This is a genomic window from Arthrobacter sp. AK01 (assembly GCF_021109375.1).
Taxonomy (GTDB): domain Bacteria; phylum Actinomycetota; class Actinomycetes; order Actinomycetales; family Micrococcaceae; genus Arthrobacter.
This window is the reverse complement of the sequence record NZ_JAJOHP010000004.1, coordinates 1-57,671: the sequence shown is the minus strand read 5'-3', so window position 1 is coordinate 57,671 and position 57,671 is coordinate 1. Positions and strand designations below refer to the sequence as shown.

The window sequence follows — 57,671 nt, the reverse complement described above, 5'->3', positions numbered from 1 at the left end:
AGGAACTTCTGGATGCTTTGGAACAGCGCGGCATCGACAGGGGAGTGCGCTCCAAGCCGCGACATGTGCTCATGACACGGCTCGTGGAGCACCTTGACGTCGACCAAATGCGGGTTCTTGTCCGCGAGCAGTTGAAGGTCAGAGTGAATTGGCGGGAGAGTGCAGCGTGACCTCGATTTGACGCTAGGTTGCCCTGCGCCGCCACGGTACGGCGTTTCCTGAGGCCAACAGGCTGCGGCCCCTTCGATCCAGACTTCCGGTTTCGCCGTTTTCATTCGGATCGGGGTTTCGAGGAGGGCGCGTCTAATGAGGGCCTGCTGTGCCGGCGCTACGGTGGGCCACCTTTGGCTTTTGCCGACGGAGGCCTCGCACAGACTTCACCGAACGAAAGCCCATCGGGCTTCGGTCGCGCAGCGGAATTCGGCGCGAATCGTCAACAGTTTAGGGCCGATGTCCAGGGTCGCTTCCCGAGTTGCCACCGGATGGTCGACGAGGTCCGGCAAGCGCGCTCCCATTAAGGCTCGATTTGTCCTCGAGGAGTAGCGGTTCAAGGCTTCATCGCCACTGGTGCAGATCTCTCGGGTGCCTCTTCGGTCGCTGCCCCGTCTCTTTATTACCTCGACAGCATCGCGGCGAGTCCTTCCCGGGCGCCGCTTCGGCCCCGGTCTGACGTAGTGGATTATTGGCCTCACCACCCCGGCGCACGGGTTGCCATGCGGGTCCACGTAGTCCCGACACGGCGACACCTGTGTGGGGTGTTTCTAGCTTATGCACGTTTTATAAATGTTTAATAAACCGCTAAAATTCTTGCTATGGACCCCCTTGAGAATCCGTACACACCCAACGCTGGCGCGAATCCGCCGGTGCTCGTCGGCCGAACCGACGAGCTTGCCTCCTTCAAGCTCCTGTTGGCCAGGCTGGCGCGCGGACGCAGCGAACAGTCAATGATCATCACCGGGCTCCGTGGGGTAGGGAAAACGGTGCTCCTGGGTGCCTTCCGGAAGGAAGCCATATCCGCTGAATGGGCTGTCATAGACATTGAGGTGAGCAAGCACGATGACAGGGACTTCCGGCGCCAGCTGGCGGTGGAGTTCCGGAAAGCTCTGCTGGAAATCTCCCCACGCGCCAAGTGGACGGATCGTGCAAGGCGAGCGGCCGGTGTGCTGCGCTCGTTCACGGTCTCTGTTGATCCGGAAGGCAAGTTTACTGCCGGCTTTGACGTCGAGGCCGTCGAAGGCCAAGCTGACAGCGGCCAGCTCGGCGTTGACCTTACCGACCTTTTTCTGGCCGTTGGAGAGGCAGCCCAGGACCATAAGACCGGCCTTGTTCTGCTCTTCGACGAGGTGCAGTTCCTTTCCAAGGCCCAGCTGGAGTCACTGATCGCTGCCCTGCACAAGACTGTTCAGCGGGAACTGCCCATAACCATGGTCGGCGCGGGCCTTCCACAGATAGCCGAGTTGGCGGGCGAGGCGAAATCCTACTCCGAGCGACTGTTCAAGTTCCCGAAGATCGGAACGCTCAAGGATGTCGATGCCATCGAGGCAATTAGTCGACCGGCTCTGGACAGCGGCGTTGTTTTCGATGAGGCCGCCGCCAACCAGGCTGTGCACCTCACCGGAGGTTACCCCTATTTTCTGCAGGAAATGGGATCAGCGGTGTGGAACCTGGCCGAGGACAACAAGATCACGACGCGGGACGTCAACGACGCTCACCGGTACGTTGAGGAGAAACTTGATGGCAGTTTCTTCAGGGTCCGTCTGGATCGAACGACGGAGCTTGAACAAGCCTATCTTCGCGCCATGGCCGAACTGGGCCCTGAACCCCAACTGGCCAACGATGTGGCGACACTGCTGAATCGCACGTCCCAGCAGGTGGGTCCGACGCGGTCTCAGTTGATTGACAAGGGATTGCTCTACACGCCGAACCACGGATATGCAGCCTTCACTGTGCCGCATTTCGATCAGTTCATGCTTCGAGCGGTTCCTGTACTCATGGTCCCGGAGCTGCGGCACCGGAGAGGGCGGCATTCCGCCTGACAAGATCGGCTCCGATCTGCGGCGCAAGCCGTGTGGGTGGCGGTTCGTGCACTGCCCGAGGACGCTGATGTTCAGTCTGGATTGGCTACAGCATGTTCCCCGCATGCCCGCCCTGCGAGAGCCGATGGCGCCGCGACCCAGCAGGTGTGTCTACTTGTTTTTCGATACCGGTAGCTGCCCGAGGCCAGCGAGCTGGCACAGCGAACATCACCTCTCTGGACCAGCTCGTCCCTGTGGCCTCGAGATTCGGGTCTGGTAGCGGGGATACGCCGCTTGTGGTGGGCCGGCGGTTGGCTGTGCGCGACCAGCCGCGCCATGAACATACGGCGCGGCTGGTGGATGCACGTCGCTGTCCGCGACCAGGTGGAGTCAGAGTGAATTGGCGAGAGAATGCAGCGTGACCTCGATGTGCCGGTACGTCGCCCATCGCCGCCAGGTCATGGGGTTGCCTGACGGGCCCCCTGCCGCGGCGGCTTCGATCCAGGTTTCCGCTTTCGTGCGGACCGGGGTCCCGTACAGGGTGTGCCCAATGAGGGCCTGCAGTGCCGGCGCTACCGATGCGCCACCTTTGCCTTTGCCGCCGGAGGCCTTATAAAGACCGCCGCGGACAAAGACCCACTGGGCTTCTGCCGCATACCGGAGGGTGGCGCTGATGGTCAGAAGCTTGGGGTCAATATCAAGGGTGACCTCAGGGTTTGCCACCAGATGGTCAAAAAAGTCAGGCAGGAGTGCGCTGATTCCTTTCAAGCCCAAGTAACTGGCGGTGTACTGGGCCAGTTCCGCCCGACGGAGGACGAACGTGCCTTGGCCGGTCGGCAGATCCTTGGGCCAGCTGTGGCCGCCCGTGGTGATATGGCGCCATCCTGTACTGGATGCAGCATGCATTTCGTTCTGAATTGCCGCGACGACCAGAGCGTCGACTTTGGCCTCAAAATCCAGAAAAAGGTCGACGTCTGAATGTCCGGCACCGACAGCGGACATCACCGTCGTGGCAGCCGCGGCGTTGATGCCGGGCCAGTCGTTTGTTGTCAGGCGAATGCCTATTCCGCGTCCGTTGGCTGCATGGAGTGATTTGGCGGCGGCAAGGAACGCGGCAGAACTTTGCGGGGTGGCCAATGGCATCAGGAGGAGCCCCAGTTTCTGGGCTTCGGTGACAAGCCAATGCAGAGGGTGCTGGCCGTGGACCAACCCTTCGTCGTCCAGTAACGACAAATCGATATACGCCAGGCGGTCGCCGCGGGCGGCGTGAAGCTTCTTGGGCAGATCGGCCAGATGGGCTGTCGGGCTCTTTGCGAAGACTTCGTTGTCGTAGTCCCAGTCACGGGCAGCGACGATGAAGACCGGCGTGATCTGTGCGTGGGAAGCCGCCGTCAGATCTTTGTAGGCTGCCAATTCGCCGGCCCTGGCAATGGTAAATGGCCGGTAGATGGGAGGCGTCGCCGGAAGGGGCTGTGGGGACGCTGCTGATTCAGTCATGAAGTTCCTTCGGGTGTTGGTTGGTCCAGTGGTCACGCGATGTCGTGAGCTGGCTGCGGGGCCCGCGCGGCCAAGGGTGTGCCTTCGAGGCTGAGGACCCGGTCACATGCGTCAGCGACCACGCTGTCATGGGTGACGATGACGATGGTCTTCCCTGCGTCGCGCATGCCTCGCAAAATCTCGAGGATGTGGGCCCTGTTCTCGGTGTCCAGGGAGCCGGTTGGTTCATCGGCAAGGACGAGCTCGCAGGGCTTGAGCATGAGCCGTGCCAGCGCGAGCCGCTGCTGCTCACCGCCGGAAAGCTCGTAAACCTTCCTGTCGGCGAAGCCTTCCAGACCGGTGCGGTGGAGTGCTTCCGCGCGACGGTGGGCCTGTTCGCTGCGGGGAGTCCTTACATACTTTTGGGCGACCTTAAGGTTGTATTCGGCGGTCTCGCCGTCGATCAAGGCGTAGTTCTGAAACAGGTAGCCGAGCCGATGCCGGAGCACTTTTTCGGCCTGTTTGGATTTGACCCTCGGAGCAGTTCCGCCGAAGAGGGAAACTTCCCCTGAGTCGTAGGATTCCAGGAGGCCGATCATGTTCAATACCGTGGATTTTCCCGTGCCGCTTCGGCCGGTGAGTGCAATCATTTCTCCTCGGGTGATGGTCAGACTCAGGTTGTCGATGACTTTACGGCCGCGGAAGGATTTGCTCACGTTGATGAGCTCGCATACGGGTTCGGTATTCATTAGAACTCGCCTTTCAGTACGTCTGTTGTTCGTTTGGTCTCGATGAGTGCCAAGGCAAAGGCTGAGAAGACCAGCTCCAATACCAGGACAGTGCCCGCGGTGGCCAGCACGACGGATCCGTTGGCCGTGCCGGAGCTTGTGGCTGTGGCGAAGGGCGAAACCCCGGCGGCATTGAGCAGTAAGGCCCCGGCCAGTTGGATGCCCCAGACGAGGGTGAACACCGTGAGGAATTCCTGGTACCGGCTGATGAAGGGCGTTCCGAACAGCCTCCGAACGACGATGCGGCGGGAGAACCGCTCGAAGGTCAATGTCAGGCACTGGAACGCCAGGGCAAGCATTGTCAGGAGCAGCCCGGCGGCAGTAATGGCGATGTTTCTGATGCCTTGCTGCAGGTATTCCACTTGGCCGAGCGCGTAGTCGTTCATGGTGACAAGGTGCAGAAGGTTGTCTTCGAGTTTGAGACTTTTCAGCAAGGGCCCGAGCTCGGCCTGGGTTGCCGATGTGCTGGAGTCTGTGAGCTTGATCTTCAGGCCTGTTCCTGCGGCGCCTGTGATCATGTTGCTGCGGTCAATTCCTGCACTGTTCGAGTCGGTCATGACTTGAACGATGGGGTTTGTAACGACGTTTCCGTCTTCGGGTGCAACAGCGGGGTTGAAACTGAAAACGCGTTGATCGTTCGCGGTCCAGATGATGCGCACCTGCTGGGTTTTCACCTCGGGAGGAACATCCCGTCCGAAGACAACTTTTTCGGCTTGTGCCACCCCTTGACGATTTGGTCCTCCGGTGCGTGACGCCGTGAAGTAGGCCAGAATTTCTTGGCCATGGTCCCGATAGGATTCCGGGACCAATACCACCCAGTTGCTGTCATTCTCCTGCACTGACACAGGGTTCCCGTCCGTGCCTTTGATGGGGAATTCATTGAGGTAGTTGGGGTTGACCAGCATGGAGCGGAACCCGCCCGGCTCGACTGGGTTGGCCAGGGCGGCTGGCTCAAAGTTTGTGGAGTCGATGAACACGGAGCCCATGGCGTTCAGTGAAGGATAGAGCCCGTAGACCTGGGCTTCGGTGGGGCCGGAGCGTCCCGTCTGGAGGTCGATGAGGTCGTTGCCAACACTGGTGGGGTAGTAGATGCCGTACTTGGACGTCGACTGCCAGTTCTTAAGCAGTGCGCTTTGGTGCTGGATTTCGGTGTATTGGCTCCAAAGACCGGCCGATGTTACGACCAGCAGCATCGTAAATGCCGCTTTGAGAACGGTGCTTGTGACGAAAAGGAGTCCCGTTTCTTTGCGGTTCTTGATGGCAGCAGAGATCTCCAGTCGTCGGATGTACATGCACGTCAGCAACGAGGCCAGCAGGGCAATGGCTGCGAGTTTGATGAGGCTGAAGGCTACGGCAGCAAGGAACTGCGGAGTGTGGCCCGGTATCAGGAGGCAGGCTGACAGGATGGCAATTCCGGAGGCCGCCGAGGTGATGGCAATGAGTGATCCTGAGACCCGGAACCAGATAGCCAAGGTGCTGTATCCATGAAGTTTCAGCACTCCGGAGCGCTTTGCTTCGTAGAGTTGGCGGTAAACGAGGAGTACGACGACAAAGAAGACCAGACCGTAAACGAGGACGGTCAGCAGCGCAGCGGTGTTTGTTTGCAGTCCTCCGAATGGGGCCGCGGCCGTTGTGAAGTCGGCGGCGGTCCATCTGGTTGTCCCCAGTATGTCATTGAAGTTCTGAGCCAGGCTTGCTGTGAACTGGTCACATGCGGCCGTCGTGCTGCATTCGACGTAGTAGGCCCCGGCTGCCGGGAGCGAATCGAATGCTGATCGCAGGCTCCTGATGAAGACGCGGTCATTGCCGCCTAGATCCTCCAGAACACCCACCTGTTGGGCCTCTTGTGTTGCCAACGAGGCGAGCACTGGACCGGCTTCCCTGGTGTCGGATGGAGTCAGCAGACGGCCGCTGTGCAGCCGGAAGGAATCCCAGAATGTGGTCGTGTCACCGGCCAGCAGGGCGTAGTGGGTCATCTGAGGCTGATCATCGCTGTTGTAGCCGATGGAGGTTCGGAACACGTTGACCTTGGCCGAATCCGCCGCTTTCCCGAGGGCTTCAAGAGCCACTACCGGGTCCGCCAGCGCTGCGTCGCTTGGTACATCAAAGGGGCGGCCGACGGACGCTGCAGCCTGCTGCATGCTGGTCCGCTCGGCGTTGTCGGCCTCTACGAAGGAAACCCCCGCCCCGGCCGCTGACAAAAGGAGGAGAAAAGCAACGAGAACCCACTTCATGAATGGAGACACCCTTCCGGGGCGGTGGTGCGGAAATATGGTGACCGCCGGAGACCAAGCCTGGGAGCGGCTCCGACTGTTCCTGCTCCCAGGCCTGGTCTGTGGCGATGTTCGCCGATAGCTCCACGTGGTCGGCGGTCACCCACGTGGCTGGAATCCCTAGTAGTTATTCCAGTACTGCGCTGCGTTTTCTCCCGACCCGCACTGGGTGCCGGCGTTGGCCCACGACCCTGCGTTGGCGTAAATCTTGACGTTGTTGGGACCACCGATGGCCGTCGCAGAGTGGTACTGCGTCGGATTCACATAGTGGGACCAGACGTTCTTGAACCATGGAGCCTGGAATGAGGTTCCGTAGCTCCATGTGCCGCCACCGACGTTGACGATGGTTCCCGCCAACGCCGGTGTCGCCGAGGCAACCCCCAAACCAAGAACCAGCAAACCGATCTGTATCGGTCGTTTCATGACATTTCTCCTGTCTCATACTGTTGATCTTGTTGTCCCAGCGACTCCGTGAGTGAAGGTGCGAGATCGCTGCAAAACAAACCTTACGTCCGGTTTTCTTAAAAGAGTCAAGTTGTTGGAAATATTTCCTGCGTGTCGTGGTTGCGGGCTGTTGGGAAGCCGTGCAGAGGGGCAGATGTTTATGGACGAATCAGTGTCGTGTCAGGAAGCGCCGGTACCAGAGCGAAGCATCTGGTGAGATGCGAAATGCGGGTTCCGGCAGCCCGGCAATCTCCCAGAGCTCGGAGGACTCGTAATAATGATCGGCGCCAAGCATGCTGACCTGATGGGGGCGAAATCCCGCCGGTTCCAGTAGGCGAACAGCCTCATGCAGTGAGCAGTCCCGCTTGATGTCCAGCTTCTGGATCTGCTCAGAAATGTGGGTCAGCAGGTTACTGACGCTCACCGGTTCTGTGCCGGCGGCGTGCAGCGCCCCCGACAGGGGCAATGGCGTCCTGGCCAGACTTGCGGATAATCTGCCCAGGGCTTCGACGTCGATGAGGGACACCAGCGCATCACCGTTGTCGATTGTCGCCTCTAAAGTGCTGAACATCCGCACAATTCCAGGTATGACCCAGCGGTCACCGCTGCCGTAGACCAGGTTGGGGCGGATGACGATCCCACCGGCGGCCAGCACCTCCTGATCCGCAGTTGCGCGGCTCTGGCTGGCGATGGACTCCGGATGGTAGCCGGGCGCTGAGGGTTTCGGACCCCGGTGGGGTCCGGATCCGTAGACGGCGGTGGTGCTGAGTTGGATGACTCTGCTAACTGAGGATTGCTCGCAGGCGCGAAGTATGTTCAGCGTGCCCTCCAGATTCACACTTATGGCTGTTGCTGCGTGCGAGCCCACATATGAGGCTGCGTTGATCACGACATCGATACCTTCCAAGGCCAAGGACAGGCTGGAAAAATCGGTGACATCGCCCGGTATGACGGAGTTGTCATAGGATCCGACGCCGTTGTAATGCCCTCTTGATAGGATCGATACGGTGGTATCGCTTTGTGAGTTTAAAGCACGCAAGATGTGGCTTCCGATAAATCCGGTTGCCCCCACCAGCAGCACCCGCTTCGACTCACCGTCCTGGTGGAGCTTTGGAAGCAACTCATACGTTTTTCGACTAGAGCTGAGGTTCATCGTTGGTCCTTCAAGATCGCGCAAAGGCAACTCGGGAGGCGATCATCGCCGGAGCTGCCCTGGTCTTCGAAGAGCATGGCTTCGGGACCGCGAGCATTTCGCTCGTCGCTGAGGCTGCCAAGGTTACGAAGGGGGCCATGTATTTCCACTTCAAGTCCAAAGACGAACTTGCCCGCGCGGTGTTGGAAGAACAACACGCAGTTACCATGGCGGCAGGAGAGCGCATACTTGCTGAGAAGTCTCCGGCGCTGGAAACCATGATCCGGCTCTGCGGCGCCTTTGGCGAGCTGTTGGCGGCCGATGGAGTTGTGCGGGCTGGTATCAGGCTCACGCTTGAAGCGTCGGCATTCGACCAGGACGTTCGCAGGCCCTACGAAGACTGGATGGCCACCATGGGCCGTCTCGCTGAGCAAGCCATCGTAGAAGGACACGTCCGTTCTTCCGTTGATCCGGAGTTCCTGTCGCGGTACATCGTTGCCTCGTTCACCGGGGTCCAAATGGTCTCCAATGTTCTGACCGGTCGCGAAGACGTTATCGAGCGAATACGACAGATGTGGGAAATACTTCTTCCGGGAATCATCCATGAGAGTTCTGGCCTGGATCCGGAAGCACTTGCTGCCTTGGTAGCCGAGACGACGGTCGTAGCGCGAAGGGCTGTGGGGGCTGGCGCCTGATCCGAGCGACAGTGCGCATCAGGACGTCATCTCCCGCGTGAACGCCGGCCACGGCGAGAAGGGTGCCATGGTCATCTGTCAGGGATTCGAGGACCACATCGTGCTCTGCCCCCAATTCGGCCACGGCGAGGAATTGTGACTCGAAGGCGGCGAAATCCAAGCCAGGATCCTCAAATTCCAGCCGCAGCGCCTGCCGCACGGCCTCTATGAGCAGAACGCCCGGAATGTGGTCGAGAGGATGGTCAAACAAAATCGGGTTGGTTGTGTCCACCCGCAGCGGCCACCGTCGTTGTTCCGTAGGGCGACCCACCACGACATTCCAATCAGAGAGATGTCCAACGTCCCCGGCTGATGCCGGTTGAACGAGCCCAGCCGTGGACGACGGCACATGGGCGTTTCTCAAGCGGCTGTAAATCGCAGGATCTACGATCCTGGCCGTTGCATCGCCTCTCGCGATTTCCTGACCGTCCACTACAAACACGGCGGCCGTGCCGAAGGTTGCGACGCCATGGCGACTCGTGCGCTGATTGGTCACCTGAACCTTGGCCGTGACTTCGACGGGGCGGGAGGCGTCTCGGGAACAGTTTGCTTCCATGACGACCCCAATTTGGGGCATCAGGAAAGGACTTCCAAGCGGAACCCTGAGGTAAGTGTGGGCAATCAGGACGGTAAGTTGGCGCAACGTCTCCACGACCAACGCTGAGTCGAAGCTGCTGTTGGGCGGGGCGTAAAAGACATGCCATCGAGGCCACTGCGCACAGACAGTGAACTCTGTCTCGGATGCCTTCGTAATTGCGGTTGGAAAAACCTCCGAAACCGAGCGTCGATGGACGAGCTCCCTGCTGACCGTCGACCTGAACTGCGGATCCCGCCAATCGGCCGTAGTCGATATATTTTGCGTCACGTGCTGCCCCCAATTTCGAATGCCCAAAGCATACCGGGCGTACCGTTTGGTAAGAGGCAGTGCCCGTCACGAACCGTGCGTGTCGTTTTGTTCCCCAAAATGTGCCCGCGTTATGGCCTCGGAGAACAGCAGAAAACTGCGCCGCTGCCCTGATGTTGCTTTTGTCTTCGTTATTTTGGAAGTCACTCTGCGGAATCTGCGACGTCATTCACAGAGCGTCTTCTGAAGACTCGACAATTGAGGCTTCTCCTCACTTTGAGTGGATTCGGAGCGGTGATTCGCGATCCGGACATGTAACACGGAAGGACCAGAAGGCCCTGTGTTCGAGTGCGCTTCTTGCTTCCATGGAGGCAGAGATTGTGTGCGGTGTTGCCGTTGCTTCTTCCAGGAGATCTTTTCGGCCATCGCGCATTGCAACACCGTCGTCATAGCCATCACTTCGCTAGCTGTGAGTTGGGATTCCGCCGGAACATCACACCTTCAACGTTCTTGGCACCAACAGCCAGGTCAGCCTGAGGTCAGTGCATTCGCCTCTACCAGTGTGCCGGGGGCATCTCATGAAACCGGACCTTGGACGGCCAAGAGCCATGTTGCATCACAGGCCGCGACCGCCTCAGGACAGCAGCAGCGATGTAGGGCGGGAGGGCAATGCTGATACCTCATCATGTTGGGGCCGATCACCTGCGTGGGCCGCCGCAGCCCGTGTAGCCTCCCATGGGATCATCACTGCATGACGCTATTTCTCGACAATGAACGCCTCAACGGACCTCACGTCGCGCGGATCAGTGCCCGACCGCGAAGGGTTGCGCTCCCGCTGGCGGTCGGAGGCCCACGAAGTCTCGAAGATGCCGTCGAACTGGAGTGCCAATTATGGGGAGGGGCAGCCAACATCATCCTGCCCATCACGAGCAGCGGCCACATCCCTGACCTTTACCGTCGGATCCTGCCGGGTTCCCAAATCGACGACGTGCACGGTTCTGGCTATGACCCGGAAATGGCACTGAACGACAAGATCAACCTCACTGAGACCAGAAGCGTTGACCGGGCACAGCTAGCCGCAGGGTTATTACCGTTCAGGGCTACCAAAAACAAAGTGACCCACGAGGTGGTTACCCTGGACACTGAGGACCCTTGGCACGGGATATATCTCACCTGCCTCGGGAAATTGCCGGAGAAGGTCGACCCAAACATTGTCCAAGCGGGGCAATGGCTGCCCGACATCGACTTCAGTGACTTTGTGGACATCCGTCGTGTAACGGCGACTGGATCGCTGAGCGATCTGCGTGCTCGGCTCTGGCCGGAGGAACATGTTCTCACACCTCGTCAGCTCTCGATGCACAACCTGTCATATGCGGCGACAGCTAGTACCTCGATCCGACTGGATCGACCGGTCCTCCCGCAACCCTGGTTCGCGCGTTATGACGCGGGTCCTAACATCCTGGTTGTCTGTTCTCCCGGTTCATTGGAAGACCTTGCCCTGCTCTGGAATCTTAGGGCGGCCCATGGTGACTTTTATGCCACGCCCATCGGGATCCCGCATGCCGAATTTTCGGCCGATGCCCTAACGAGGCTGACTTCCTCGCCAGGTATCGCGCTTAACGGCATGGCAGCAACCGTTCTCTATGTGACCAGTTGCAGCGTAACAACAGACGAGTTGTCCGAAGCGCTCACAGGCCTGAGACATGTGAGCGTGCGCCCGCCCGAGGAAATGCTGATGTTCGGATCTGTTCTGGGGTTGAGTCGTGATGAAGTCCTAATCTGGAAGGAGGGTCAAGCAGCTTATATGTCCTTGGACTCAGCTCGCCATCAGGAGGTCCTGCATCAGCGCAACATCAACAGACTACTCGTCATGCAATATGACATCTCGGTCGAAGACGCACCTCTTCCGTTCAGTGACGACTACCGCGTCGACCACTACAACGGTGCGTTCTACAACGGCGCCCACACCAGATGGTCTTCTCTGAGTCATGGTGACAAAATATCCACGATCGAATGGCCTTCCCGTGAACTCGTCGCCAGTAGCCTTGCATCGATCCGAAACCTCAAGCTGCGCGAGTCCGCCCCCGGGATTGCCGCGAGGATCATGGTGGAGATGTTGGGCGGTCTCAGCGACGCGTCCTTACTCTGCCACGCGCCCCTCCTTGAATTGCTCGAATCAATGGCCGCTAGGCAAGGCTTCAACTGGTACAAGGAGCGGCTTAGGCAGGCAGGGATCCAAGCAAACCCAGGCGAATCCGTTGGCTCATCAATTGACGAGCTACCTGAGAAGTCATTCCATGATTTCAAACGCGCCCTCAGCAACAGTGAAGTCGCGACCAAGTACTGGCTCGCATGGGCCGAACGATCCAGCGTGGTCATAAAGGGCTTCCCCCTCCAGTGCCCCAAGTGCGGTGCCAAGCAATGGATTCCCATCGGGAACTTCAAGCCACCTGTAACCTGTCGCGGGTGTGCAAAGGCAATCGAATTCCCGTTCGGCGACCGGCACACGATCGATTTCAAGTACCGGCTCAGCGAACAGGCTCGGCGTGTTTACGAGGTCGATGCCATGGGACACATTCTTGTTGCTCGATTCTTCGAAATGCTCTTTGGCCGCGCCACTCAGAGTGATCTGATTGGCATGCACCCCGGGATGAGCGTTTTTCCTGCTGACGGGAACAGGGAAATCGGTGAAGCTGACCTGCTCATGCTGACTCGGCGCGGCGAGTTCATCCCGATCGAAGTCAAGCGGACGGCATCTGGCCTCACTGAGCGTGAGGTCTCGAAACTGGACATCTTAGCTTCAGCATTGGAATCATCCTGGAGCGGTGTCGCCGCGTGCCAGTACTCCCAGGACACCGGGGACCTGATGGATTCATTGGTCGTACGCAACGCTGACGGGACGCACCGACGGGTGGCATTGACGTACGACCTCATGCTGGACCCCCAACCCACATGGGCTTTAGGAGGCGACCCATTTGCCCTGACCACTCTGACCGCAGAAGAAATCGCCGCGCGAGACAAGAAGTTCGTGGCGTTTCTCACCACGCGGGCTAAGGAATCGGACACAGACTGGCTCGCCTACTCGATGCTTCGGCGCCGGGAGCAAACCTAGACGTGATGACTCTGCCGCAACAGGGCAACTTGGTTCTTCAGCTGGAGACTACGCCAGTACCACCTGTATCGAAATGCTACAGTTCCCACAGTTTCCAGATGATGAACGGGTATACCGCCGGTTTGGGTGGTGCCATTTTTTGCTGTTGTCGGAACCGTAATTCGACAACGATGACCCTCGTCGGCCTCCGAGGCTGAACGGCTTCGACCCCAGTACTGGTGGCGAAGCTTGTCTAACGTTGTCTCTTGCACTGGGATTGAACTGCCGACGCCACGAATAGGCTCCCACCATCATTGCGGTAGTCAGCTAATGTCTGCTCCGTCTCCTTCTACGAACCCAGCTAGTTTCCGCGTATATCGAGCGGTTCAATGCGAAGCGGCCGCTCCCCGGGCCATACAAGCACGCCATTCCCCAGCCTCGAGTTCTCCATGTTGAGCACATCGACCCGGGTGAGGGCTCCACCAGGGCGCGCCAGTTCGAAAGTCCGTCGTTGATGCCAGTGTCCACAAAAAACATGCGGAACTGCGAGGGAATCGACGACTTGTCTCAACAACATCCTGGTGCGGCTGGCGCGCTCCGCAACTTCGGGGGACAGCTTGAAGTCACCGACAAGCGGTACGCCTGCGGGTGCGTCATGGGTAATGAGTAGGTTGACGGGGCCGCCCGCGACGAGTCGCTCGGCTTCCTCCACTGTGGGTTCTTCATTCGACCACCAGTCTTTGCCTTCGGTTCTGTGGCGGAGATCCACGCTAAAGGCACCTCCCAAGCCACCGACGACCAGACCCTCCACCACGGTGCGTCCTCCTCTAGGAAGCACTCGGATATGTGACCGCAGCGTGGCCAAGCCATCATCCTCAACGACCATCTTTCCAAGCGTGTCCCAATTGTCGTGATTGCCTCCGGACACGATCAGCGTGATTCCGAGATCTACGAGGTATTTGTTCAGCTTGGATTCGTACCGTCCGCGTTTCGCCCCCGGCCAATCCAATCCGAAGTCACCTACATGAAGTGCAGTACGTACTCCAGCACGTGCAGCTGACCGCACGGACGTCAGTGCCCAGCCAGCGTTGCCATGCCAATCCCCGAATATGGCAATGGGTCTGTAATCATGGTCATGCATCCGTCAAGCATACGGAGATCCGACTTGATGAGCCTCCGGCTCTCTGCGCTGGTGAGTAGCCAACCCGGGCATCGGCGAATCCGCCGGGGTCCTGGACAGACGCTTGCAGCAAACCGGGCCGCGATCACCTGCCATCCCGCTCGGTTTCCGCCACCTCCCTGCGAACTCCTTCTTATCACCTCAGATGGCCCTTGCCTTTGTAGGGAGAGGTCCCAGTCCCAGTGCCCTGGCAGGTTGCAATGGTCCGGCGTTCTGAAGCCGCGCGTCATCGTGCTGTCGGATCGAGGCGATCGGCGGCACTCAGTTGGGCATGGCAACTTAGATCACGGCGCCACCTCGTCCTTTTCAAGGATGGCGTTGACCTCCGGAATGCCCGGACCGGATAGTTGCGTTGTGTCGTTCCTTTTCTGATCCGTCGTTGCCGGATATGGTCATATCTCCCGTCCATGCACAACGACGGGCGCAGCATACGAAACACGAGGACCCATGAGCGCAACCACCACCAATCAGCTTTGCTCGTCAGAGCGGTGCAACAAGCCGGCCGCATTCAAGACGAGAAGCAAGCCGGCGTGGTGCACGGACTGTATAGACGACATTCTGCGTGAGGGTGGACTCCGGGCGGACGAACCTTTTACCGGACCTCAGGAATGGCGGTTGACGACCTGTTTGGACTGCGGAGTCCAGACCCATTACAGGTTTGTCTACACCCTGGAAAAGAACTCACAGCAGGAAAAGACATGCCGGGCATGCCATTGGATGGAGTGGACAAAATTCGTCCGGGAAACATCCGGAACGCCTACACCAAATGCCGGGTACTCCGTCGAGGAAATCACCATCCACCTTGAGAAGAACGGCTATGACCTGATCGCCACCCTCGTTGATTTCAATGATGGCAACGATCCCATCGTGGCACGCTGCAGGTCATGCGGAAGGCTATCTGCCGAACGTCTTGATGACATCAGCTGGGGGTGCTCATGCAGCCGCAACGTCCGCTCCAGCAACCCGGTCTCTGCGAAGTCCGCCTACGCCTCCAGCACAGGCGGTTCATCGAGTCCTGCCGGCCCAAAGGCGCGTAAAAACCTGCTCGTGGACTCCGACGATCCAGCCCTGGCATGGTGGGACCACGAGCGAAACGATGAAAAAACATTCCGTACCGTGACCCTTCGCGCTACGAGGACCTGTCACTGGTTGTGCCCGGAATGCGGCCTTTCATTTCCGGAGAGAGTATTGGACATGACTGCTGGACGTCAGTCGTGTCCTGACTGCAGTGAAATCGCGCTAGCCCAATGGAAGCAGCAGCTCGAGCGCTGGAGGACGACCCCCATCGCTGACGTACCCGAACTCGCAGCGGCATGGGCAGATGAGGACGACCCACGAACCGTCATGGTCAACGGAGAGGACTCATGGATACTTCGTCGCTTCAAATGCCCCGCCGGCCATCACCCGCGTCTTCAGGCCACGACCTTCTTGGTGTCGGGGTGCTCCAGCTGCCGTGCGGCGGCAACCCGGAAATCCCAAAAGAACTGGCTTGCCGACACGCTCCCGGAAATCGCTTCGCAGTTCCACCCGAGCCTCAATGGAAAGTACACCCCACAGACGGTCGTATGGGATTCGCAACGTCCCATGATATGGCGGGCTGACTGCTGCGGCCACGAGTGGGAAGCCTCACCAAGATTCCGTGACAAATTCGAACGACTCCGCTGCCCGAGATGCCAAACCATTCTGGGATCACTGGCGTGGACGGACCCCGGACTGGCAGCTGAATGGAGTCCCGAGAATCCACAGACCGCGTGGCAGGTCCGGCCCTATGCCCAGACCTCCTATCTGCCCAAATGGATCTGCGCAACAAACCCCCTACACATTTGGGAGAGTCCTCTACCGGGTAGGTCCAATGGGGCCGAATGCCCGGAGTGCAAAGTAGCGGGCAAGTCAAAAGTTGAATTGGCCCATCTGGCTGCGGCAAAGAAAGCCTTCACAGGGGTGCACTCGGGACGCGTGCTTCGTGACGAACTCTTCACGACCCGCCGATCTTGGACCGCCGACATCAGCGCAGAGCTGGACGGGAGAACCCTGGTCATCGAATATGACGGAGCCTACTGGCACTCAGCACCGGCAAAAGTCCTGACCGACGAACGCAAAACCCTGGATCTTCTGGCCGCCGGACACCTAGTGGTGCGACTGCGCGAAGATGACCTGCCAAGCCTGTCAGTGGACCACGCCAACTACCACGAGATACGTGTGTACTCCGCAGCTGCACGACCGCAGGAAACAATAGCCGAGGTCCAAGAATGGCTCGCGAAACTCATATAGTGACGCCACACGTCGAAAAGCACCCTGAAGGTGAAGGGTGCTTCGGCGAGGTTCGATGAAGGCGTTCAGCTTGACCTAGGAATAATCTTCTGCCGCGTCCTTGGTCAGGGTTTTCTTGCCCTGCGCTACTCCACCCGTCCCGCCGTCATTCCAGCCTTAGTTTCTTTTCGATTCCTGCAGTGACGGCATGACGCGGACGGTGGACCAAGCATCGCATTCACCCGAGGGTAGGGATGTGCGGTTGCCCATAGCCGGTGGTGGCCGGCTATGGGAGACGGTAATGCAGCGTTGTCTGGCCAGGGACGGGTCTTCGGCGAACCAGTCCGGGTCGGAAGTGTTCGCGACGATGGTCAGTCCACTTTCGAGTCGGTCAGGGTCCGAACAAGCCCGAAGCAGGGGAGAGCTCGTCGCTGTTAGTACTGGTTGCAGGCATGCGACGGGCCTTCCGGTCCCAGGATCTTCTTCCGGAAGTCGGCCACCCCTCCACGGCAGCTGGCCGCATTTTTATCTTTCTCCGCTGTTGGTGCCGTCGACCGGGGGGTTGCGAGCGATGAAGCTTTGGCCGTTTGTGCGTCCCTGTTCCTGGGCACGTCGAGCTGACTCTCCGGCGTCGATCAGAGTTGGGAGTGATTTCTTGGACGCGTACGAGTTCAAGGCCATGTTCAACGCAGCCCGGGACGTCCGTTCCGCGAAGCCACGGACACTCTCAAGAGCAGCAGTCGTGAGCGGATTGCCGTGGTTAACTGCATTCCGTACCCGGCGATGGCGTTCACGAATCCTCCTGACGTCGTCGCGGATGGAGCCGAGGAGCTGTGCTTCCTTGCGAGGTCTCGATAACACTTCCATGGCGGCTGTGAGGTCGGCCCTCGCCAGAGCTGTCATCGGAAGGCCCAGGATCTCTTCCCGGAGGTCAACGGCCTTGTGAAGAGAAACAACCCTCGATTCGCCGTCGAATCTGCTGATGGTCCGTTCCAAAACTTGACGTTCACCAGGATCACTTAGCCCGTCCTGGGAGGCGTCGAACGGTGCCATTACTCCCGTAAGCAAGCGTTGCATGAAGACCCAGTCGGTCTCGTCTTTCTCCAAGGCAGTTGCGAGCTGGGCAGCTCCAATCGACCCGAAGGACGCGATCAATTCCATGGCGTGATCTTGGAGTGCCATAGAAAACCGTGGCGTGACGGCGCGTGCTCCGTAGAAATGCACGTCACGGTGATTGGCCATGCCTGCCTCGCGGAGTGCGAGGAGAGCTTCTACGAGGTAGTCCGGCATGGGCGTGTCGTTCATGGCAGCATTCAGTCTTTCCGAGACGTCAGCAAGCACGGAGTGTGTGGCCCGGATTCCGTACTTATCTTCAAAGTGAGGACGACTCCCAAGATGTGCGCCCATTGAGTTGCTGGCAGTCCGGCCGTCAAGGAGGGTTGCCGAGCTTCCAGATTTTTGCCACGAGACACCGCCCGCCCCGACAGCGATGCTCAAGACTGCTTCGATGGTCCGCTCAGCGTCATCAACAGCTCCTGCCGCTTCCCGGTTGCCCATCGCCACCCTTGCGAGCACGAGCATGCTTTCGTTCTCTGGATCATTGACTGCTTTCTCTACCTCCTTGATCCATGTGCTCTCTCGAAGAAGAGTGAGGAGTTCGTCCCGCTCTGGAAAGGGAGGCCCGTCCTTTTGCCTGGCGTTGGGTATGGCCCACTCTGGACGAAGGAAAGTGATCGGGCCAGCTACTGTGCGTGTAGCGACCATCGCGCGGTGATAAGCAAGCCAAACAACCACTTCGCCGCTCGTCGGGCGCGCAACAATTAGTCGCTCTGCGAGTCGAAGACGATCAAAGGCCGTGAGGGGCTCGGGGACAGGAGCCCCCTCAAACCAGGCTTCCAACTGCAACGGGTGGGGTTCCCCATCCAGAGCTGTCGCCGCGTTCTCCAATCGGCTCCATGGACCCACAGCTGAGGGACCATGCTGGGATGCCAGAATGTCAGACAGCGGCCGTACGTCCCAGCTTGTAACCCCAGTCACGCTCGTCGCCTGGCACAAGTCCCGAAATGCTGCAGAAGTACTCTCCGGCTGTTGCCAGAGATCGAAGAACCGGCCCGCGCAGTCCACTATTTCATCGCGCGATGTGGCAGCTAGAAGTTCCTCGGTCCGAGCCTGCATCACATGCCTCAGACGTGGCCCGACCATCGCTCGGAGATGGTGAATGTCACCGTATAAGGAGTCTCGGTTCTTGGTATTGTCCCAAGATTCTTTCCGGGCGAGTCGCGCCCAGTGCCCCAATTCAGTGACCGCTTCCCCCAATGTGTAAGGCAAGGGCGCTCTGAAAGGTACAGGAAGTACACTCGCGGTGGTTTCCATCCACGACCCAGGTGGAGTAGTGGTCGCTATATCGGGCATCTCGTCAGTCACCCAGCTATACTCGCCTGGGCCGATTAGATTGTCGACCCGGGCCACCGTTGTCAGCGGTGCAGTGTTTCGATCCATGGATTGCGGAAGCTCATCTGGATGCGGGAACCGACTGGTTGTCTTGTTAATGGTGGCCACATGATGCGAGCCAGTAGTGCTTGGGCCAGCCATTGGTTGGGTTCGAGCTGATCGCAGAGAAGTTCGATGGCCGTTGACGCTTCCTCGTCTTTGAGGGCGGCTGCGGTTGCCGGGAACGTCTCGATGGCTTCCGGCAGCTTTGGCCAGAGACCCATTGCGGTCGTTTCGTAGAGCCGGACGCGGTCAAGTTCGACCAAGCATGCGTCTACCAACTTTGCCGATTCCGGATCCAACTCACTCCGCGTGCCGCCGGCAAGCAGGGTTCCGAGTCCGATGACTCCGGTGTGATTCTCAGGCGGCGATCCGTCCCACATCGCCCGGTACCCTGAAACGGATTTGGGGAGCATCGGGGCGGCGCCGCCGATTTTGCTGTCACCTATCGTGATGCAGGCGACGGCGAGGCTTTTAGGGGCACCTGCCAAGGCGGTCTTGAGCGCCCCTCGTATGTGAACGCGCAGGGGTTGGTTTTCTGCTGCGGCAGTAAGGCCCAGCGCCAGGCCGCGGGGGTCACGGGGGACCCAGCCTTGAAGAGCTTTCAAGCTAATGTCCACGAATCGGCGCTGCCATTTGGGTTTGCTTGCCGCCAGCCCGTCGTCGAGGATGTCGGCCGCGAGTTCAGGTGCTACCGGGCACAACCAGCTGGGGAAGGCAGTGCTTTCGTCCACAGCCGAGACGATGCTGGTCAGTAGGTCACGCTGGTGGTCGCTTCCGTCGGTAAACAATTTTCCTGCGACGAAGACCCATGTGTTGCGCCAGTGGGGGCTGGGGGCGGTGACCTCCAACCGGTGTCGGACATCGTCATCGGATCCTGAGCTGATCGCGCGGGCAGCCATGAGCTCCTGCAGGCTGCGCACCTCAAAGCTGACTGTATCTTCCTCTCCGGGAACCAAGAGGACGAGCCGATGAGTTGCCGCCTGAACGATGCGCTGGGCTATCTTCTTGGCTTCCGTGCCTGCATCATGCCCAACTTCGATCATCCGCTCCGTGGCCAGGGTACGCAACACCGACATCGGCATGCGGGACTTTGCCTCCCCTAGGGTCTCAGCCTGCATTTGTAGCAGGATACCGACGCGCTCATGCAGCTCTGTGATGTCGTCACGGTGTTGTGCGAAAAGGGACCTGAGCGAGGTCGCTTTGGACGCTTCGCGGTCATACAGCGTCTCGTAGTAGCGCCAGAAAAGGTGGTAACGGTCGGCCGGCAAGGAACCAAGGCGGTCTAGAATGAAGGTGAGGATGAGGACCTGAAGGGGTGTCTTGAGGAGCCGTTCGGCATTTGGGTCAAGGACTGCCTTATTGAACTGGGACAGAGCGCTGTCCAAGCGTTCGTGGTCGTCGGCGAGCCGCCGGTTGATCACGACAGTTCCGTACTCTACTGCCTTGGACGATTCCAGGTATCCCAAGTCCAGCTGGACGAAGTTGCGGGGAGAAACCCGCTCGGTATATCCGGTGGGGCGGGTTGTGACGACAACGAGAAGATCGGCACCTTCGGCGTCGGCGCGTTCAACAAAGTGATCAATTTCGTCGAGAACCCGCCGCCGTACCTCTGGGGAGGTTACTTCATCCAAACCGTCCAGCACCAAGAGCCACGGCCAGACCCGGAGCCAGCTGCCCAGCATTGCCGGATCGATATTGAAGTTGGAGCGCTTGGTGACTAGCTCGCTGATCCAACGCATGAGGGTTGTGCTGCCGTTTGGGCCGATGGCGTCTGCGAACTCGGCGAGGTTAACTTTCACCGGCCAGCGTTTGTTTTTGGGGGTTTCGAGCCTCAGCCGGCGTTGGGCGCTGTGGGTCCCTTCGACGATTTCGTGACTTGATCGAAGAACCGGATCCAGTTCAACGAAGGCGGCCCTGTAGACCTGGACGAGGAATTTACTGAGTGTGCTTTTCCCGTTTCCCGGGGCTCCAGTCAGCACGACGTGCCGCGGACGGTGCTTGTCCTGCATGGATTCGCGGAGTACGTACTCGCCTTGTTGCAACAGCGTCCGGAGCGCAAATCCGTGTGCGCCCTCCTGCATCTGGGCGGGCAGGTCAATGATGACGTTCTCGACCGAGTCGCGGCTTTCACCTCCGGCCTCAGAAAAGTTCACCCAGCGCTCTCCAGCGAGGGCTGTTCTGGCATGGTCGACAAGAACTTCCCGCAGTTCATCAATCTTGGGCAGTCTCGCCGAAAGACTGCCCAGGCGTTCAAGCACGTCGCCTACGGTGAGCATGGCGGGAAAGGCATGCCTTATGGAGCCGTGAACCGTCAGGAGCCCATTGATCTGATCTCGATGCCAGATCTTCCACCCTTTGAAGCCTTGCTCACCCAACGACTTAGCTGTTCGCTCGGAAATGTACTTGTCGAGCTTGTCGATGCCTCCACTGACGGGGACGCTGGAAAGCCGAACGTTGGTGACAAATATCAGATACTCAGGAATCTTTCCGCGCTTGCTGTCCGGATGCTCCCACCTGTCCAGCTCGTCCTTGATTTGGCCGCGCAGCCAGGCCGCGTTCTTCATTGGATCCGCATCCGAGAAGACTTTCTGTTTGGCCTGTATGACCACGTAGCCGTTCCATGAATCGGACCCCATGTCCGTGGTCGCCGACCAATTCACCGGCCCGTTGTACGTTGCCTCACGCCCGCCGTCCTTGCCGGCCCCGAAGGCCTGAACGCCGGCACCAAGAACCTTCAGAGACAACGCAACGGTCAGTTGCTCGAAGGCTCGGTCGCTGAGGTTTTCCAACGGATAGTCGTCCGCCACGAGGCCCCTCTCGATTCGTTGCCACTTTCCGACGTCGTCGCAGACTTGTCCAAGCGACCCAGCAAGTCTATGCGGCCAAAGATCGACCGCGACGTCTCAACGCGCCAGCTCATCAGGCTCTTTTGGCGCGTTGTCGGCGGGTCCATCTAGGCAAAGCCTTTGATTCGTGCTGTGCTATTTGCCTGCATTACCTGCCGCGCAGACGCATACCTGCGGCAGCGAGTCCCCAAGCAAGGAGGTCGTTGATGACCGGACCCACACCACGGCAGGTCGCAACGTGGCAGGACCCGGAGCTGAACGCCCGGGACTGGATGCGGGCCTGGGGATTCACCGATGCCCAGCTGACCAATCCGGGGGGGCAGACAAAGGGATCGACTTAACTTCGAAGCCAGGATTGCCGATACCAGTCCGAGAACGGCAACGAGTGCCCCGATCATCAGCGTTTTCTTCATGCTTCCCCATTGCCGATGCCGAACTTTGTCCGACGCTCCAATTATGTGCACGCCGGAGGGACAGTGGCTTGTATTACGCGCTGGGACCATGCCTAGGAGAGCTACGGCCGCAACGCTAAGGAAGCCCGCCGATGGGGGATCGGTGGGCTTCCAGTTCAACGCTAAGCCCACCTGGCTCTAGCATCAAAATAAATTCGCTGTCAGCATCTCAGGTTCTGCTGACACCATCTACGAGGTACTCGCGACGGCCATCGGTGACGAGGAAGGAGCGGTCGTTCTCGGAGCCGTAGTCGGCGACCATGCAGGTCCTGTGGGTTCCGTCGGCTGGCCGCGAGGCCCCGCAGGTATAGCGCAACGGAGGGCGGTCAGGCACTGGGTCCTCGTCCGACTGGCGCTAGAAGATTTCCGCGCTGCGGAATGGGCACTCACGCCTCCCACATGTCGATGATCTCAACGCCCAAAGTCCAGTAGACATCAACCGCGTCAGCGCTGTGCCCGACCGAGAGCAAGCCAGACTCCGTATGGGATGAGATTGCGAGCGGGAGAGCCCGCCGATAAGGGAGTTTCTTCGGGCCCAACGATGCTTATGGGTAATGTTGTCCTGAAGTGCCAATCATTCTGAGGGCCGACTAACTCACCCTGCGAGAGATCCCATGGCAAACGAAGCGGATGGCGTGATTGAGGGAGCGAGTTGCCAGTAAGGAATCAGGGGCTTGAACTGGATTCGCAAGCAGCGGATTACGAGCAGCTGGCCCTATCAATAGCCAAGGCGGACCTTTCCTACGTTTCGTCCGTCCTGTTGGATTCGGCTCAGGGCAAGGGATCAATCCGACAGTGGCCCTTTGTCCAATATGGGGCGATGGTGGCGTACGAGGCCAAAACACACTTCGAGCGGACTGAAGGGTGGAATCTGGCGGTCACGTGGGATGACGATGTGGCTGCAGCCTCCCGGACCAGCGGGAAGTTCTTTGAGGACAACCGAAGGCTCATCCAGGGAGTCGCAGGACACTTCGAGGACTTGATCGAGTCGAATCACGGCACGTTTTTCCCACGAGACAGAAGAGCGCCGTGGTTGGACTTACTGCGCGATGACCTTGCCGTAGCTACTCAAGGACGCGTGCCACTGCTAACCAACATAGGCGGTCACTACCTGATGGGGATGACCGCCGACCACGTAGCATCCTGGGAGTCGGCGGGTGAACAGGCTTTCCTGCTCGCCAGAGGCATTGGAAACATGGCAAGCAGATTCGTCGGAGCTGAGGAAATACATCAACACTCCAATATTCTGAACGGCCCAGAGATTTCATGGTGGGATGGCAAGTCAAAGAAGTGCTTCCCAAATATCCTTGCAGGGGAGTTTGACCCTGCGATGTCCGCCGCTCTCATCACGATCCAAGGTACCTGCGTGATAACGGAGCAATATGCCCGCACGCGCTGCTGCACAGACTGTGAGTCGGCCGCCCTCAAACACAGATTCGTCCTGCTCTACCAAATCCTCAAGTCCCTCGACTCCCTCAATGCTTCGACAGTTGCCTTGGGTCCCATTGCCAGGCAATACCTGACCACCGCCCTTGAAGCGCCGTTCGCAGCGGAGATGCTAGCCGAACGCAGGTACCGGCAACTCAGGAACGGCCTCGTTCACTTGGGTTTCGCTGATTTGAAGGACCGCGTCGAGGGTGACTGGACTTTCGACTCCATGATTAGGGCCTACTCCGGCCGTGACAGGGACGTCCTGGAGGGCCTTGTGGACGTAACTCTCAGGGATCTGGCCGAGACTTTAACAGCGTGGGTATTGGCTCCGGCGACAAGAGGCGGGCTTTTCAGAGTCCTGCGTAAGAAGTCGTAAGATCAGCCGCTCTTAGCGCAGCCACTGGCATCGATGCGACTTCTAGCGTAGAGGGACCTGTGACGCGGTGACCTTTATGTCCCACCTTCTGTCTGGATAGAACTTCTCGACCATTTGACGCACTGAGCGTTCCCTCAAGGGCCTGTTTCCTCCCGGCCCTATGGTGATGCTCAGGATGGCGTCCGAAGGAAATGGATGAGTCTTGTAGGGTATGAGCGCGGAATAGCCCTCCCGGAAATGCAGATCTCTGCTGTCATCGGAGATGTTGACCAACCGCCACTCACGCTCTTCGCGGAAGCCTGGGTTCTTGACCTGAGCAAGGAGCCGTACGACCGTAAGGAATTCATGGGCAGCCAATGACCCGGGATGATTCCCAGAGCCTGGATCGATGCTCTCTACTAGGCTTGTAACGTCGTCAATGGCCTCGGGCAATCCATACCTAACTCGGGCCAGGCTGGAGCCCATATAGGCCGTCGGGTCACTAAGCTGTAGTTTCAATGGATCAAGGCCAAGGGCGTACCCGCCCGATCCGGCGTAGCCACGCCACTGGCTGAGTAGATCGCCGTCCTCACAGAAACACGCAAGATAAACATCACCCCAGGACGGCCCCCGGTCGTGCAGGTCCTCTAACTGGCCGATCATGTCTTCGAATACGGCAAGCAGTGGTCGATTTGGGAACTCAGGTTCGTTTCTGGCTAAGCGAGCTCTTAGTTCGTCCGCCCTGGCGTTCATGGCAGTGGAAACCGCTTGGGAAGCGTGAATAAGCTCCTCAGCATCGTTCATGAACAGTGCATTCGAGATCCACAATGAACTGGAGCTAAGAATCCCGAGAAGGCCTGCGGCTGATGTGTAGTGGTAAAGAACTTCAGGTGCGGAAGACATGTGCCCATTGTCCGCTCCCAAGCGATGCGGTGCTGGCATGTGGCCTCCGAAACGATGACAACTAAGTTGGCACATCGGGCCCCTTGCACGTAGACGCAAATTCCCGGAAACACAGGGGACAAATAGTTGGCCACTGGCCAACTAGCTTGGCATCTCACAGTCATTACCTCTTTGGAAAGGCGGACGGCGAGTAATCGCTGTCCGCCTTTCTTGTGTCTGAACATCTTGAGCCTGGACAGCCACGAACAAAGTATCGTCCTGTGCCGGTAGCTTGCATTGCGACGAACCGGATGCCGCTGTGGGCAGGTTTGAACGGCGGTAATTACGTTCTGGAGGGCCGATGCCCAGGCAACGGAGGCGCTTGGGAACGGTAGCTGTGTCCGGTGGGCGTGCGTATTTCCAGGGTGTGTCTTTCCCCGGGCCTGGTGTTGGCGCTCCAGCCCGGGTTTTCTTTGGTGTGGTTGCAGGCTTCGCAGAGTCCGGCACCGTTGCTCAGGGTGGTGGTGCCGCCGGCGTGCCAGGGCACGATGTGGTCGATGTGCCTGATGGGCGCGTCGCAGTAGGGTGTGCGGCAGGTGTCATCGCGGGTTTCAATGAAGCGTCTGAGCCGCGGTGGAAAGAGCCTGGCTTTGGAATCCGTTGTCAGGAGATCTCCTGTGGCCGGTGCAGTGTAGAGCCGGCGGACCCAGACCTGGAACTCAGGATCCCGCGGAGGACCGGAGTCGCTGCCAGCCGAGGGATCCTGGACGACTGGAATCTCCCTGCCTGCACCGCCTGCACCGACCAGTTTCCGGGCCCACCCTGCTGGGACGATTCCGTAGCCCTTCACGCGTGCGGGTTCGGCATCGCCCTGGAAGAGGGTTCGGTCGGTCATGACGAGGTCCAGGTTGATCCCTGAGATCCCGCCCGGCGTACCGGTGATGCGCTCGACGAGGGTGTCGGCCATGACCTGGCCCCGGTTCCGGGGATCACCGGCCGCACGGGCAGAATCAGCCCGACGCGTGAGCGCGGCATAGACCGCGACCCCTTGCGCGACCGGCAGCAACGCGGTCAGGTACGTCATGGTGTCCGGCGCCGGACGAAGACTCACGGTCCGCTCGGTGAAAGCGTGGGAGGCACGCTTCACCACCGACCGCGGATCACGCCGGTACGCGGCCGCTTTCGCCGCGGCAATGATCGCTTGATCCCCAGCGCCGTCGAAAGTTCCGGTGTCCGCGGCGAGTTCCTCATCCACCGCGCACCTGTCCTCCACAGACAAGCACGCCGTTTCCCTGACCAGCAGCGTAGCCCGCCACTCATTCAACTCCCCTGACTCCAGCGCCGCCAGAGTCCTCGGCATCTCCACCACCAACGCCTTCGCCAACCCCAACAACCGGGAGCCACGATTCGGGGACTCCCGCCGAGCCAACGCCACCTGCGCCCCAACACCCTTACCCCGCTCGGACACGGGCACGCCAGCCTCGGCCTGCTCTTGCCGTTGTGCCAGATCCAACGCCACCGCGATCCTCGCCTGCAAGCCGGTGATGGCCGATTTCATGTCTTCTAGAGCGCGCAATTGATTGATCAGATCACGGCTTACCGTGCGGGTCTGAGGCAGAGCGTCAACGTCCGGCGCCTGACCTTGAGCAGTAACACGAACCAGCGCAGCCGACACCTCAGCGCCTGCCTGCCTTTCCCGAACCTGCTCCATGTCCTTGCTCTCCCAGACGGCTCCGACATTATTAGCTGTTCGTCAACCGGCCCGGCCATGCGGCTTTCGAGGGCAGTGAACCGTCCCGCCCTTGCCCGCGTCTAGACATCAGGGGAGGATAAATGCCATCTTCGGAAGGTTCAGCATGGTGCAGCTTGAGAAGTTCGAAAAGTACTTGATTGAAGAGTTCTACGACGACTACCGGTCGGGCGAGATGTCGCACAAGACATTCACCAGGCGGGTGGCATTCATCATGGGAAGCATGACCGCGGCTGCGGCGGCCATGGCCCTTGTGGGCTGCACGCCGGACGAGGTTCCGCGGACCGCGGACCCAATGCCAACGCCATCGCCCACGTCGTCGGCCACATCAGCGGCAGGCCCCACCACCGCGGTTCCCAACGCCAAGAGCCCGTTGTCGGTTCCGGAGGGTGCAGCCGGACTCACGACGGCCACGGTGAAATTCGACTCCGGCGGGACAGAAATCAGCGGGTATCTGGCCCGGCCCGACGGAGGCCAAGAAGGCCCCGGGGTTCTGATCTGTCACGAGAATCGAGGCCTTACGCCGCATATCCAGGATGTTGCCCGCCGCTTCGCCAAAGAAGGCTATGCAGCACTGGCGCTGGATCTGCTGAGCCGGGAAGGCGGTACGGCGTCGATGGATCCGGACGCCGTTCCAGGGGCGCTGACCCAAGCTGGTGCGGCACGCCACGTCTCCGACTTCAAAGCGGCCTTCGACTACCTTAACGGCCAGGATTTCGTGGAGCAGGGCCGCATCGCCATGATCGGCTTCTGCTTCGGCGGCGGCATCACGTGGCAGGCATCTACGGAAATCAGTGGGCTCAAAGCAACATCTGCCTTCTACGGTCCAGCGCCGGACCTGGTCAAGGTGCCCACTATCAAGCCGGCTGTGTTGGGTGTCTATGCGGAGAATGACGCACGCATCACTGGCGCGATGCCCCAATTCCAGGAAGCCTTGGACGCATCAACGGTCAAGCATGAGCTCAAGGTCTACCCGGGCGTGGACCACGCGTTCCACAACGACACCGGTGAACGCTACGTCGAGGCCCAGGCGACGGCGGCATGGAACGACACCCTGACGTGGTTCAAGGACAACGTCTAAACAGCCAGGCGTCACCCGTTCAGCCGAGCAGCCTCACTTGCCAGCTCGGCTTCCAACGTCTCGATGCTCGGCAGGCTCGCTACCAATTCATCAGGCAACGAGTCGGCAACGGACGTGCGCCACTCAGCGATGCCCACGGGCGCGTTGAAACCGCGCAATGCGTATTCGGCCACCACGCTGTTCTTCTCCTTGCAGAGCAGCAAACCGATGGTCGGCTTGTCGTCAGGGTGCGCCATGAGATCGTCCACGGCTGCCATGTACATTCCAAGCTGTCCGAGGAATCCGGGTTCGAACTTCACGGCCTTGAGTTCGATCACCATGTAGCAGCGCAGCTTCAAATGGTAGAAGAGTAGATCCGCAAAGAACTCGTCGCCGGCTATTTCGAGCCGCACTTGTTCTCCAACAAAGGCGAAGCCCTGTCCCAGCTCCAACAGGAATTTCTCCACGTGCTTCACCAACTGCAGCTCCAGGTCCCGCTCATTGTGCCGGTCACTCATGGCCAGGAAATCAAAAACGTAGGGATCCTTGGTGGCCTGCTGCGCCAGGTCGGAGTCAGCGGGCACCATGGTGGACTTGAAGTTGGTGATCGCTTGGCCGGAACGCTCGTGCAACCGGGTTGAGATCTGATGTGTCAGGACGTTGCGGGACCAGCCGTGCTGAGCCGCCGCCGCCGCGTACCAAAGCCGCGTGGCGGCGTCGTCGAGTTTCTCCAGAAGGGCGATCTGGTGGTACCAGGGCAATGTTGCAAGCGGCGCTTGCAACATTGGGAAGTCCGGCCAGGCCTGCGCGAAGCTCTTCATGTAACGGAGGTTCCTGGGGGAGAAGCCCTTTGCCTCCGGGAACCGTGTCCGGATGTCGGCAGACAACCGTGTCACAACCTTGGCGCCCCAACCCTGCTCGGATTCCCGCTCCGCCAATTTCCGGCCGATGCTCCAGTAGGAGTTCAACAACTCGCTATTGGCGGCTGCCAGCGCCCGGGTCCTGCCAACGCGTACTTCCTGGGCCACGGTATGGAGCAAGGTGGGGTACCAATCGGGCATGGACGAAGCAGCAGGGACACCCGGGAAGGATGCCTCGGTAGCGAGCTCTTGGGACGGCATGGTGCTCCTGTCGTTTACTGTTGGCATCACGCTATGGGGAGGCACTGACAAAATAGGTGGGTGAGTGAAGCCGCCGAATTTGTGGACTACACGCTGCAGCGTGAGTCGTCATGGGAAAAGGCCGATGAGGCCAGTGAACGCCTAGGCGAAGCCTTGAAGGTATATGGCGCGTCTGTGGGCGCAGTTCGCGGAACAATCCGGGATACGCTGAAGCGGTACAAGAACCTCAACCATGACGACATCACCGCCTTGAGCTCGGAACTTTGGGAGGAGCCGGTCTTCGAAAGGCGTCTCGCAGCGGTGGTTCTGTTGCAAAGCAAAGTGTCGCTCCTCGTCAACACGGACCTCACCCGCATCGAAGGTTTCATCAGGGACGCCGGGACGCGGGAACTGGTGGATCCGCTGGCCAAAGACGTTGTCAGGCCATTGCTGGCCCGACTCGAAGGGCCGGCGAAAGACCGCGCTGAGCGCGTTCTGGATCGTTGGGCGACCGGCACGGACCCTGAATTGCGCCATGCCGCGGCCCTCGCCACAGGCGGCCCCACCCCTTGATAAGCACCAATGACCGGCCTAGCGTTTCCCTCAACACATGCCAGTGACTTGAGAGGCAGGTTGTTTGATGAAATCGCTGTGGTTGGATCGCGAATCGCCTTTCACCTCCGACGAAATTCCTGACGAAAAGCATTTCGACACGATCGTGGTGGGCGCAGGCCTCACGGGAATGGTCACAGCGCTGCTCTTATCCCGGTCCGGCCAGCGCGTGATGGTCTTCGAGGCCAGGACACTCGGCGCCGTCACAACGGGAAACACCACCGGCAAGCTAAGCCTCCTGCAAGGTGGTGTGCTCTCCGCCCTACGCAGCCAGTACTCCCTTAAAGTGGTCCGGGCCTACGTAGAGGCCAACAAGTCCGGACAGGCCTGGCTCGCGCAGTACATGGAACAGCAAGGCGTCCCATTCCAGCGCCGGACCGCGGTCACCTTTGCAACCACCGACGACGGCGGGCAGCGGCTCCGCAAGGAAGCTGCGGTTTCGCGGGACGCCGGTCTTGACGTCCATTTCAGCCGTGACGCGGGGTTGCCGTTTCCCGTAGTGGAAGCGTTGGAATTGGAAGGCCAGGCACAAATTCACCCCATGGACGTGCTGGCGACCCTCGCGAAGGATATCCGGGCGCATGGCGGGCTCATTGTTGAGGGTGTCCAGGTCCAGGATGTGGGATCAGGGCTGCCCCTGGACGTGACCACCCGCAGGGGCAGCTTCACTGCCGACACCGTAGTGCTCGCCACCGGGACGCCGATCCTGGACCGTGGCCTGTACTTCGCCAAGCTCGAACCGCACCGTTCCTATGCAGCGGCCCTGCGGGTGCCGGGCGACATTCCACAAAGTATGTACCTGTCCATCGACGCGCCCACCCGGTCCCAGCGGACACAGCCCACCGCTGACGGCGAATTGCTCTTGGTGGGCGGTTATGGACATCCGGGCGGCCGGGCTGCGTCGACGCAGTCACATCTTGACGAGTTGCTGGGATGGGCCAACAAGCACTACCCGGGCGCGGAGGTCACCCACACGTGGTCGGCGCAGGACTACCAAGCGACCAACCTTGTGCCGTTCTTCGGGAAGCTGCCGCGGGGACACGGCCGGATCTTCTTTGGTACCGGCTTCAACAAGTGGGGGATGAGCAACGGGGTGGCGGCCGCCCTTTCCATCACCTCGGACATCCTGGGTGGCCAGTCCGATTGGGCCACCGTCATTCATCATCGCGTCACCTCGCCCAAGGGCGCGGCGGAGGCCATCCGCCACAACGCAGACATTGCCCGCCGGATGATCGAGGACAGGGCCAGTGCCCGGAAGAACCCCGAAATCACCGACGAGACCCGCCCGCCGGAGGGGACTGGCGTCGTCGGCCTCTACAACGGTGAACCAGCGGCCGTGTCCACTGTGGAGGGCAAGGTCTGCCTGGTATCCGCCAGTTGCGCACACTTGGGTGGCCTGCTGAGCTGGAACGACGCGGAGAAGTCCTGGGATTGTCCCTTGCATGGCTCTCGTTTCACGCCCGAGGGCAAGTACCTCGAAGGGCCAGCAACGCATCACCTGCAGACCTCCGTCGGAAAAAATTCAGACGGCAGGAAAAAGGACTAGCTGAGTCGAGCGACGCGACGCTGGGCCTGGTCCGCGGTCCGGCGTTTTTGCGTGGCTTCCCGGACTGTGAGTTTCTTCTTTGATTCCGCGGCATCGGCGTCCCTGGTGAGTCCAATCAGTTCCGCTTCCAAGGAGGCCAGGCGTTTCCTGGCCTCTTCGATGTCGGATTTGAGGCTTGTTCTGCGGGCTGACAGCTCATTGACAAGGTCCCACGCTTCGGACGCAGCTTCTTCGGCAATCCGAGCTTCTTTGTTGGCGTCTTCGAATTCGCTCCGTGCTTCCTTCAGCGCTGCCTGTTGTTTGGCTGCGCGGCGATCCGCCAGGGATGTCGCCTGCTCTTGCGGTGCCTTCTCTGCCCCAGGCGTTTCTTTGGACGGCGATTGTGAGGCCTTAGTACCAGCATTCCTGGCGTCGCTCCTGGCCACCGGCTTCGCCGTGTTCTCTTGTCCGGGCGCAGCCTGGTCCCCGGGGCCAACCGCAGCAACCGCACCGGTGAGGTCCACGGACTCGAAGCCGCTGCCGCTCAGGCCGCGTACCAGCCGGCCCGTCGCAACGGCGGCGGCGGCGCCGGCATCAGCCATCGCCGCCCTCAGGGTCTGCTCCATATCGGTAACTGCGGCGGCACTCAACGGTGCACCCAGTTCGCCGGCGAGGTCTTTTGCTGCATGTACTGCCGCGGCCAGATGTCCTTGCCGCTGCTGACCCAGCTCGCGAAAGGACTCCGCGTCGCCCTCCTCTTGGGCGTTTCGGAGGGAAACGCCAAAACGTACGACGCCGTCAATCACCTCAGGTTTGTGAACGGCCAGCATGTTGATGGCCCAGGCGCCGGCGGCAGGCTTGGGGAGGCTGCCGATCTCTTTCGCAAGGTCCTTAGCGCCGTCGTCCTTGGCTTTGCGGACCAAGGCAGTTCGCTCAGCTGTGAAGTCACGGGGCACTACGGCGTACAACTCCTGGGCGGCGTCGCGGAGGTCCATGAACTCATCCTAGGGTTCATCGTGGCGGCCCCTGCGACCGAATCCGCGTTCCGGCGATGCTTAGGGTAGCCTAAGTCGGGTGGATCAGATCATGAGCTTGCCCTTCGGTGTCGCCCTCGCGGCGCTCTTCGCGATTGTCATGATCCGCGTCAATGTTACGTACTGGATTGGCCGGGGCGCCGTGGCCGGGTTCGCCCACACCCGTTTTGGGAAGTCCTTGGAGCGTCCCAAAGTAGCCCGTGCCCAAGCCCTGATCAAGCGATGGGGTCCGTACGCCGTCGTGCTTTCCTTCCTGACCATCGGCCTCCAGACGGCCATTAATCTTGCGGCCGGTGCGGCTCGAATGCCGCTGCGACGCTACCTGCCGGCCGCCATCGCCGGGTCTGTCATGTGGGCGTTTCTTTACGCGACCATCGGACTTGCCGCCCTGGAGGCATGGCTGGCGGTCGCAGCGGCGTCGCCCGTTGGGGCTGGGGTGGGAGTTGTGGCGCTGGCTGCCGTCATTGCCTGGGTGGTGGTGGCTCGCAGGCGTCGTTCCGCGGCCAAATCAGCGGATACAGTGGTCTGAGTTCTACTGCTGGATCGGCGAAAGGCTCGGGGTTGACTACTGCATTACCGGAACTGGCGGATGGCGATTCCTATTACGAATCGTTGGGCGAGGGACGCTACCGTTCCACGATCCATGCCCAGGGCGCCTGGAATCCCCATGAACAACACATGGCTCCAGCCTCCGGCATCCTTGCCGAGGCCCTTGTCAGGCATGAGCCCAGGGACGATGTCCGCCTGGCGCGGATCAGTTACGAAATCCTCGGGCTGATACCAGGCGGCGAGTTCCACATCACCACCTCAACGGTGAGGCCGGGACGGACGATTGAGCTCATCCAAGCCGAACTCTCGGCCGGAGGCAGGGTGGCAATCCGCGCCGCGGCTTGGCGTATGGTCACCAGCGACACCAGTGCGGTAGCCGCGGTGGAAGACGAGTCCATGCCCGCCCCGGGCGCATGCAAGCCATGGGACGGAGCCAGCGTGTGGCCCGGTGGCTACATCCGGTCGCTGGAGATGCGCTTGGCTGAAGGTCACCGTCCGGGATCCGGCAAGGTGTGGATCCGCACCTCCCACCCCTTGACGGACCAGCAGGACAGCACGGATCTTGCTCGGCTGATGGGCCTGGTGGACACCGCCAACGGGATCGCCGCCCGGGTTCCTCCGGGGGAGAACAGCTACATCTTCCCCAACGTTGACTTGCAGATCCACATGTACCGGGCGCCGTCCGGTGAATGGCTGGGACTGGACAACAAAGTCTCCTTCGGAAGCGACGGCATCGGCCTGACGTCCACCGTGCTCCACGACGTCAACGGACCGTTTGGCAGGGCCGAGCAAATCCTGACGTTGAGGAAGAGCTGATGTCGGCCGAGGCGCGGAGCCAGCTCACGGCGTATCGCCAATTGGAATCGATGGGTGCGGCGGAGGACCTCGATTTCGCCCTGGAACTGTTGAAGCGTGCCCGCAGCGGACAGTTGGGTCCTTCTCTTCGCCTGTACCGTCCGCTGCCCACGGTAGCGTTCGGGCAGCGGGACGCGAACCTTCCTGGTTTCCCTGCTGCGGAGGAAGCCTGTCGGGAGCTTGGTTTCGAACCCCTGATACGGAAAGCCGGAGGACGGGCGGCCGCATATCACCAGGGCACCTTGGTGATTGACCACATTGAGCCGCATCCAGACGCAATCGTTCGGGCCAAGGCCCGCTTTTCCGAGTTCGGTGAGTTGCTGGCTGGTGCGCTCCGAAGCGTCGGTGTCCATGCCGCCGTCGGCGAAATCCCGGGAGAATACTGCCCCGGTGAGTTCAGCGTCCACGGCGAGGATCCGGACTTTCCAGCCCACAGCATCAAACTGATAGGCACCGCCCAACGCGTAGTTTCCGGTGGTTGGTTGTTCAGTTCAGTGATAGTGGTGGAGAACTCCCAACCCATTCGCGATGTCCTGACGGCGAGCTACGCTGCCCTGGGCCTCGAGTGGGATCCCGCAACCGCCGGTGCGGCCAACGACCTGCTGCCGCACTTGGACGTGAAGACTGTCGAGGACGCAGTCATTGAGGCCTACCGCGGTTATGCGGACGTCGTCGACGGCGACTTCCGCAGCCTTGTGGGCTAGGGGCACGTGCGTCGTTTCACTGCGCGGGGCTGCGCCGCTGCCTACTATCCGCAGGCCAACGTGCTGGTGCCGCCGGATTCGACGGCGGCGGAAAGCAATACCCCGGCTTGAGCCGGCTGCCGCACCGGTTTATGGGACGGCAGCCGACCAGCGGCCCTGGGGTCAGTGCCCGCGGGCGATCCATTCGTCCAGGTGCGGCTTTTCCGCTCCGATGGTGGTGGAGTCCCCGTGCCCTGTGCGGACCACCGTTTCATCCGGAAGGCTAAGAAGCTTGGTCCGGATGGATTCGATGATGGTGGGGAAGTCGCTGTAGGAGCGTCCCGTGGCGCCCGGCCCGCCCTGGAAGAGGGTGTCCCCGCTGAAAAGCGTTCCTTCGCCCGCGAGGTGGAAGGACACGGACCCCGGTGAGTGCCCCGGGGTGTGAACGGCCTTCAAGGTGGCGCCGGCAACGGTGAACTCCTCTCCGTCAGCGATCGCTGCATCGGGGTCAACCTCGGGGAACACCGCACGCCACAGCATCCAGTCGTCCTGGTGCAGGAGGATGGGGGCCTTGGCAAGTTCCCTGAATTCACCGGCTGAGCGAATATGGTCGTCGTGGCCATGGGTCAGCAGGATGGCTTTGACCGTGCGGCCGTTGACAGCCTGCAGGACAGCGTCAGGATTGTGCGCGGGGTCGATCACTATGCATTCTGAGTCGTCGCCGACGATCCAGACGTTGTTGTCAACGTCCCAGGTCCCGCCGTCGAGCGAGAAAGTGCCGGACGTGACAACGTGATCAATCTGGAGGGTGTTCACAGTTCGACCACCGATCGGAGGACGGCGCCTTGGTGCATTTTGTCGAACGCTTCTTCGACCTGGTTGATGGTGATGCGCTCGGTGACGAACGCATCCAGGTCAAGCTTGCCTTGCTTGTACAGGTCCACGAGCATGGGGAAGTCCCGGGAGGGCAGGCAATCTCCGTACCATGAAGACTTGAGTGACCCGCCTCGGCCAAAGACGTCCAGCAGCGGCAATTCCAGGGTCATCTCCGGGGTGGGGACGCCCACCAGGACCACTGTTCCGGCGAGGTCGCGGGCGTAGAAGGCCTGCTTGTAGGTTTCGGGACGTCCGACGGCGTCAATCACCACGTCTGCTCCGAAGCCACCGGTGAGGGCACGGATTTCCTCCACGGGGTCGCCTGCGGAGGAGTCGACGGTATGCGTGGCGCCCAGTTCCTTGGCGCGTTCGAGCTTCTTGGCATCGATGTCCACGGCGATGATGGTGGTGGCTCCTGCGAGCGCGGCTCCTGCAATGGCTGCAACGCCTACGCCTCCGCAACCAATGACGGCAACCGAGTCGCCGCGCTTGACTCCGCCGGTGTTGAGCGCTGCGCCCAAACCTGCCATGACACCGCAGCCGAGCAGGCCGACGGCGGCGGCATCGGCGTCGGGGTCTACCTTGGTGCATTGGCCGGCAGCGACCAAGGTCTTTTCGATGAAGGCGCCAATGCCCAGCGCGGGAGAGAGCTCAGTGCCGTCTTCGAGGGTCATTTTCTGGGTCGCGTTGTGTGTGTTGAAGCAGTACTGGGCCTGGCCGCGGTTGCAGGCGCGGCAGTTGCCGCAGACGGCGCGCCAGTTGAGGACCACGCGGTCGCCGGGGGCGACATCGGTGACGTCGGGTCCTACTGCGCTGACCACGCCGGTGGCTTCGTGGCCGAGCAGGAACGGGAAGTCGTCGCTGATGCCACCGAGTTTGTAGTGGAGGTCTGTATGGCAGACGCCGCTGGTGAGGATGTCCACCAGGGCTTCGCCGGGGCCAGGTTCGGGAACCAGGATGGTTTCGAGGGTTGCGGGTGCGCCTTTGGAGCGGACGACGACACCTTTGACAGCGTGGACCATGGAGATGTTCCCTTCGGGCTCGCGGAGAGAGGGCCCTTAAATGCAGCAGGGCCCGCTACGGATTCCCAATCTGTCTATCACACGTGGCAGACAGTATGTGGATTGTTCCGTGCGGGCCCAACCTCGGCCGGCTGATGGCGCCTATGCTGCGAGGCGGCTCTCAACTTCGGAGGCGGAGGGGTTGGTGGCCGCGGTTCCGTCGGGGAACAGCACAGTGGGGACGGTGCGGTTGCCACCGTTGAGCTTCTCGACGAGTTCGGCCGTGCCATCTACTTCTTCGATGTTGATCTCGGTGTAGCCGATGCCCTTGGCGTCCAGCTGCTTCTTCAGGCGGTTGCAGTAGCCGCACCAGGTGGTCGAGAACATGGTGATGGTGCCGGAGTCGGGAGTGAAGTCCACAGAGCTCTCCTCAGTAGTGGTCGTTTTCACGGTGGTGGTTCGTTCGTAACAACGGTAACCCGGGACCGAATAATTCCCGTGCGGCCGGGTAGCGGGGTGACGTCACACCCTTGCGCTGGTGCGTTCATTCAGGAAAGGGCAGACTGGTCGCATGTGTGGACGTTATGTCATGGCCCGTGCGGTGGGGGACCTGCTTGCCGATTTCGACGCCGAACTTGAGAACGAAATTGCCCTTGGGAAGTCGTGGAACGTAGCGCCGACCGACTCTGTTCCCATCGTGTTGGAAAGACTCGTCGATGACAACCCGAAGCGGCAGCTCCATGTTGCCAAGTGGGGCCTGGTGCCCTCATGGGCGAAGGATCCCAAGGGGGGTGCGCGCCTTATCAACGCACGCAGCGAGACCCTTCTGGAGAAGCCTTCCTTCAAGAAGGCCGCTGTTGCACGTCGTTGCGCGGTTCCCGCTGACGGCTACTACGAATGGAAAAAGGGCGAGGGGAAGAACAAGCAGCCCTATTATGTGCACCCGGGAGATGGCCAAGGCCTGGTCTTTGCGGGCTTGTATGAGTGGTGGCGGGATCCGTCGGCATCTGATGACGACCCGGGCCGCTGGTTGTTGTCCATGTCCATCCTGACCGCGGACACTCCCACGGCAGATGTGGCCCGGACGCGGCGCAGCGCCTCGGTCTTTGACGAACTGACAGCGCTCCATGACCGTGTTCCATTGCCCATGAGCACAGAGACGATGGAAGCCTGGCTGGATCCGCGGGAGAAGGACGCCGGAGGACTGGTGGAACTGGTCCGTTCCAGGGCCCACGATGCCGCTGCTGGCTGGACGTTGGATCCTGTGGGCAGTGCCGTGGGGAACGTCCGGAACAACTCCCCGGAACTCATCGAGCCGGTGGAAGGCCTCTTCTAGCGGTCAGAGAGCCTCTGTCACCGGCACGCCGGACTGGAACTCCCGGCCGTCCGCCTCGCTGAAGCCCGTCATGACGTGGCCCTTGCTCAGCCCATGGATGGCCGACATCGGAAAGTTCCCCGTGATGACGTTGCCCGAGTGCTCCACGCCTTTGATGTCATAGTTTTCCTCGGCACTGAGGGAATGGTTGAAGGAATAGAACGAGATCGCCTCGCCATTCATGAATTCGATACCGAGCCTGCGCTGTGAGGAATAGTCCTCGCTGGCAGCAACAAGGCCCACGACGTAAGCGCCGGAGCCTGGTATGTTGCCATCGATTTCGAACCTTGCCACAAGGTTGTCGTCTTCGGCGGAGATGTTGACCTGCTTCAGGAGTGCGTCATTGGTGCTCATCCCACAATCCTGCTCTGTGGACCCGCCGGCGTCCACCCCTTTGACTCATCCTTCCAACAGGCGCTCGATGGTGCGGGCGACCTCGGATCTGTCCTTGACTTGCCCCTTGCGGGCGGTCAGCAGGTGCAACGCGAGGCCGTCGCTGTAATCGGAGACTGCTTCGGCCCGTGCCCGGGCTTCAGGGATCTCCATGGCTTCGAGCCGTTGCGCCAAGGCCGCTACCAAACGTTCGTGCCCGTCGGCGACGACTTCGGGCTGGTCCAGCGCGAAAACGAAACGGGCCCGGGTCAGTTCGGCGTTTTCCCCGGCGAGTCCCATGACCGCTCCGGCGATTTGCTCCGCCAGGGACGCTGCCGACGTCGGCAATTCCAGCCTCCCTTCCTGCAGCAGGAGGCTGTCCAGTTCTTCAACGCGGTCGACGGCGGCACCCACCAGTGCGGCCCGGTTGCGGAAATAGTTCGAGGTAGTTCCGACGGCGACGCCGGCTTGGGCGTCCACCGCCCGGTGCGTCAGGCCCTTGAGGCCCTGCGCCGAGACGACTGCGAGCGCAGCATCGGCTAACTGTGTTCGTCGGTCAGGCATGGCGAAAGTCTAGCGGCAAACCACTACCGGCACTACAAATGTAGTAGTACAGTGTGGGCATGAAAAAAGTGGAGATCATCGGCGGCGGAATAGCCGGCCTGGCGCTCGCAAGCCGGCTCGATCCCGGGATGTTCGACGTCACGGTTTACGAACAGCGGCCGGAACTGCCCCCTGTGGGAACAACCCTTGCCATGTGGACCGAAGCCCAGCAGGCACTGTCGGTGCTGGGCCTTCTAGGTGCAGCGCGTAGCCGGGGAGCCCCCATCAAGGCCGGTGCGCTCCGCAGCCCTTCAGGGGAACCCATGCTGTCAATGGAGGGGGAGGGGCTGATGGGGCTTTCCCGACCTGAACTGCTGGCGTTGCTGGATTCTGCCGTGCCTGAAACCGTGCGTCGGGTGACGGGGAGGGTGGAACAAGTGCCCGGCGATGCGTGGTTGACCGTTGGTGCAGATGGCGTCCGCAGCGTTGTTCGGCGGGACGCCTGGGGTGATCGGAGTGCAGCTAAACCCACGCCGTTCCTGGCTGTCCGCGGAGTGGTTCCCGGAACCCCTTCCCCTGAGGACGTCGGCGAGTACTGGGGCTGCGGAGAGATCTTCGGCTTGGCACCCGCAGGGGGTGGAGCCAACTGGTACGCCTCCTTCCGCTCAGAACTGGGCCCGGACAGGGTGGATGTCGCAGAAGCACTGGAAATGACGCGAAACCGCTATGCCAACTACTCGCCGGCCGTGCTGGAGGTACTTCACCGGGCAACTCCGGAGAATTCCCTGGCCCAACGCATCTGGACAACCCCGCCACTGGGCCGCTATGCGCGGGGCAATGTGGTCTTGGTCGGGGATGCCGCCCACGCCATGACGCCCAACCTGGGCAGGGGCGCCTGCGAAGCACTGATCGATGCCGTGACCTTGGGCGGGCTCCTCAACGACCTGCCATTGAAGGACGCGCTCGCCGCCTATGGCAGGAAGCGCGTCCTGCGCACCCAGCAACTACGGATGGCCTCCTCCTTGATGGGGAGCATCGCCCTTGCCCAAGGCATGCAACCTTGGCGCGACGCCTTGCTGAAACAGGTGGGCAGGAGGGTATCAAGAGCCCGGGATGGGGCTGGAACTTCGAAGTAGGTTTTGTCGCGGCGTCGGCGTAAACTGAATATATTCGAACATACATTCGAATAAGGATCTCCGACGCAAACGAGGTGTGGAAATGGGGCTGTTCAGTGAGTCCGTCGGCGTCATCTGCGCGGAAACGGGCCAGCCCCAGGAAGTCCAATGGAAAGGGGCACGGTACACGGTCTCCAACGAACCGGTCCGATGGTTTGAAAGACGCCAATGGTGGCTGGAAGAAAGCCGCGCACCCCTGGGCAGCGGTGCCGGACTGGTAGACCACGAGATCTGGCGTGTTCAGCTTCAGCAACTGCAGGAAGGAACACCAGCCGCCGACACCATCACACTTGACCTGGTCCGTCACGTTGGCAGCGGACGCTGGAGGGTCCTTCGCATCCATGACGCAGCACCGGCACAGGCCGTAGAGCCAGACGAAGCAGCGTGACCCTTGAGCTTCACCCACCTGCACGTCTCCACAGCCTTCAGTGCACACTACGGCGTCTCCTGGCCGGATGAACTGGCCCAAGCAGCCGCAGCAGACGGCGCAACCGCGCTCGCCTGCACAGACCGGGACGGACTCTACGGCACCGTCAAGCACCTCAAAGCATGCATGGATGCAGGCATCGACCCCATCGTGGGGGTGGACCTGGCTGTATTCGACGACGACGGCGACCAACGCACCCAAGTGGCGGGCCGCGTCGTCGTCCTCGCCCACGGCAACAACAACGGCGCCGGATACAGGGCTCTTTGCCGCCTCATATCCGACGCCCACGCACGCACCTCAGGTAAAGCCGGCGGAGCAATCCCCGTCGCAGTCACCAGAGGTGAACTCGCTTCACGAACACTGGACCCCAAAACCCTCAAACAGGTTCTAACAGTCCTGATCGGCCCCAACTCAGATGTAGGCAGGGCCATGGGTGGACGCAAGTACTTGCGTCCAAGGACCCTCTTCAAGCAATGGATCGACGCCATGCCGCCCGGGACCATCGTCACCGAAACCGTCTCCCACCTCAGCGCACCTGGCGAACCGCTCAGTACGGCACATGCCGTGCGGATGCTCAAACTCGCCCTCGAGCACAACGTCCCCGCCATCCTCACCAACGCCGTGCGCTTTTGCGCCCAGGACGGCGCCGCCACCGCAGACGTCCTTGACTCTGCACGCACCCTCAAATCCCTCCCTGAACTCTCAACGGAACCCCTGCTGCAACCAACAGGGCAGGGCTGGCTGAAAACACCCCAGCAAATGCTCCAACTCGGAAAAGAAATCATGACCGCGGCAGGCCAGGGAAGAGCCGACCTCCACAAACTGCTCGCCAACACGGAGGCGCTCGCAGACAAATGCCGCATAGACCCCGTCCTGGACATGGGGTGGAAGAAACCAGTGGTTCCAGAGTCCACCATTATCGGCATTGACTGCGACCCCATGGTCGAACTGACGCAACGTTGCAAGGCAGGAATCACCAGAAGATTCCCAGGCATCAAGGGAGAAGCCGAAAAGCAGTTGCGCTCGCGGTTGGACCATGAGCTCGGAATCATCGCCCGGTTGGGTTTTGCCTCATACTTCCTCACCGTGGCGGAGGTATCCCGGATGATCCTTGATATGGGCGTCAGGGTTGCCGCCAGGGGATCGGGCGCATCAAGCCTTGTGAACTACCTGATCGATATCAGCCAGGTGGATCCGATCCGCCACGACCTCATTTTTGAACGTTTCCTGTCAGGCCGCCGGTCAACGCTTCCCGACATCGACATCGATGTCGAAAGTGCTGAACGGCACAATGTTTATCGAAAGATATTTGAGCGTTTCGGATCCGAGCGCGTCACCCTCATGAGCATGCAGAACGGCTACAGGGCTCGAGGAGCTGTCCGGGACGCAGGACTGGCACTCGGGATGGACGACGGCGAGATAGGCGAGATCGCAAAGCAACTCTGGAGGTTCTCCGCCCGCAAATTCCGCGAAGCATTGGTGGAGAAGCCGGAGCTCCGTGATTTTGCCGGGCGGGTGGAACAAGGTGGGTTGGAGGAGAACCAGCAACTCGATCTCCTGGTGGACCTTACCGAAAGGCTGGACCGCCTTCCCCGGCACATCTCAATGCATCCATGCGGGGTGATTTTGGGCGATGCCACGCTGTTGGACCGGACTCCGGTTCAACCCAGCGGACTGGGACTGCCCATGAGTCAGTTCGATAAACACGACATGGACCCCATGGGAATGCTCAAGCTGGACGTCCTTGGCGTGAGGATGCAAAGTGCCATGGCCTTTGCCGTGCGTGAAGTCATTCGCCTTCACCCGTCCAAAGCAGAAGTTGTGGCCGCAGGTAAGCATCCTGTTGAGCCGGGCGGGACAGGGCCGGACTTCATCGCCGCAGACGGCAGGATCAACCTTAACGCCGTACCGTTCGACGACGAGCCCACCTATGAACTGATCCGCAGCACCCACACGCTCGGCTGTTTTCAGATCGAGTCCCCAGGCCAGCGTGAACTCATAGGAAAGATGGCTCCCAGGGAATTCAACGACCTCATTATCGATATCTCGCTGTTCCGGCCCGGCCCCATGAAATCGGACATGGTGCGGCCCTTCCTTGAGCACAGGCACGGATTTGCCCCGGAGGTCTACCCTCATCCGGATTTGAAACCCGTTTTGCAAGAGACCCATGGGGTCACTGTCTTCCATGAGCAGATCCTGAAGACCTTCCAGGTCATGACCGGCTGTGGACTGGCAAGGGCAGATGAATTCCGGCGGGCTTTGGGCGATGAAATCCATGAACCGGGGGTTGAGGCATTCTTCCGGCGGGAAGCGATCAAGAAGTACTCCCCGGAGGTAGTGGACAAAGTCTGGGGAACCTTGAAGGCCTTTGGCAGCTTCGGATTCTGCAAAGCCCACGGAGCCGCTTTTGCCGTGCCCACCTACCAATCTGCCTGGCTGAAAACCCATCATCCGGAGGCGTTCCTGGCAGGATTGTGGGAGCACGATCCTGGAATGTACCCCAAACGCCTTCTGGTCGCCGAAGCGCGTCGGCTGGGCATACCCATCCTTCCCCTGGACATCAACCGGAGCCATGCCGAATACCGGGTGGAGAAAATCCAGCAGGGCAATGATCAGGGCAAGCTTGGTATTCGTTTGAGCTTCACTGGAATCTATGGGTTATCGGGCGCTGAATTGAAGAGGATCGTGGCAGGACAGCCCTACGATTCCCTCGCAGACCTGAGGGCACGCGCAAGAGTCAGCAAGCCGAACATTAAGAGGCTTGCCCAACTTGGGGCTTTTGATGCCCTTCACAAGGACTCAGGTGGCAAGGCGAACCGGGCGGATCTTGTGCAGCACCTGCAGGCCCTCCAGAGCAGCCCCAGCAAAAAGACCACTGACGTTATCGATGGACAGCTGTCCTTTGCTCTTGGCGATGTTGAGTTGAGGAACCTGGCTGCAAAGCTTCCCGAGCCGTCCATGGTGGACAACGTCAGGGCGGAGCTGGACCTGATGGCCGTCGATGTCAGTGAGCACCTTATGGACAGTCACCGGCCCCTCCTGGACAAGCTGGGAGTCACCACTGCCGATAAACTCCTCGGGCTTCGGAATGGGACAGAAGTGCTGGTGGCAGGGGTGCGGGTAGCAACGCAAACTCCGCCTATGCGTGGTGGAAGGCGCGTGGTCTTCATCAGCATCGATGACGGCACTGGTTGCGTGGATTCGGTCTTTTTCCATGAAGCCCAGGAAGAATCCGGACCCTTGCTGTTTGGTACGCGCCTTCTGTTGATCCGTGGAACCACAAGGCGCACCGGTCCCAAGGGAATCAGCCTGAGCGCCACCAAAGCCTGGGACCTCGGCCAGCCTGAAACGTTGCCATACGCAGACCTTCGCCCTGCCGGAGGTGGCCTGCCTGATGAATACACGCACAGAGGGCCCCTGCACGGCATCTCCAGGAACCTTGCCATCACTGGCCTTGGAAGCTGATCCGGCCTCTGAATCCGGCGTCGGCGCGCTGCTTTGGCCGCCCCAGCCGAAGCAGATACGATTGACGGTGGCTGGCTGTGGTCCCCGTACGCCACAAGCTATGAAGCCTTAACTATGAATAGGAGACACCCGTGTCAGATGCCCAACAGATCACCCTCATCGTCGATGGCGAAGAGACCAAGGTGACGGAAGGGACTACCGGCGCGGAACTCTTCTTCGAGCGCCGCGACGTCGTTGTAGCCCGAGTCAATGGTGTGCTGACGGACCTTGACCAGGTTCTCGCCGAAGGCGCAAGCGTCGAGGGCGTCACCATCGAATCACCCGACGGACTCAATGTGCTCCGCCACTCCACTGCCCACGTCATGGCCCAGGCAGTTCAGCAGTTGCGCCCCGATGCAAAGCTCGGCATTGGCCCTTACATCACTGACGGCTTCTACTTCGATTTCGATGTCGCTGAACCGTTCACCCCGGAAGACCTGCGCACGCTGGAAAAGATGATGCAAAAGATCATCAACCAGAACCAGAAGTTCGTACGCCGTGTGGTCAACGAGGATGAAGCCCGCGAGGCTATGGCCCACGAACCTTACAAGCTGGAACTGCTGGGCAAGAAGAATGACGCAAGCGACGCCGCTGAGGGCGTCAACGTCGAGGTCGGCGCCGGCGACATCACGATCTACGACAACGTGGACAGGAAGAGCGGCGAGAGTGTCTGGTGCGATCTTTGCCGCGGCCCGCACCTGCCCAACACCAAGATCATTTCCAATGCGTTCGCGTTGACTCGCTCCTCCGCCGCCTACTGGCTGGGTAACCAGAACAACCAGCAGCTGCAGCGTATTTACGGCACAGCCTGGCCTACCAAGGAAGCCCTCAAGGCCTACCAGGAACGCATCGCTGAAGCCGAGCGCCGCGACCACCGCAAGCTCGGCGTCGAACTTGACCTCTTCTCCTTCCCGGACGAGCTGGGCTCCGGCCTCCCGGTGTTCCACCCCAAGGGCGGCATCATCCGCAAGGCCATGGAGGACTACTCCCGCCAACGCCACGTGGATGCCGGCTACGAGTTCGTGTACACCCCCCACATCACCAAGGGACACCTCTACGAGGTTTCGGGGCACCTGGACTGGTACAAGGACGGCATGTTCCCGGCGATGCAGGTGGATGCCGAGTACAACGACGACGGCACCGTACGCAAGCCGGCCCAGGACTACTACCTGAAGCCGATGAACTGCCCCATGCATAACCTGATCTTCCGCTCCCGCGGCCGGTCATACCGCGAACTTCCGCTGCGCCTCTTCGAATTCGGTTCGGTGTACCGCTATGAGAAGTCCGGCGTTGTGCACGGCCTGACACGCGTCCGTGGCATGACACAGGACGATGCCCACATCTACTGCACCCGCGAGCAGATGAAGGAAGAGCTCACCACCACGCTGAACTTCGTCCTGGGCCTCCTCAAGGACTACGGCCTGGATGACTTCTACCTGGAGCTCTCCACCAAGAACGAAGAAAAATTCGTTGGCGACGACGCCGCCTGGGAGGAAGCTACCCGCACTTTGTCCGAGGTTGCCGCTGCTTCGGGCCTGGAGCTGGTGCCGGATCCGGGTGGAGCTGCCTTCTACGGTCCCAAGATCTCGGTCCAGGCGAAAGACGCCCTGGGCAGGACCTGGCAGATGTCCACCATCCAGTTGGACTTCAACCTTCCGGAACGATTCGAACTGGAGTATCAGGCAGCGGATGGCACGCGCCAGCGCCCGGTAATGATCCACCGGGCCCTCTTCGGATCCGTTGAACGCTTCATGGGTGTCCTGACCGAGCACTACGCCGGGGCGTTCCCCGCATGGCTCTCACCAGTGCAGGTAGTTGGCATCCCTGTGGCCGAGACATTCAACGACTACATGTTCGACGTCGTGGGCCAGCTCAAGGCGGCGGGCATCCGTGCCGAAGTGGACATCTCGTCGGACCGCTTCCCCAAGAAGATCCGCACTGCAAGCAAGGACAAAATCCCCTTCGTTCTGATTGCCGGCGGTGAGGATGCTGAGGCCGGCGCGGTCTCGTTCCGCTTCCGCGATGGCAGCCAGGACAACGGCGTGCCGGTGGCCGAGGCCGTCCGCAGGATTGTGGACGCCGTCAAGAACCGCGAGAGCTGACGGAACGGACACAAAGACGGTGCAGGAGAACACAGGCGCGGCAGCTGACCTACCAGGTGACGCCGACGTAACCGATGACTTCGGATTGGCGGGCGTACCGGACGCGTTTCAGCGCCTGTGGACTCCGCACCGCATGGCCTACATCAAGGGCGGGCAGGATCAATTCAAGAACAAGGATGACTGCCCGTTCTGTGTAGGGCCCACGCGCTCCGACGAGGAATCCTTGATCGTCTACCGGGGGAGGACCTGCTACGTGGTCCTCAACCTTTTCCCATACAACCCGGGGCACTTGTTGATCTGTCCCTATCGCCATGTGCCTGACTACACGGACATCACGGTGGAGGAGACGGCCGAGTTCGCCGAACTAACGCAGACCGCCATGCGGGTGCTCCGGAAGGTTTCGAATCCCAGTGGCTTCAACCTGGGCATGAACCAGGGTGTCACCGGCGGCGCGGGCATTGCTGCGCATCTTCATCAACATGTGGTTCCGCGCTGGGGCGGGGACGGAAACTTCTTCCCGATCATCGCCCAGACCAAGGCCATCACCCAAACACTTGACGAGGTGCGCAAGCTAGTGGCCGAAGCCTGGCCGGGGGAGTCGAATGCTCAATAGGCATGCGCGCGGCTTCTTCACTTCACTATTCACCCCCCTTGCGCGCTGGCTCCTCAAGATCGGCGTGTCTCCTGACGCTGTGACCATGGCAGGTACGGCCGGCGTTATCCTGGGCGGCCTTGTGCTCTATCCGCTGGGCCAGCTGTGGTGGGGTTCGGTCGTCGTGGCTTTCTTCGCGTTCTCGGATGTGGTGGACGGCATCATGGCGCGTCTCCAGGGCAGAAGCGGTGGCTGGGGCAATTTCCTGGATTCCACCCTGGACCGTTTGGCAGATGGGGCAATCTTTGCCGGCCTCGCCATCTGGTTCTTCACCCACGGCGGGGATTCAGCGATCGGTACTGCCGCCGTCGTCTGCCTTGTCCTTGGAATGGTTGTCTCCTATGCCAGGGCCAAAGCAGAGTCCCTGGGGTACCAAGCGAGCGTGGGGATCGCCGAGCGTGCCGAGCGTTTGGCATCGGTGCTGCTCATAGCAGGGCTGACGGGGTTGGGACTTCCGCCCGTTGTGTTGTTCGGGACCTTGATCCTGCTGGCACTGGCCAGCGTCGTGACCATCATTCAGCGGATGGCTACTGTGCGCCGGCAGGCCATGGCCGAGGCTGATGGACCGCCAGCTGGCTGAAGGCCTACGCCGCCACCCTTCCCATGGGAACTGGCATCCGACCAGATTCCGTCCCCGGCGGTTGTGCAGCTGTCCTATCACAGCCCCCTTTGTTGCCCGTGAAGGCAGTAATGAATGTACTGCCACCACGCAACGTGCGACTACTATTACTAGTACTTGGTCACCTTGACCTGAAACCCGGTGTGCGCTGATTGCGGTCGTGTGGCTGCGCGTGCCTCCGGCAAGAAGGTCGTTTATCTACCCATAGGGGTTTTTGTGTCTACACCAGATGTAAGCAACGAAGCCGGTTCGTCCGCGAACAGCGTCACGGGCAGCAGCCGCGTTAAGCGGGGCATGGCGGAGATGCTCAAGGGCGGCGTCATCATGGACGTCGTTAACGTCGAGCAGGCCCGCATCGCCGAAGACGCCGGTGCCGTCGCCGTCATGGCGCTCGAGCGTGTCCCTGCCGATATCCGCGCCCAGGGTGGCGTGTCCCGCATGTCCGATCCTGACATGATCGATGCGATCATCGCTGCCGTGTCCATCCCGGTCATGGCCAAGGCCCGCATCGGCCACTTCGTCGAAGCCCAGGTCCTGCAGTCCCTCGGTGTTGACTACATTGACGAGTCCGAGGTCCTGACTCCGGCCGATTACATCAACCACATCGACAAGTGGAACTTCACCGTTCCCTTCGTCTGTGGCGCCACCAACCTCGGTGAGGCCCTGCGCCGCATCAACGAGGGCGCGGCGATGATCCGTTCCAAGGGCGAAGCCGGTACCGGTGATGTTTCCAACGCCACCGGGCACATGCGTAAGATCCGTTCGGAGATCGCCAAGCTCGCCGCCCTTCCCGAGGATGAGCTGTACGTCGCGGCCAAGGAACTGCAGGCCCCGTACGAGCTGGTCAAGGAAGTCGCCGCCACCGGCAAGCTTCCCGTGGTGTTGTTCACCGCCGGTGGCATCGCTACCCCGGCTGATGCTGCGATGATGATGCAGCTTGGCGCTGACGGAGTGTTCGTTGGTTCGGGGATCTTCAAGTCCGGCAACCCGGCAGAGCGTGCCGCCGCCGTCGTTTTTATTCCAGTCCGCGGCGTTTCAGGAGGGGTTCCAGCTCTGCGTCGCGGCCACGGAATGCCCGGAATGAAACCAGCGGGTCCCGGCTGTTACCCCGTGATAGCAACTCTGAGCGAAAGTGATCGCCGTTCGCCCTTGTCAGGCCGCCGTTTTCCTTAAACCATTCCACGGTGTCTGCATCCAGTACCTCGCTCCAGATGTACGAGTAATAGCCCGCCGCGTAGCCTGCGCCGGCAAAGATGTGCTGGAAGTAGCCGGTTCTGTACCGGGGTGGAATCAGGGGGTGTGCGATGCCGGCGTCGGCAAGGGCTTTGGCTTCGAAGGCGAGGACATCGTCCGGGACGCCTGTTTCCGGGAGGACATGCCACGCGAGGTCCAGGAGCGCAGCTCCAAGGTACTCGGTGGTCGCGAATCCTTCGCCCCACAGCAGTGAGTCATTGAGCTTGTCCACGGTGGACTGGGGGAGGACTTCGCCCGTGGAGTAGTGGCGGGCATACTTGGCCAGGACCTCGGGCCACATGATCCACATCTCGTTGATCTGCGACGGATACTCCACAAAGTCCCGGGGAACGGATGTTCCAGAGAAGCGCGGGTACGTGACATCCGAGAACAGGCCATGCAGTGCGTGCCCAAATTCGTGGAAGACGGTCCGGACCTCATCCAGGGACAGCAGCGCCGGCTCGCCGGGGGCAGGTTTGGTGATGTTGAGGTTATTGATCACCACGGACTTTGTGCCCAGCAGCCGGGATTGCTCCACGAGGGAGTTCATCCAGGCTCCTCCGCGCTTGGACTCCCGCGTGTAGTAGTCGCCGAGGAACAGGCCAAGTCCGCTGCCGTCCCGGTCGCGGATCTCCCACACGCGTACGTCAGGGTGGTAGCCCACAAGGTCGGCTCGTTCGTGGAACGTGATGCCGTAAAGCTCCGTGGCCGCATGGAATATGCCGTCGGTGAGAACGGTCTCGAGGCTGAAGTAGGGGCGCAGCGCCTGCTCGTCCACCTCGAACTTGTCTTTGCGGACCCGGGCCGAATAGTAGGCCCAATCCCACGGTTCCAGATCATGCCCCGCTGATTCCGCCAGGGCGTCGGCCTCTGCCTGGGCGTTGCGGATGGCCGCAGCTGACATCCGGTGCAGCATCGCCTGGACGTCGCCGAAGCCAGGTGCTGTCTGCTGGTCCACCACCAGTTCGGCAAAGTTCGTAAATCCCAGGAGCGAAGCCTTCTCCGCGCGCAGCTGGACCGTTGCTGTAACGAGGTCCCGCACATCCAAGTCCCCGCCATCGATTCCGCGCGCCAGGGACGCTTCATGCAGACGACGGCGGATGGACCGGTTCTCCAACGATGCCAGGGCTGGCTGGTTGCTGGGTTGAATCAGCGTCAGCAAGTACTTCCCGTCATGTCCGGCGGCCTTCGCGGCTTCGGCTGCGCCGGCGATGTCCTCGGCCGGCAGGCCAGCGAGGTCTCCAGCGTCATCGAGCACCAGCGCCGCGGACTTCATGGCCTCCTTGACACGCTGGCCGAATTCGGTGCCCAACCGTGAGAGTTCCGCGTTGACTTCGCGCAGCCGTGACTGGCCCGCATCGTCAAGCTGGATGCCGGACTGCCGGAACTCCTTGAGGTACTCCTCGACCAAACGCGCAGACTCGGCGTCGAGATCTCCGGTGTCGATGGCGGCGAACCGTTCGTAGAGTTCCCGGTTCATGTACACGGCATCCTGATGCGCCGAGAACCTGGGTGATAGCTCCGTCTCAAGCTCTCGGATGGCATCGGAGGCGTCTGCTGCGACCAGCGTGAAGAACGCTGCTGCCGCCCTGTTCAGGAGAAGTCCCGACCGTTCCATGGCCACGGCCGTGTTCTCGAAGGTCGCGGGTTCGGGGTTGCCGGTGATCAGCTGGATTTCCTGCAGGTGCCCGGCCAGCCCGGCGTCGACAGCCTCGGCATAATGCCCGGGGGTGATGCCGGCGAAGGGCGGCAGGCCGTACGGCAGGGTGCTGGGAGTCAAGAGGGGATTGGTCATGAAGTGACTCTTTCACGTAAGAATCGTGTCCTCAAGAGCGGCGCGCCCGGTTCGACCGGCCTTCCGCCCTAGGATGAAAACCATGGGCAAAATCACATCTACAGTGGCGTGGATCCGTCCTCCAAAGCCGGCAATCGTGCTGATGACTGCGGCTCTTGCCCTGTCTCTGGGTGCCTGCGGTGTCATTGCCGAAAACGAGGACCAGAACCGCAGTAATGCCGCATCGGCTCCAGCCCCGCAGACGCCGGCGCCGACGCGCACTCCCGCTCCGAACCCAACCCCCGGCAAAGGCCCTGCGTGCCCGGAACTGCGTTGCACCTCCATTACGGTGACGGGCGACATGCTGGTCCATACCCAGCTCTGGCAACAAGCGAAGGCCGACGCCGCTGCGGCGGGGTTGCCCGGCTACACCTTTGTCCCCCTCCTCGAAGGTCAACGGCGCTATATCCGCAACAGCGACCTCGCAATCTGCCATCAGGAGACACCGGTGGCCACGCCGGAAGGGCCTTTCTCGGCCTACCCGTCGTTCAACGTTCCACCGCAGATCATCACAGCCTCCAAGGATGTTGGCTACCAGGCGTGCACCACGGCGAGCAACCACACCATTGACCGTGGGACCGATGGTCTTCTGCGGACACTCGATGCACTCGACGCGGCCGGACTCAAGCACACGGGTTCCTACCGGACGGAGGCCGCGTCCAAGGAAATACTCATGCTTGAAACGGACGCCGCGAAGGTCGCAGTCATCATCGGGACCTACGGCCACAACGGACAAATTCCCGAGTACCCGTGGTTGGTCGATGAGCTTGATCCCGCAGCAATGATCGCAAAAGCGACGCAGGCCAAGGCGCTGGGGGCGGACATCGTGCTGGGAGTCATGCATGCCGGTGACGAGTACGCAAGCGAAGCAAATACGCAGCAGCAGGATGTTGCGCACGCGTTGGTGGACAGCGGCCAGTTCACCATGATCTACGGTCACCACACCCACTCTGTGCTGCCGATCGAGAATTACAAGGGAACGTGGATTGTGTACGGATTGGGAAACGGCATCACGGAATTGTCGCCTTGGTATGTGGTCAATAACGAAGGACTGCTGGTCAGGGCACAGTTCAGCCAGAACGCCGCAGGTGCCTGGACCGCATCGGACCTTGCATGGGCGCCTTCCGTGATCGTCCGGGATCCCTACCGGTGGTGCTCGGTGGCCAGCGATGCTCCACAGGGAGTCTGCGCAACGCCCGCCGCGGACGCTGCGACCCACCAGCGAACCAAAGCGGTGGTCGAGTCCATGGGCGCAGCAACTGCCGGCGCCCACGAACTGTTGATCACCAAGGAAAAGTAGGCCCTAGCGCGGCCGCCGGGCAGCGTGTTCGCGCGCGAGGCGGGCGTAGTCGTCGTCGGGCGCTCCCGGGACGAAGGTGCCGTACTTACGCTCGGCCGCTGTCCGGATGAGGAAATCGGCAATCGCCGGGTTCTTCGGCAGCAAGGAGCCGTGCAGGTAGCTGGCTACGACATTGTTGTAGCGTGCGCCCTCGTGTCCATCTTTGCTGTTGTTCCCTGCACCCTTGGTGACGGTTCCGAGAGGCTCGACGCCGGGACCCAGGGTGGTCTGCCCGCTGTGGTTTTCGTAGCCCATGATGTCTCCGAACTCGGTTGACTTCATGATCACGTTTCCGATGAGCCGCTCATCGGTCCCGTGGGTTTCGACGTCCAGGATGCCGATGCCGGGAATGACGGGTCCGGCGCTGGTCTTGAAGAACTTGCCAAAAAGCTGATAGAGACCGCAGATCACCAACATGGGTGCCCCGGCATCGGCAAGTTCCCGGAGGTGATCGGCCCGCGACTGGAGGTCATCCTGAATGACCACCTGTCCGCTGTCCTGTCCGCCTCCACCGACCACGATGTCGACGTCGTCGGGAAATTCGTCACCCACGTTGTATTCCAGCAGCTCCGGAGTGTAGCCGTGCCATTTGATGCGCTGCTTCAGGACAAGTGCATTGCCCCAGTCACCGTAAATGTTCATTTCCCGCGGGTAGAGCTGGAGGATACGAAGTCTTCCTTTGCTTTGCTCCGCCTCTGGGGTGGATTGTGCTTCCGAGGTCATGAGACCACCTCAACTATGGTGATTTTGGCGAGTTCGCGGCGAATGGCGAGCATGGAGGTGTAGGTACAGAAGATCCGCTTGGGCTTGCCGCGGGAGCCGTTGATGAAGAGGCGCAAGGCGGCGGTGATATCCGGTTCCACGGCGCCGAAGGGGACGTCGTCGTACTGCAGCCGCAGCGCCATGTCATAGGCGCGGACACCGGTGAGGACTTCCACGCCATCTGCCCGCAGAGACTCGAATTCGACGTCCCAGAGCCAGGACATGTCCCTGCCGTCCGCGTAGTTGTCGTTGATGGCGATCATCGTTGCGTAACCACCGGCGGGGAAGGACTTGAGCCCGAGTCTGAACCCGCTGGGGTTCTTCACGAGGACAAGTTCCAGGGGCTGTCCATCCACGGTAAGGCTTTCGCCACGACCGAACGCGGGAGCTACATCGGCCAGGGCCTTGACGAGCTTGGGAGTGTCAACAGGGCCGGTGCCAAGGACGGCGCGCGCCAGTGACAGGGCGGCAGCTGCATTGAAGATGTTGTAGACGCCACGCAGCTTCATTTCCGTGCTGACTGTCCGGCCGTCGAACTCAAAGTCAGCGTCTTGCGCCCCAACCCGGCGGAGTACGACGTCGGCCGCCGGTAAATCGACCACCTCACCAACCGCCGCGGCAACCGAAGTGCCCGATGGCGACGGGCCCGAGCCGGAAGTGCGCATGTCGTCGTCGTTGGGAAAGGTGCTCCGCAATGATTCATCGAGACCGAAATACCTGACATTGGGGTGGTGCAGCGCGTCAGCGGCCTGGAGGATGTTGGCGATGCGCGCAACACGTGGATCCTCGCGGTTCAGGACCACGGTGTCCGTTGTTTTGGACGCGATGTGCTCCAGCAACCGGGCGGTTTTGTCGATTTCGCCAAAGCGGTCCAACTGGTCGCGGAGGACATTCAGCAGGAGGCTGAAGCGGGGCTGGACCTTGTTGACGAAGTGCACCGCATGGGCTTCATCGAGTTCAAGAATGGCGATGTCGGCGTCAAGCCTTCCGCGCCAATCCACCTCACCGAGGAGTGAAGCGGCCACGCCGCGGGTGAAGTTGCTGCCGGTGCGGTTGGTGAAGACCCTCAGGCCCTGGCTTTCGAGGAGCTCCACCACCATCTTGGTGGTGGTGGTTTTGCCGTTGGTGCCACTGACTACGGCAACGCCGTGGGGAAGGGAGGCCAGCGTTCGCTGCATGAAGCCGGGGTCGATTTTCTCGACCACGAGGCCGGGAAAAGCTGATCCTCCACCCCGAAGCCGGGACAGTGTGCGGACCAGCTTGCCGAGGGGGACGCTGAAGGAAAGCATGCTCTGTAATATATCCCAGTCAGGGCATGGAACCCGGCCCGCGGGCCGTCCACGGAGGTCGCAGAAGACGTGGCGGCAGCTATGCCGCACTATGATGGATCAATGACCAACCCCCTTTCCGACGCTTCATCGCGCGTGGGTTCAGGACTCAGGATCGGCGTTCTGGCACTCCAAGGCGACTTCCGCGAGCACATCCACGCAGTGGAGGCCGCTGGAGCCACCGGCGTGGGCATCCGCCGGCCGTCCGAGCTGGAAGACATTGACGGCCTGATTATCCCCGGCGGCGAATCCACCACCATCGACAAACTGTCCCGGATTTTCGAACTTCGCGATCCGATCCGAAAGCGGATAGGGGACGGCCTTCCGGTCTACGGCTCCTGCGCTGGAATGATCCTGCTCGCCGAAGAAATTGCCGACCCCGCAAAGGATCTTGACGGTAATCCGCAGCAGACCTTCGGCGGCCTGGACATCACGGTTCGCCGGAACGCTTTTGGACGCCAGCGCGAATCCTTCGAAACGGATCTTGATTTCAAGGGCCTGGACTTCAGCGCCGGGGAGTCCGGCGTGGATCCCGTCCACGCTGTATTTATCCGTGGACCGTGGGTTGAACGGGTAGGACCGGACGTTGAAATCCTGGCGCAGGTTGATCCGGACCATGCCAGCCACACGGCTACTTTGCACGGAGTGGCTAGAATTGTTGCAGTGCGCTCCGGCCACCTGTTGGCCACCTCCTTCCATCCGGAAGTGACTGGGGAGAAGCGCGTGCATGAACTCTTTATTCGAATGATCAGAGGAGAAGCGTAAAGCATGTCAGGCCACTCCAAATGGGCGACCACCAAGCACAAGAAAGCCATCATCGATAGCCGGCGTGCAAAGTCGTTCGCAAAACTGATCAAGAACATCGAAGTTGCTGCCCGCATGGGTGGCCCGGATCTTGCCGGTAACCCGGGCTTGGAACTCGCTGTCACCAAGGCAAAGAAGACCTCGGTTCCCAATGACAACATCGACCGCGCCATCAAGCGTGGAGCGGGCCTCACCGGCGAGGTAGTCGACTACACCGAAATCATGTACGAAGCCCGCGGTCCGCAGGGTTCGGCCCTGCTGATCGAATGTCTGACCGATAATAAGAACCGGGCAGCTTCAGAGGTGCGCCTCGCCATTTCACGCAACGGCGGCACCATCGCCGATCCCGGTTCGGTCAGCTACCTGTTTGCCCGCAAGGGCGTCGTGGTTCTGCCGAAGAACGGCCTCAGCGAGGATGACATCCTGATGGCCGTCCTGGAAGCCGGAGCCGAAGAAGTCAAGGACAGTGGCGAGAACTGGGAGATCCATTCCGAGCCTTCCGACCTTCAAGCCATCCGTGACGCCCTCAAGGATGCCGGCATCGACTACGAAACCGATGAGGCCGAGTTCGTACCGTCCATGCAGGTTGAACTCGATGTTGACGGTGCCAAGAAGTTCATGAAGCTCGTCGATGCACTGGAAGACCTGGACGATGTCCAGAACGTCTACAGCAATGCGGACTTCAGCGAGGAAGTGCAGGCTGCCCTCGACGCCGAGTAGGCCGGGGCAGCACACAATTTTGATATCAAACAGGAAGGCCCGGACTTGACTCTTCGCGTATTGGGAGTCGATCCGGGCCTTACCCGTTGCGGCATTGGCGTGGTGGACATCGAACGGAACCGCCGCGCCACCATGGTGGCCGTGGGGGTTGTTGGAACCTCGGCGGACTTGACCTTGGACAAGCGCTTGCTGGTGATCGCCGAAGCCATCGATGAATGGCTCGACCGGCACGAGCCCGATGTCGTCGCCGTCGAACGTGTTTTCTCCCAGATGAACGTCAGTACCGTGATGGGTGTCGCCCAGGCCTCCGGCGTAGTGATTGCGGCGGCCGCCCGCCGGGGCATCCCGGTCGCGTTGCACACACCGTCCGAAGTCAAGGCCGCGGTGACCGGTAGCGGGACGGCCAACAAGGACGCCGTGACCAAGTTGGTGACCAAGATCCTGCGCTTGGATGCTCCACCCAAGCCTGCAGATGCCGCTGACGCCCTGGCCCTCGCCCTCACTCACGCGTGGCGTGCTGGCAGCGGAATGGGGGCGGCGGGTGGCGCTGTGGGTGCCGGTTCGCTGACTCCGGCGCAAAAGGCATGGGCCGAAGCCGAAGCAAAAGCGCGCCGTGGACGGTGATTGTGCGCCGTCCTTGCTAGGGTATTCGTAGATATGTTCGGATAGTCCGCATCGGGCCCTAACAGCTTTGGGCCGTATTAATTCAGGAGCCGGGTCTTGATTAGTTTTCTCCGTGGAACCGTAGCCCACGTGGGGTTGTCCACTGCCGTCATTGACCTCAACGGTGCGGGTATGAGCGTCTACGCCACGCCGCAGACCCTGAGCCACCTCAAAGTTGGAACCGAAGCCAAACTCTTCACTTCCATGATCGTCCGGGAAGATTCACTGACGTTGTTCGGGTTCTCGGACGACGACGAACGCGAAGTGTTCGATGTCCTGCTCAGCGTCAGCGGAGTGGGACCGAGGTTGGCGCTGGCCGTCCTGGCTGTGCACGAGCCCGAAGCAATCCGGGTGGCAGCGCACACCGGCGACGGCAAGGCATTCACCAAGGTACCGGGAATTGGCCCCAAAGTCGCCGGCCGGATTGTCCTGGAACTGGCGGGTAAGTTGGTCCCGCACGGGACAGGCACAACCTCGGCCCCTGAGGCCGCCATCAAGGCCGAATGGAAGCCGCAGGTAGTCGCTGCGATGACCAGCCTGGGCTGGTCCGAAAAAGATGCCACAGGAAGCATCGACAAAGCCATGGCCGATTCGCCGGAGCTGGTGGATGCAGGAAACGTGGCTCAAATCCTCCGCGCTACGCTGCGTTGGCTGGGCCAGGACGGCGCCCGCGCCGGCAACCGCGTAGGCAGCCGTGGCTGAGCAGTCTCTCGTCAGCGGGGGAGAGGAGCCGGAAGAGCGGGTTATTGAAGCCGCCCTCCGCCCTAAGAACCTGCACGATTTCGTTGGGCAGCACCGCGTCCGTAAACAACTGGCGCTCGTCCTTGAAGCGTCAAAAATGCGGGGACGCAGCGCCGACCATGTCTTGATGTCCGGTCCGCCCGGACTCGGCAAGACCACGCTGGCCATGATCATCGCCGCGGAAATGAACGCGCCGCTGCGCATCAGCAGCGGTCCGGCCATCCAACACGCCGGAGACCTCGCCGCCATCCTCTCTTCTTTGTCCGAAGGGGAGGTCCTGTTCCTCGACGAAATCCACAGGATGTCCCGTCCGGCCGAGGAAATGCTCTACATGGCCATGGAGGACTTCCGTGTGGACATCGTGGTGGGCAAGGGAGCAGGCGCTACCGCCATACCCCTTGAACTTCCGCCCTTCACGTTGGTAGGGGCAACTACCCGCGCCGGCCTCCTGCCAGGTCCCTTGCGCGACCGGTTCGGCTTTACCGGGCACCTCGAGTTCTACTCGGTTGCGGAGCTGGAACTGGTCCTTCGCCGTTCGGCCGGTCTTCTGGATTTGAAGGTGAACTCTGCAGGGTTTACGGAGATCGCCGGCCGGTCCCGTGGCACTCCCCGTATCGCGAACCGCCTCCTTCGCCGCGTCCGCGACTGGGCCCTGGTTCACGGCATCGAACAAATTGACGCCAGGTCGGCGTCGGCGGCTTTGGATATGTATGAAGTGGATGCCCGGGGATTGGACCGGTTGGACCGCTCCGTGCTTGAAGCCTTGATCACCAAGTTCAATGGTGGTCCTGTTGGCCTGTCCACTTTGGCCATTGCTGTAGGTGAGGAGCCGGAAACGGTGGAAACGGTGGCCGAGCCGTTCCTGGTGCGCGAGGGACTGCTGGGGCGCACGCCGCGGGGCCGCATCGCCATGGCATCGGCCTGGACGCATCTTGGTTATGCTGTGCCGGCCGGGGTGTTCGGACAGGAGGCCCTGGCTCTCTTCGGCGACGATGAAAACCACGCCGAAAGCGTAGATACCATCGGTTAACACGCCGTGTTCAGCTTTTCCCTCTAGACTGGTATGACGCTCGGCACGTTCGAGTCCTTGATCCATGCGTCCGCCTCGCGGATCCGCCAGGGACGTTGCCGTGGACCAAAACGTAAGTACAGAACGGAACTTCCCTGTGGATCCAATGACCATATTGCTGTTCGTCATGCTTGGACTCTTTGTCTTCATGATGTTCCGCCGCAACAAGAAGACCCAGCAGCAACAGGCTGAGATGCAGTCCAAGTTCGCTCCGGGCGTCAACGTCATGACCAGCTTCGGTCTTTTTGGCCGCATCGTCTCCATCGACGAGGCCGAGAACAAGGTCGTCATCGAACTTTCCCCGGGTAACGAAGCAACGGTTCACCGCCAGGCCGTCACCAAGGTAGTGGAAACGCCTGCCGAGGAAGCCCCGGTTGTCCCGGACGATGCTTCCTCCCTGACCGCCGCAGAGGCTGAAGCTTCTGCCGCAGTTGAGACCCCGGAAGAAACCATTGCGCGCCTCAACAAAGAGGACAAGAAGGACAACTAGGATCGTCAGTCGCGGCAACACCGCGCAAGGCAACTTCTACGGCATCGGAAAGCCCCCCCCCCCACCCACCCCACCCCCCCCCCCCCCCCCCCGGGGGGGGGGTCTTCCTTTTCGTGGCCTGATTAACGCGCCGTCCTCTTGCGGATCTTTACCAGTCCCTTGTTAATACGTGAGGCCCAGAATGGACC

At 60.8% G+C, this 57,671-nt stretch carries 48 protein-coding genes and 1 pseudogene (1 of these 49 running past the window's edge); 28 read left to right on the top strand and 21 right to left on the bottom strand.

Annotated features, from left to right (window positions below):
* Together LN996_RS02485 and LN996_RS02480 are read left to right on the top strand one after the other, a co-directional pair.
* On the top strand, positions 1–170 hold the 3' portion of the coding sequence (locus LN996_RS02485) for a sce7726 family protein (protein ID WP_269215552.1). It extends 406 nt beyond the left edge of the window; only the last 170 of its 576 coding nucleotides appear in the window; its start codon lies off the left edge, out of view; it ends in the stop codon at positions 168–170.
* 642 nt (positions 171–812) lie between these two features.
* Entirely contained in the window at positions 813–2,036 is a 1,224-nt protein-coding gene (locus LN996_RS02480) for an AAA family ATPase (protein WP_231338614.1), read from the top strand.
* Between the two features lie 369 nt (positions 2,037–2,405).
* On the opposite strand, the gene LN996_RS02475 is transcribed toward LN996_RS02480, so the two are convergent.
* The 5 genes from LN996_RS02475 to LN996_RS02455 all read right to left on the bottom strand — a co-directional run bounded on the left by LN996_RS02475 (position 2,406) and on the right by LN996_RS02455 (position 8,149).
* The gene (locus tag LN996_RS02475; RefSeq protein ID WP_231338613.1) at positions 2,406–3,512 is read right to left on the bottom strand and encodes a beta family protein; all 1,107 of its coding nucleotides are present in this window, start codon (positions 3,510–3,512) and stop codon (positions 2,406–2,408) included.
* A 32-nt stretch (positions 3,513–3,544) separates the two neighbouring features.
* Positions 3,545–4,240 (bottom strand): ABC transporter ATP-binding protein, encoded by a 696-nt coding sequence (locus LN996_RS02470; RefSeq protein WP_231338612.1) that lies wholly within the window; start codon positions 4,238–4,240, stop codon positions 3,545–3,547.
* Positions 4,240–6,513: a bacteriocin-associated integral membrane family protein gene (locus LN996_RS02465; RefSeq protein ID WP_231338611.1), complete on the bottom strand. Its 2,274-nt coding sequence runs from the start codon at positions 6,511–6,513 to the stop codon at positions 4,240–4,242. Before LN996_RS02465 ends, LN996_RS02470 begins: the two co-directional genes overlap by 1 nt.
* Before the next feature lie 159 nt (positions 6,514–6,672).
* Positions 6,673–6,975, bottom strand: coding sequence for a lactococcin 972 family bacteriocin (locus LN996_RS02460; RefSeq protein WP_231338610.1), 303 nt, complete (start codon positions 6,973–6,975; stop codon positions 6,673–6,675).
* A 190-nt stretch (positions 6,976–7,165) separates the two neighbouring features.
* A complete protein-coding gene (locus LN996_RS02455) occupies positions 7,166–8,149 on the bottom strand; it encodes an NAD(P)-dependent oxidoreductase (protein ID WP_231338609.1) in 984 nt (327 codons plus the stop codon).
* Positions 8,150–8,151: 2 nt separating this feature from the next.
* On the opposite strand from LN996_RS02455, the gene LN996_RS02450 reads away from it, so the two are divergent.
* Positions 8,152–8,823 carry a ScbR family autoregulator-binding transcription factor gene (locus LN996_RS02450; RefSeq protein WP_231338608.1) on the top strand — a complete coding sequence of 224 codons (672 nt, stop codon included), beginning with the start codon at positions 8,152–8,154 and terminating at the stop codon, positions 8,821–8,823.
* Here LN996_RS02450 and LN996_RS23855 read toward each other — a convergent pair.
* A complete protein-coding gene (locus LN996_RS23855; protein ID WP_374202206.1) occupies positions 8,726–9,727 on the bottom strand; it encodes a ScbA/BarX family gamma-butyrolactone biosynthesis protein in 1,002 nt (333 codons plus the stop codon). The genes LN996_RS02450 and LN996_RS23855 overlap by 98 nt on opposite strands.
* Before the next feature lie 730 nt (positions 9,728–10,457).
* Between LN996_RS23855 and LN996_RS02445 the strand changes: the two genes are divergently transcribed.
* A complete protein-coding gene (locus tag LN996_RS02445) occupies positions 10,458–12,818 on the top strand; it encodes a hypothetical protein (protein ID WP_231338607.1) in 2,361 nt (786 codons plus the stop codon).
* 340 nt (positions 12,819–13,158) lie between these two features.
* Here the strand turns inward: LN996_RS02445 and LN996_RS02440 are convergent, their stop codons facing one another.
* Complete coding sequence (locus LN996_RS02440) at positions 13,159–13,938, bottom strand: metallophosphoesterase (RefSeq protein WP_231338606.1); 780 nt, start codon at positions 13,936–13,938, stop codon at positions 13,159–13,161.
* Positions 13,939–14,694: 756 nt separating this feature from the next.
* Between LN996_RS02440 and LN996_RS02435 the strand changes: the two genes are divergently transcribed.
* On the top strand, positions 14,695–16,248 hold the full coding sequence (locus tag LN996_RS02435) for a zinc-ribbon domain-containing protein (protein ID WP_231338605.1): 1,554 nt from the start codon (positions 14,695–14,697) through the stop codon (positions 16,246–16,248).
* A 504-nt stretch (positions 16,249–16,752) separates the two neighbouring features.
* On the opposite strand, the gene LN996_RS02430 is transcribed toward LN996_RS02435, so the two are convergent.
* Together LN996_RS02430 and LN996_RS02425 are read right to left on the bottom strand one after the other, a co-directional pair.
* Complete coding sequence (locus LN996_RS02430) at positions 16,753–17,808, bottom strand: hypothetical protein (RefSeq protein WP_231338604.1); 1,056 nt, start codon at positions 17,806–17,808, stop codon at positions 16,753–16,755.
* Positions 17,809–18,701: 893 nt separating this feature from the next.
* Positions 18,702–21,527 carry an NACHT domain-containing NTPase gene (locus LN996_RS02425; protein ID WP_231338603.1) on the bottom strand — a complete coding sequence of 942 codons (2,826 nt, stop codon included), beginning with the start codon at positions 21,525–21,527 and terminating at the stop codon, positions 18,702–18,704.
* Between the two features lie 245 nt (positions 21,528–21,772).
* Here LN996_RS02425 and LN996_RS23605 point away from each other — a divergent pair, with 245 nt between their 5' ends.
* Together LN996_RS23605 and LN996_RS02420 are read left to right on the top strand one after the other, a co-directional pair.
* Entirely contained in the window at positions 21,773–21,907 is a 135-nt protein-coding gene (locus LN996_RS23605; RefSeq protein WP_269215551.1) for a hypothetical protein, read from the top strand.
* A 931-nt stretch (positions 21,908–22,838) separates the two neighbouring features.
* A complete protein-coding gene (locus tag LN996_RS02420) occupies positions 22,839–23,825 on the top strand; it encodes a hypothetical protein (protein WP_231338602.1) in 987 nt (328 codons plus the stop codon).
* Positions 23,826–23,867: 42 nt separating this feature from the next.
* Here the strand turns inward: LN996_RS02420 and LN996_RS02415 are convergent, their stop codons facing one another.
* Complete coding sequence (locus LN996_RS02415) at positions 23,868–24,707, bottom strand: DUF2971 domain-containing protein (protein WP_231338601.1); 840 nt, start codon at positions 24,705–24,707, stop codon at positions 23,868–23,870.
* 322 nt (positions 24,708–25,029) lie between these two features.
* Positions 25,030–26,397, bottom strand: coding sequence for an HNH endonuclease signature motif containing protein (locus LN996_RS02410; protein ID WP_231338600.1), 1,368 nt, complete (start codon positions 26,395–26,397; stop codon positions 25,030–25,032).
* A 145-nt stretch (positions 26,398–26,542) separates the two neighbouring features.
* Here LN996_RS02410 and LN996_RS02405 point away from each other — a divergent pair, with 145 nt between their 5' ends.
* Positions 26,543–27,517, top strand: coding sequence for a dienelactone hydrolase family protein (locus LN996_RS02405; protein ID WP_231338599.1), 975 nt, complete (start codon positions 26,543–26,545; stop codon positions 27,515–27,517).
* Positions 27,518–27,528: 11 nt separating this feature from the next.
* On the opposite strand, the gene LN996_RS02400 is transcribed toward LN996_RS02405, so the two are convergent.
* Entirely contained in the window at positions 27,529–28,617 is a 1,089-nt protein-coding gene (locus LN996_RS02400; RefSeq protein WP_231338598.1) for a YhcG family protein, read from the bottom strand.
* Positions 28,618–28,677: 60 nt separating this feature from the next.
* Here LN996_RS02400 and LN996_RS02395 point away from each other — a divergent pair, with 60 nt between their 5' ends.
* Both LN996_RS02395 and LN996_RS02390 read left to right on the top strand, forming a co-directional pair.
* On the top strand, positions 28,678–29,169 hold the full coding sequence (locus tag LN996_RS02395; protein ID WP_231338597.1) for a DNA alkylation repair protein: 492 nt from the start codon (positions 28,678–28,680) through the stop codon (positions 29,167–29,169).
* A gap of 67 nt (positions 29,170–29,236) precedes the next feature.
* Positions 29,237–30,754 carry an FAD-dependent oxidoreductase gene (locus LN996_RS02390; protein ID WP_231338596.1) on the top strand — a complete coding sequence of 506 codons (1,518 nt, stop codon included), beginning with the start codon at positions 29,237–29,239 and terminating at the stop codon, positions 30,752–30,754.
* On the opposite strand, the gene LN996_RS02385 is transcribed toward LN996_RS02390, so the two are convergent.
* The gene (locus LN996_RS02385) at positions 30,751–31,728 is read right to left on the bottom strand and encodes a hypothetical protein (RefSeq protein WP_231338595.1); all 978 of its coding nucleotides are present in this window, start codon (positions 31,726–31,728) and stop codon (positions 30,751–30,753) included. The two genes, LN996_RS02390 and LN996_RS02385, sit on opposite strands and share 4 nt — an antisense overlap.
* Before the next feature lie 79 nt (positions 31,729–31,807).
* Here LN996_RS02385 and LN996_RS02380 point away from each other — a divergent pair, with 79 nt between their 5' ends.
* The 3 genes from LN996_RS02380 to LN996_RS02370 are packed head-to-tail and all read left to right on the top strand — an operon-like array spanning position 31,808 to position 33,875.
* Entirely contained in the window at positions 31,808–32,296 is a 489-nt protein-coding gene (locus tag LN996_RS02380) for a DedA family protein (RefSeq protein ID WP_231338594.1), read from the top strand.
* Between the two features lie 32 nt (positions 32,297–32,328).
* The gene (locus LN996_RS02375) at positions 32,329–33,132 is read left to right on the top strand and encodes a thioesterase family protein (protein ID WP_231338593.1); all 804 of its coding nucleotides are present in this window, start codon (positions 32,329–32,331) and stop codon (positions 33,130–33,132) included.
* Positions 33,132–33,875: a lipoate--protein ligase family protein gene (locus LN996_RS02370; RefSeq protein ID WP_231338592.1), complete on the top strand. Its 744-nt coding sequence runs from the start codon at positions 33,132–33,134 to the stop codon at positions 33,873–33,875. Before LN996_RS02375 ends, LN996_RS02370 begins: the two co-directional genes overlap by 1 nt.
* Positions 33,876–34,037: 162 nt before the next feature.
* On the opposite strand, the gene LN996_RS02365 is transcribed toward LN996_RS02370, so the two are convergent.
* The 3 genes from LN996_RS02365 to LN996_RS02355 all read right to left on the bottom strand — a co-directional run bounded on the left by LN996_RS02365 (position 34,038) and on the right by LN996_RS02355 (position 36,151).
* Positions 34,038–34,670, bottom strand: coding sequence for an MBL fold metallo-hydrolase (locus tag LN996_RS02365; protein WP_231338591.1), 633 nt, complete (start codon positions 34,668–34,670; stop codon positions 34,038–34,040).
* Positions 34,667–35,752, bottom strand: a complete 1,086-nt coding sequence (locus LN996_RS02360) for an S-(hydroxymethyl)mycothiol dehydrogenase (RefSeq protein ID WP_159703023.1) — start codon at positions 35,750–35,752, stop codon at positions 34,667–34,669. The genes LN996_RS02365 and LN996_RS02360 overlap by 4 nt, the downstream gene beginning before the upstream one ends.
* Before the next feature lie 141 nt (positions 35,753–35,893).
* Complete coding sequence (locus tag LN996_RS02355; protein WP_090825295.1) at positions 35,894–36,151, bottom strand: mycoredoxin; 258 nt, start codon at positions 36,149–36,151, stop codon at positions 35,894–35,896.
* Positions 36,152–36,320: 169 nt separating this feature from the next.
* On the opposite strand from LN996_RS02355, the gene LN996_RS02350 reads away from it, so the two are divergent.
* Positions 36,321–37,067 (top strand): SOS response-associated peptidase, encoded by a 747-nt coding sequence (locus LN996_RS02350; protein ID WP_231338664.1) that lies wholly within the window; start codon positions 36,321–36,323, stop codon positions 37,065–37,067.
* 3 nt (positions 37,068–37,070) lie between these two features.
* Here LN996_RS02350 and LN996_RS02345 read toward each other — a convergent pair whose 3' ends face one another.
* Both LN996_RS02345 and LN996_RS02340 read right to left on the bottom strand, forming a co-directional pair.
* The gene (locus LN996_RS02345) at positions 37,071–37,460 is read right to left on the bottom strand and encodes a hypothetical protein (RefSeq protein WP_014921999.1); all 390 of its coding nucleotides are present in this window, start codon (positions 37,458–37,460) and stop codon (positions 37,071–37,073) included.
* 45 nt (positions 37,461–37,505) lie between these two features.
* Positions 37,506–38,042, bottom strand: a complete 537-nt coding sequence (locus tag LN996_RS02340; RefSeq protein ID WP_231338590.1) for a TetR/AcrR family transcriptional regulator — start codon at positions 38,040–38,042, stop codon at positions 37,506–37,508.
* Positions 38,043–38,095: 53 nt separating this feature from the next.
* Between LN996_RS02340 and LN996_RS02335 the strand changes: the two genes are divergently transcribed.
* The 7 genes from LN996_RS02335 (at position 38,096) to pdxS (ending at position 47,673) form a co-directional block, all read left to right on the top strand.
* Complete coding sequence (locus LN996_RS02335) at positions 38,096–39,157, top strand: FAD-dependent monooxygenase (protein ID WP_231338589.1); 1,062 nt, start codon at positions 38,096–38,098, stop codon at positions 39,155–39,157.
* Between the two features lie 82 nt (positions 39,158–39,239).
* Positions 39,240–39,584, top strand: a complete 345-nt coding sequence (locus tag LN996_RS02330; RefSeq protein WP_231338588.1) for a DUF6504 family protein — start codon at positions 39,240–39,242, stop codon at positions 39,582–39,584.
* A 3-nt stretch (positions 39,585–39,587) separates the two neighbouring features.
* A complete protein-coding gene (locus LN996_RS02325) occupies positions 39,588–43,088 on the top strand; it encodes a DNA polymerase III subunit alpha (protein WP_231338587.1) in 3,501 nt (1,166 codons plus the stop codon).
* A 131-nt stretch (positions 43,089–43,219) separates the two neighbouring features.
* Positions 43,220–45,229, top strand: a complete 2,010-nt coding sequence (gene thrS / locus LN996_RS02320) for a threonine--tRNA ligase (protein WP_231338586.1) — start codon at positions 43,220–43,222, stop codon at positions 45,227–45,229.
* 19 nt (positions 45,230–45,248) lie between these two features.
* Positions 45,249–45,842, top strand: a complete 594-nt coding sequence (locus LN996_RS02315) for an HIT domain-containing protein (RefSeq protein ID WP_159703044.1) — start codon at positions 45,249–45,251, stop codon at positions 45,840–45,842.
* Complete coding sequence (pgsA, locus tag LN996_RS02310) at positions 45,832–46,461, top strand: phosphatidylinositol phosphate synthase (protein ID WP_231338585.1); 630 nt, start codon at positions 45,832–45,834, stop codon at positions 46,459–46,461. Before LN996_RS02315 ends, pgsA begins: the two co-directional genes overlap by 11 nt.
* Before the next feature lie 255 nt (positions 46,462–46,716).
* Positions 46,717–47,673 (top strand): pyridoxal 5'-phosphate synthase lyase subunit PdxS, encoded by a 957-nt coding sequence (pdxS, locus tag LN996_RS02305; protein ID WP_308102686.1) that lies wholly within the window; start codon positions 46,717–46,719, stop codon positions 47,671–47,673.
* On the opposite strand, the pseudogene LN996_RS02300 reads toward pdxS, so the two are convergent.
* Positions 47,585–49,009, bottom strand: a pseudogene (locus tag LN996_RS02300) (M3 family metallopeptidase); the annotation flags it as partial. The gene pdxS and the pseudogene LN996_RS02300 sit on opposite strands and share 89 nt — an antisense overlap.
* A 592-nt stretch (positions 49,010–49,601) precedes the next feature.
* Here LN996_RS02300 and LN996_RS02295 point away from each other — a divergent pair.
* On the top strand, positions 49,602–50,867 hold the full coding sequence (locus tag LN996_RS02295; RefSeq protein WP_231338583.1) for a CapA family protein: 1,266 nt from the start codon (positions 49,602–49,604) through the stop codon (positions 50,865–50,867).
* 3 nt (positions 50,868–50,870) lie between these two features.
* Here the strand turns inward: LN996_RS02295 and LN996_RS02290 are convergent, their stop codons facing one another.
* Both LN996_RS02290 and LN996_RS02285 read right to left on the bottom strand, forming a co-directional pair.
* A complete protein-coding gene (locus LN996_RS02290) occupies positions 50,871–51,629 on the bottom strand; it encodes a type 1 glutamine amidotransferase (RefSeq protein ID WP_231338582.1) in 759 nt (252 codons plus the stop codon).
* Complete coding sequence (locus LN996_RS02285) at positions 51,626–52,957, bottom strand: Mur ligase family protein (protein ID WP_231338581.1); 1,332 nt, start codon at positions 52,955–52,957, stop codon at positions 51,626–51,628. Before LN996_RS02285 ends, LN996_RS02290 begins: the two co-directional genes overlap by 4 nt.
* A 102-nt stretch (positions 52,958–53,059) precedes the next feature.
* Between LN996_RS02285 and pdxT the strand changes: the two genes are divergently transcribed.
* The 6 genes from pdxT (at position 53,060) to yajC (ending at position 57,483) form a co-directional block, all read left to right on the top strand.
* Entirely contained in the window at positions 53,060–53,761 is a 702-nt protein-coding gene (gene pdxT / locus LN996_RS02280; protein WP_231338580.1) for a pyridoxal 5'-phosphate synthase glutaminase subunit PdxT, read from the top strand.
* A gap of 3 nt (positions 53,762–53,764) precedes the next feature.
* Positions 53,765–54,520: a YebC/PmpR family DNA-binding transcriptional regulator gene (locus LN996_RS02275; RefSeq protein WP_159699151.1), complete on the top strand. Its 756-nt coding sequence runs from the start codon at positions 53,765–53,767 to the stop codon at positions 54,518–54,520.
* A 45-nt stretch (positions 54,521–54,565) separates the two neighbouring features.
* The gene (gene ruvC / locus LN996_RS02270; protein WP_231338579.1) at positions 54,566–55,144 is read left to right on the top strand and encodes a crossover junction endodeoxyribonuclease RuvC; all 579 of its coding nucleotides are present in this window, start codon (positions 54,566–54,568) and stop codon (positions 55,142–55,144) included.
* 96 nt (positions 55,145–55,240) lie between these two features.
* The gene (gene ruvA / locus LN996_RS02265; RefSeq protein WP_231338578.1) at positions 55,241–55,885 is read left to right on the top strand and encodes a Holliday junction branch migration protein RuvA; all 645 of its coding nucleotides are present in this window, start codon (positions 55,241–55,243) and stop codon (positions 55,883–55,885) included.
* Positions 55,878–56,954, top strand: a complete 1,077-nt coding sequence (gene ruvB / locus LN996_RS02260; RefSeq protein ID WP_231338577.1) for a Holliday junction branch migration DNA helicase RuvB — start codon at positions 55,878–55,880, stop codon at positions 56,952–56,954. Before ruvA ends, ruvB begins: the two co-directional genes overlap by 8 nt.
* 145 nt (positions 56,955–57,099) lie before the next feature.
* Positions 57,100–57,483 (top strand): preprotein translocase subunit YajC, encoded by a 384-nt coding sequence (gene yajC, locus LN996_RS02255; protein ID WP_231338576.1) that lies wholly within the window; start codon positions 57,100–57,102, stop codon positions 57,481–57,483.
* The last annotated feature ends 188 nt before the right edge of the window (positions 57,484–57,671 follow it).

Coding starts and splice junctions, on each gene's coding strand:
- LN996_RS02480 (WP_231338614.1), top strand. CDS start 813: ATGGACCCCCTTGAGAATCCGTACACACCCAACGCTGGCGCGAATCCG.
- LN996_RS02475 (WP_231338613.1), bottom strand. CDS start 3,512: ATGACTGAATCAGCAGCGTCCCCACAGCCCCTTCCGGCGACGCCTCCC.
- LN996_RS02470 (WP_231338612.1), bottom strand. CDS start 4,240: ATGAATACCGAACCCGTATGCGAGCTCATCAACGTGAGCAAATCCTTC.
- LN996_RS02465 (WP_231338611.1), bottom strand. CDS start 6,513: ATGAAGTGGGTTCTCGTTGCTTTTCTCCTCCTTTTGTCAGCGGCCGGG.
- LN996_RS02460 (WP_231338610.1), bottom strand. CDS start 6,975: ATGAAACGACCGATACAGATCGGTTTGCTGGTTCTTGGTTTGGGGGTT.
- LN996_RS02455 (WP_231338609.1), bottom strand. CDS start 8,149: ATGAACCTCAGCTCTAGTCGAAAAACGTATGAGTTGCTTCCAAAGCTC.
- LN996_RS02445 (WP_231338607.1), top strand. CDS start 10,458: ATGACGCTATTTCTCGACAATGAACGCCTCAACGGACCTCACGTCGCG.
- LN996_RS02440 (WP_231338606.1), bottom strand. CDS start 13,938: ATGCATGACCATGATTACAGACCCATTGCCATATTCGGGGATTGGCAT.
- LN996_RS02435 (WP_231338605.1), top strand. CDS start 14,695: ATGGAGTGGACAAAATTCGTCCGGGAAACATCCGGAACGCCTACACCA.
- LN996_RS02430 (WP_231338604.1), bottom strand. CDS start 17,808: ATGCTCGTGCTCGCAAGGGTGGCGATGGGCAACCGGGAAGCGGCAGGA.
- LN996_RS23605 (WP_269215551.1), top strand. CDS start 21,773: ATGACCGGACCCACACCACGGCAGGTCGCAACGTGGCAGGACCCGGAG.
- LN996_RS02420 (WP_231338602.1), top strand. CDS start 22,839: ATGGTGGCGTACGAGGCCAAAACACACTTCGAGCGGACTGAAGGGTGG.
- LN996_RS02415 (WP_231338601.1), bottom strand. CDS start 24,707: ATGTCTTCCGCACCTGAAGTTCTTTACCACTACACATCAGCCGCAGGC.
- LN996_RS02410 (WP_231338600.1), bottom strand. CDS start 26,397: ATGGAGCAGGTTCGGGAAAGGCAGGCAGGCGCTGAGGTGTCGGCTGCG.
- LN996_RS02405 (WP_231338599.1), top strand. CDS start 26,543: ATGGTGCAGCTTGAGAAGTTCGAAAAGTACTTGATTGAAGAGTTCTAC.
- LN996_RS02400 (WP_231338598.1), bottom strand. CDS start 28,617: ATGCCGTCCCAAGAGCTCGCTACCGAGGCATCCTTCCCGGGTGTCCCT.
- LN996_RS02390 (WP_231338596.1), top strand. CDS start 29,237: ATGAAATCGCTGTGGTTGGATCGCGAATCGCCTTTCACCTCCGACGAA.
- LN996_RS02385 (WP_231338595.1), bottom strand. CDS start 31,728: ATGGACCTCCGCGACGCCGCCCAGGAGTTGTACGCCGTAGTGCCCCGT.
- LN996_RS02370 (WP_231338592.1), top strand. CDS start 33,132: ATGTCGGCCGAGGCGCGGAGCCAGCTCACGGCGTATCGCCAATTGGAA.
- LN996_RS02360 (WP_159703023.1), bottom strand. CDS start 35,752: ATGGTCCACGCTGTCAAAGGTGTCGTCGTCCGCTCCAAAGGCGCACCC.
- LN996_RS02350 (WP_231338664.1), top strand. CDS start 36,321: ATGGCCCGTGCGGTGGGGGACCTGCTTGCCGATTTCGACGCCGAACTT.
- LN996_RS02345 (WP_014921999.1), bottom strand. CDS start 37,460: ATGAGCACCAATGACGCACTCCTGAAGCAGGTCAACATCTCCGCCGAA.
- LN996_RS02340 (WP_231338590.1), bottom strand. CDS start 38,042: ATGCCTGACCGACGAACACAGTTAGCCGATGCTGCGCTCGCAGTCGTC.
- LN996_RS02330 (WP_231338588.1), top strand. CDS start 39,240: ATGGGGCTGTTCAGTGAGTCCGTCGGCGTCATCTGCGCGGAAACGGGC.
- pgsA (WP_231338585.1), top strand. CDS start 45,832: ATGCTCAATAGGCATGCGCGCGGCTTCTTCACTTCACTATTCACCCCC.
- LN996_RS02295 (WP_231338583.1), top strand. CDS start 49,602: ATGAAAACCATGGGCAAAATCACATCTACAGTGGCGTGGATCCGTCCT.
- LN996_RS02290 (WP_231338582.1), bottom strand. CDS start 51,629: ATGACCTCGGAAGCACAATCCACCCCAGAGGCGGAGCAAAGCAAAGGA.
- LN996_RS02285 (WP_231338581.1), bottom strand. CDS start 52,957: ATGCTTTCCTTCAGCGTCCCCCTCGGCAAGCTGGTCCGCACACTGTCC.
- pdxT (WP_231338580.1), top strand. CDS start 53,060: ATGACCAACCCCCTTTCCGACGCTTCATCGCGCGTGGGTTCAGGACTC.
- LN996_RS02275 (WP_159699151.1), top strand. CDS start 53,765: ATGTCAGGCCACTCCAAATGGGCGACCACCAAGCACAAGAAAGCCATC.
- yajC (WP_231338576.1), top strand. CDS start 57,100: ATGACCATATTGCTGTTCGTCATGCTTGGACTCTTTGTCTTCATGATG.